We start from the raw sequence: 53,647 nt of genomic DNA, 5'->3' as shown, positions 1-53,647 counted from the left end.
AGCGCCGTCACCGGGTCCATGTCGATGGTGGAGCCGTACAGGATCGCGGCGGCCGCGTCGTCGGGCTTGCCCTGGAAGTGCTTCGGCACGAACGCGGTCTTGCACAGCGCCGTGCCGATCTGGTGCGCGGAGACGAGCGCGCGGGCCGTCTCTTCGATGCTGGCGACACCGACGGTGGTCGGCTGGATGGTGGCGAGTTCGGTCATGATGCGTCCTTCATTGGGGTGAGGTTTTCGGGCTTGCCGACGACTACGAATGTGACGCCGTGCTTCCCGGCCTGTCTGCGGGCGATGCGGATGCCGTTGTGCTCGGCGTACTGGGCGCGGGCCATGGCGTCGATGACAGTGGACTTGGCGAGGCGCAGAGACGTCTCGGTCTCCTTGGCGAGGTGGGCGAAGGTCACGAGGTCGTCGGCCTGTTCGCGGGTCAGCTCGACCGTCTCGCCCTTGTCAATCTCGGGGTGGACGCGTCGGACGGCGTCGTATGTCGCCACGCTGTCGTCGAGGTCGGGCGGGGTGTCGGCGCTCAGGGAGTCGTAGAACTCGCGTGCCTTGCGCTCGATCAGCTCGGCGTCCTCGGCATAGTCGGCGTAGTCGACGACGTACTCCTCGAACGTCAGCCGGGGCCCGATGACGGGGACGTAGCAGCGATGGATGCCGCTGACGTGCATCTGCCAGATGACCTGCGTCAGGTAGTAGGCGGGCAGTTCGCCGCCCCAGTCCTGCGCGGTGGACTTGGCCTCGACGAGCACGCGCTCCAAGCCGGGGATGCCGAGGGTCATCGCGTCCGGCGTGGCCGCTGCCCAGTCGCCGAGTTCGTACGACGGCTGGTCTGCCCATTGGCGCATGTCGGTGATGCCGTGCTGGTCGCGCCACCAGGCGAGGATTGCGGGCTCAAGGTAGTGGCCGCGGCGGTGCGTGTCGGTCTCGGTAGCGGGGTCGATGTCGCCTCGCATCAGGTGCCACAGGGAGCGCGGGGACTCCCATGGCGACAGGCCCAGGATCGCGGCCACCTTGCTGGCCGTCACCTTCTTGCGCCACTCGGGGCTGCCGGGTGTCAAGTCGGTCATGCTCTCTCTTCCTTCCAGATGTCCACGGCCAGATCGGGGTCCGGCTCTGCGGGTTCGTGCTGCTGGTCGTGGTCGTCGGCGGCCGCCATGGCTTCGTCCTCGGTGAGGTAGCCGCCGTGTCCGTCGCGGCAGTGGTCGCAGTACCAGAGCCACGCGGTGCAGTAGTCGTCCTCGGGGTCGACACGGGTGCGACTGCCGCTCATGCCGGCGCTCCCATCTCCCGCACCAGCGCGTCGTGGATCGGCGCGGGCTCGTCCTCCCAGTTGCCGAACTCGTCCGGGCAGGTGGATCGGGTGAACACCGGGGACGCCGCTCGCTCGCCGAGCATCTGGTCCCAGCTCGGCCGCGGACGGGGGAGCTGGCGGCGATGCGGCGCCGAACCTCGGCCATCTGCGACCGAAAGTCAGCCGTGAAGGCATTGATCCGCACCGCCAACTCGCGCGCCGACTCCACCGCTCGGGGCGGCATCCCCACCTCCGCACGCCACTCGTCGCACAGACTGCGGACGTGCTCGCGGCCAGCGCGCATCTCGGCCACAGACTTGGCAGCGATCACCGGGTCGGGGCGCAGGAAGGTGGCGCCGAGGATGTCGCGGCGGCTCATGACGGCTCCTTGTGTCGGGCGCAGGTGGATTCACCGAAGTCGTCTACGGCGTCGGAGCAGTGGGTGCACTGGCGCAGGTCGCAGTGTGGGCAATAGCGAAATCCGGGCGACCCTTCAAAGGTCTGCATCTCCCTGCCGCAGTCGGTCATCGAGCACTTGGGAAACGTCACGCGGACCACCACCCAGCAGCCGCACCCACGCAGCCGACGATGAACGCCAGCGCGCAGGCGGACAGGATGAGGGCGGCGACGAGGGTGTCGGGGTTCATCAGAAGCACCCATCGCACGTGCAGTGGTCGCGGCCACCCGACCGGCAACCGGCCATCGCCTGATGGTCCGGGAAGAATCCAGTGGCCGGATCAACCCTCCGGCCCTCGCGGACTGTGAGGCGCACGCAGTAGTCGCAGTCCGACCGCCACTTGGCGTGGCCGGTGCGGTAGGTGATGACGCGGACGCCATCGGAGTAGATCTTGTCGATCACGGGGATGCTCATCGTGTTCCTTCCATCGCAGCCCGAATCAGGGCCGCTTGTCGGTCGAGGTCCGCCTGTATCTCGGCGGCAGTCATGTGGTCGCCGGACGCGTCGCGCACCAGGTCGGTGTCGTCGATCTCGTGGCGCTCCGGGGAGGCAAGTTGTTGCCGTGCCAGCGTTCGGCGTCGGCGAAGGTGCGGCTGCCGAGGTCCTCACGCATCGGGGAGGCCCACGGGTGCCAGCCATGCGATGTAGGCGACGCCTTGGACGGTCGCTCGTGCCCACCCGCCCTTGATGGGCGGCGGGAGAGTGATGGGCGCTCCGTACTTGAACGCGAGAGCTTCGAGGCGGTCGACGGGGATCTCGACGGGACGCTTGGTGGCGGCGCTCATAGGGGAGTGCTCCTGAGGTGAGATGAAAGAACCCGCCCGGCGCGGGATGCGGGGCGGGCTGGGGGTGGGGTGAAGCGGTCAGGCTGCGTGCAGCCGCCGCGTCTCGATGCGCTCGGCCCACTCGGGGCGGCGAGCGATCAGCAAGCGGGCGTAGTGCGAGACGAGCGAGTTGTTGATCCGGTACGCGTCGCCTTGGGTCTGGATGCCCGACTCCCAGCGCAGACGCTCCACCAACGCCTTGACTCCCACCTTGCGGTGATGCGCCAGCCACTCGGCCGCGAGAGCCTCGAGGGCCTCGGCCACGTGCGGGTTCGCGCTGTGGAACGCCTCGAAGCGCTCAGCGATGGTGAGGTCTGGGGAGTAGTCAGGCTCAGTCAGCGGCAGGAGGGCGAGTTGCTCGGTGGTCATGCGGACCTCCGGCGCGCCCAAGCCGTGGCGTCAGCGCCGCGGACCTTGATGACGCCGCTGCACATGTACGCCTCAAGCACCTCGTCGTCGATGGCCCGCTTGATCGCGGCCTCCGAGACATCGAGCTCATCGGCCAGCTGGGGGATCGAGAACTTCGCCTCGGGCGGCAAGGGTGCTGCGCCCGTCGTAGGCACGCCGCGCATCATCCGGTCAAGCGACGTCACCTGACGACGACGCGCCTCTGCCAGCCGGGCGATCTCCTGCGCGGCCCGCTGCGACTCCCTCGCGGCGGCCAGTGCTTCACGACGCAAACGAATGGCATCGGCCTCAGCCTTGGCTCGGGCGTCGATCCGAGGCTTGCGCTTCTCGCCGGACTCGCTCGTAGCCAGTCCGGCTGCCACCTTGGCGCGTCGTACGACATTGCGGCAAGCGGCGTCACCCGAGAAGTCGCTGATCTTGAACGTCTCACCCGGTGCATTCGGGTGCGTGAAAACCCAGCGATCCTTGTGCAGCTCGCGGTCGTCGTGGTCGAGATGGCAGCCGAGAGAGTGGAGCTGGTCGACTGCGTTCTTGGCGTGCTTCCTCATGAGCTCGTCTCCTTCCATCCGTGCTTGATGACGGACCGGTTCCGCTTCGGCCCCGGTGCTTGGCGGATGAGCCAGTCGAGGAAGTCGAAGTCGGACCGGGCGGTGTCGTTGCCGATGCGGACGGCGTCTGCGATGTCGGCCTCGTAGGCGGCGATCAGCCGGCGGGCCTCCCTCTGGTCGATGCGGAGTTCCGCGCAGAGGAAGCGGCGCTGGCCGTTCCGGGTTTCCAGGTCGTGTCCTGCGGTGATTCGCTCACCGGAAAGCGTGGGGCGGTCGAGGGTGCCGGGTGGGGCGGTCATGACGATGACTCCAACGCCCGGTAGAGGTAGGCGACTTTCGCCTCTCGCTGGCGGGCATTGTGGGTTCGGTTGAACACGGGCTCCTCGCCCTGGATCGCGGCCCGCTCTGCCGCCTCGGCCTCTCTTCGCGAAGAAAGCCACGCAACTTCAGAGCGGGAGACGAACCGCCACCACGGGGATCGAGTCCGGTGCTGCTCGGCGCGCAGTTCGGGCCGCCCGGAGATGCCGACATAGAGCAGTGCTCCCGATGAGTCGAAGTGTCGGTAAAGCGCGCACGGTTGGTCGAGAGTCGCCGACTCGGACCCACCTTCTTCGCGAAGACTTTCTATCCAGCGCTCCGCCTCCTCCTGGCGAATCCCCATGCGCTGGGCGACGACTGATGCATGCTCATGCCGGGAGAGTGACGCGATCGTCCTGCGTGCCGCGACGAGGCGCGCAGACTCTTCGGCATCGAGCTGCTTGGGGCCGAGTAGATAGTCCGCCGCGATAGCCAGTGCCGAGTCGGCGTTACTGGTCCACGGGAGGCTCTCGATCCACTCACTGATCTTTGCCCAGTGCTCATCGCCAAAGCATTCGGCGATAGCTTGGCGCTCGCCTTCCATGAATTGGGCGATGCGCGGCTCGCGGTTGGGTGTGCGCTCCACGATCATGCCGACCGCCTCGGGTTCTCGGTTGGAAGCGACCGGATCCACTCATCGAGGTCGGCAGCCCGGATGACGAGCTTCGTGCCGTTGTAGTGGGCGATCAGGTCACTGTTGGCGATCGCTTCCTTGATCTTGGTCTCACCAATTCCGGTGGCTTCGATTGCTCCGGCCATTGAGCAGGAGACGAAGGCGAAGACGGGGAGGCCATCAGGCCGCGTCCTCGGCGATGAGTTCAAACAGGGACTCGAAGGGGGCGCCAGTGAGAACCATGAGGGCCGCGATGAACCTAGGAGAGGGGTCTACTCGCCCGGACTCGACCCGGTAGGCCGTCTGCGGAGTGACTCCCATCTGTCGCGCGAGTTCGTCGCGGCTGATGTCCCGCTGGGAGCGGACGGCGTAGAGGACGCCGGGCTTAGGAGTGATCTTCATGACGCCACCATACATACACGTACGTATGTCCCCGCAAGGCGACACGCACATTTATAGACACGCATGTATGTATGCCCGTATTCTCTGCACCATGAACACGAGCAGGGAAGCCGTAGCGCTGTATATCGACGCCCTCGCCGGGCCCGAAACTCAGCACCAAGCGATCGCCAAGGCCATCAATGAGCGCAACCCTGGATCGCGCGTGGCAGGCACGCTCGTGGGCCGCTGGCGTGGATGCAAGCTTGACCTAACGCCCGGCAGCCTTGCCGCCCTCGCTCGTGCGTATGGACGCAACCCTCTCGAGGCGTTCGTGGTGGCGGGGCTTCTGACCCTAGACGAGGCGCTCGACGCCCTGGACGCCGACGCGGTTCGACTCATCAAGAGGATCGAGCAGGGGGCGTCAGGGCCTGTTGCCGACGGACCGATCTCCCTGGAGGAGAAGCGAAGGCTCTTTCAAGAGCGGGCATCCCAGGTCCGTGAAGATGCTGCCCGAGATGAGGGCGGGAAGCCGACATTGGGCGAGGACTGACCTAAATGTCGGGGGTGTGGCTACGGTCCCGGCCATGGGGGACATGAATCCGTGGCGCAGGCTGCGGGCACTGGGGGACTGGACGCTTCACTGGCACGACCCGCTGGCCGACGCACGGATGGGCGTGACGCGGTATGCAGCCCGCCAGATCAGCCTCCGCGCCGATCTGACGTGGGAGCAGCGGCGTTGCACGATCCTGCACGAGTGCCTGCACGCCGAGCACGGACCCGTTCTCGCAGGGCACTATGACCGCCACGAGAACGCCGTACGACGCGAGACGGCACGCCTGATGTTGCCTGACGTGCGCGCGATCGGCGAGGCGATGGCATGGGCGCGCGACAACGACGAGGCGGCGTACGAACTCAACGTCGACGCCGGCGTACTGCGGGACCGGCTCCGCTGGCTGCACCCGGCCGAGCGGCACTACCTGACCCGACGACTCGAGGAGATCTAGCCCTCAGGCAGCAGCGCCGCCCCGAGCGCCTTCATGGCATCGGCCACCCGGACGTCGGAGGTGTGGGTGTAGACCGCCTCGTTGACGGCGCGTGACGCGTGGCCGAGCATCGACTGGCGCACGTCGACGGACACGCCGAGCTCGGTCAGGATGGTGTTGCAGGAGTGCCGGGCCGAGTGCAGGGTGACATCCGGCAGCCCGGCTGCCTTGAGTGCTCGGTCCCAGTCGGCCGAGTCCACCGATGGGTCCGCCGGTCGCCCGTCCGGTCGCGTGAAGATGAGGCCGTGCTGCCCGGGCGGGTTGGCCTCGATCTGCTCCTCGAGCAGGCGCCGCAGCGGACCAAGCATCGGCAGGACGTGCCACGACGACGTGGACTTGGGGCGCAGCAGGTAGAACGCACCCTCGAGGTGAATGTGGTCCTGGTCGTCGGGGATCTCGATGTACCGCTTCGGACAGGATCCGCCGCGCTTGCGGCCACAGGTCGCCTCGCCGGACTCATCGAGGCAGCCGTGGTTATAGCGGAGCCGCTGCAGCTGCCAGGCGATGGTGATCGCGTCGTTGTCGAAGTCGATCATGTCGCGGGTGATGCCTAGACACTCACCTTGACGCTTCCCGGTGAGCAGCGCCATGCCCCAGCGTGCGGCCTGGTAGGGGTCGTCGCGAACGGAGACGAGCAGCTGCGCCGCCTCTGCGTTCTCGAGGTACTGCTTCTTCTTCTTGGCCACCCGCGGCTTGTCAGCGACCAGGGCCGGGTTCTGGGTGATGCGGCCCTCCTTGAGGGCGTCGGCCAGCATGGAGGACAGCACGCGGTGAGCACCGAGCGCCGACGCGCCAGACAGGCCCTTGGTGTCGGTGACGTACTCGTGCATCTGTTTGATGTGCCCGCCGTTGAGGCGGTCGAGTCGGACGCGGCCGATGGACGGCTTGATGTAGTGCTCGATCTTGGTGGTGTAGTCGGGGCGGGTGGAGACCTTGAGCCGCTTCAGCCCGTAGCGCTTCCACCACAGATCGCACCACTGGGAGACGGTGGGGGAAGCGGTGGCCAGGTCGCCTGACTTGGCCAGGTCTCGATGGGCCTTGCGCAGCTCGTCGACGACGTCGGCCTTGCGCGCCCGGACGATGACCTTGCGGCGGCGCTTGTTGGGGGTATCGGATGGCAGCTCGATCGACGCGCACCACATGCCGTCGGACTGGCGCTGGTAGACGCCACCGGTGCCCTTTGTTCTGCGGGTGCGCTTCTTGGGCGGCATAGGGGCCTCCGTTGGTGTCGGTTCGGTGGCCTCAGTCTACTTGGAAACGTTAGCCTATACGTTAGCCAATCGCGCGCCCCCGGACGAGGTCGGCTGACCCTGATTCACGCTCAGGACCGCAGATTCTGACGGCTCAGCAGGAGACTCATAACCTCCCACGCGCGGGTTCGAGCCCCGCCCGGCCTACCAGTTCATCTCGTGCCGGCGATTCGGTACTCGCCGTCGTCGAACGCCAGGTCGAGGGTGATGTTCTCGACCCTGTCGGGCCCCTGCTTCATGTCGTAGCGGACCCGGTAGCTGACGCTGAGCTCCTCTGCCTGGGCATCGACCTGGAGAAGATCGGCCGAGCGGACCTGCCGCCACCAGCTGCGATATCCCTTCAAGCCGTTGCTCTCCTGCTGGTATTCGGGCGTCAGCAGGTCGAACCCGGCCTTGGTGTCGCTGGTGACCGTGCTCAGGTAGTCAGCGACGAACTGTTCCATGTCGGCCGCATCAGGCGTTGCGATCGCCGGAGGGGTGGTGCTCTGGCCCGGAGGAGTGGTCGCAGACGTTTCCTCTCCGACTCCTTCACTCGAGTTGTCGTCGTCGCCACCGCGGAGGACGAGCCACGCGCCGATGCCCAGCGCAGCGACCAGGACGACCGCGACCAGGGCGATGAGCGTCGTGCCCCTGCTGTTCCTGCCGTTGGTGCGGATCACCTGCGTCTGTTGCGTGGGTACGTCGCCACTGGGCTGCGGCGAGTGTGCCGCAGTTTCAGGGCCCTCGGCTGATGGCACTGGTGGCAGCATCGCGCTGCGGCCCTGCGGAGGGTGCGCGTCCGGGCCGTCCTTGAGGAAGGCATGCACCTGCTGGGCTGACCACCGCTGCTGCGGGTCGCGCTCCATGGTGCCGCGCAGCGCCGGTTCGAGCCAGCCGGCGCGGTCGGTACGCGGGGGCTCCTCGTGGACGAGGCGATAGAGCGCGCCCATGAGGTTGTCGCTGGTGTCGAAGGGCGGCTTGCCAGTGAGGGTGTGGAAGATCGAGGCGCCGAGCGACCAGACGTCGCTCGCAGCTGTCGCGGAGGAGCCCGCGGCAACCTCGGGTGCGAGGTAGCCGGGGGAGCCGGTGACCAAGCCGGTTGCGGTCAGTGAGGCGTCGCTGCCGGTGCGGGCGATGCCGAAGTCACCGAGTTTGAGGTGACCATCGCGGGTGACGAGCATGTTGCCCGGTTTGACGTCGCGGTGCACGATGCCCGCCTCGTGGGCCACGGCCAACGCGTCGGCAGCCTGCGCGATCAGGGCGGCGGAGTGGTCCGGGCTGAGTGGCCCCACGTCGCGCACCAGCCCCGAGAGGGTGACCGAGTCGACGTACTCCATCACGAGCCAGATCTCGTCGCCGGCATCAGCCAGGTCGTAGACGGTGACCACGCCGGAGTGGTTGAGCATCGCGGAGACCCGGGCCTCGCGCCGGACGCGCTCCTCGGTCTCGCCGAGGCCGTCGCGCGCAGCCAGCCGCTTGAGCGCGACCTCGCGGTTGAGCAACTCGTCATGGGCGAGCCAGACCGCGCCCATGCCGCCGCGGCCCACCTCGCGAAGCAGGGCGTATCGCCCCGCGACCAACTGCTCCATCCCCACCTCGTCCTGTGTCCTCCAGCCGCAACCCGCAAGGGCAGCGGTGCTCCGAGGAAGAGGCTACGTCAGGGGTCAGCCAAGGAACTCAACCTCGTAGGTCGGCCCGAAGTCGCTGGTGCCACGCTGGAGTCCGTCGCTGAAGTCGATCTCGACCCGGCCGACGGCCACGATGCCGGGGAGTCCGAGGTCACCGCCACCACCAACTGATCGCCGTCGGCCAGCTTCAGCTCGGCGTCCTTGGCGCCCGTCCAGTCCGCGCAGAAGGGCTCCGGCCGGGTGGTGCTGGAGATCGAACCGCCGTGGCACACCCAGAAGGTGACCTCGCCACCGTCGGAGGAGGCTTCGACGGAGTGGAGTGAGAGGGTGCGCGCCTTGGTCTCCCCGCTCGGTACGCCGAGATAGACGGTCTGGCCCGACTTCACGGTCGCCGTGACCACCGCGTCGGAGGTGGGTAGGCCCGTGGGATGGAAGGCCCACCACCAAGCGGCGCCGACCACGACGGCCAGGACCGGGATCCACAACCATCGCCACCAGCGCCGGCGACTGACCTCGAGCTCGTCGCTGGCGACGGGAGCGGCTTCCATGGCCACACCTTATGTAGTCCGAGGCCGTGGCGAAGGAAAAATCGCCCGGGTTCACGCTGTGGGACGCCTGCCCAGGTGGTGGTCGCTGTTGCATGATGCCCGCATGATCAGTCTCGAGCGTCCCGTGGTGGAAGGAACCGTCGCTGTGCGCGACGGTCGTCGCCTGAGCTTCGCGGAGCACGGCACCACCCACGGCCCTGCGGTCATCTGGATGCACGGCACGCCCGGCGCCCGCCGACAGATCCCCGTCGAGGCCAGGGTGTACGCCGCGCGCCAAGGGATCCGACTGATCGGCATCGACCGCCCGGGGATCGGATCCTCGACCCCACACCTCTATCGCGACATCCATGACTGGACCGCAGACCTGGAGATCTTCGCCAACACGCTCGGGATCGAGCGGATGCACCTGATCGGGCTCTCAGGCGGCGGGCCCTACGTGTTGGCTGGCGCACACGCGCTGGCAGACCGGGTCGACGGGGTTGCGGTGCTGGGCGGCGTGGGACCGACCGTCGGTCCGGAGGCGACCGAGGGCGGTCTGATCGAGCTGGCGGTCACCCTGGCACCCGCGATCCGGGCGCTTCGGGTGCCCCTCGGGATCGCCCTGACCCAGATGATCCGGTTGGTGAAACCATGGGCCGGTCCGGGGCTCGACCTGTATGCAGCACTGCAGCCCGACGGTGATCGGAACCTGCTCTCGCGCCCAGAGTTCAAGGCGATGTTCCTCGACGACCTGCTCAATGGATCGCGGTTCCAGACCTCGGCGCCGCTCAACGACCTGGTGCTCTTCACCCGAGACTGGGGCTTTCGAGTCGCCGACGTCGAGGTGCCAGTGCGGTGGTGGCACGGCGCCGCCGACCACATCGTGCCGTTCTCGCACGGCGAGCACGTGGTGGAGTTGCTGACCGACGCGGAGCTGCTCACCATAGACGGGGAGTCGCACCTCGGCGGCCTCGGAGTCGCCGAGGAGGTGCTCGGAACCCTGCTGGGCCTGCGCGCGCATACCGAGTGACGACGTACGAGCTGTGAATCACGCGTGTTTCACTGGTGTGATCGCGTCTCATGGGTCACAATGGACCCACTCAACTTCATACGTGTGCGTGGCGGATCCAACCGCTCCAAGTTTCGAGGCTGCTGGGGAAGGCGTGTCTCGACGCCGGAGATGGAGGAGCCCACCATGAGCACGAACCACAACCGCACCACCGCTTCCTCGGCGACCCGTGGCATGTTCTACGTGCACTCGGCGCCGTCGGCGCTGTGCCCCCACGTCGAATGGGCACTCGGTGGTGTCCTTGGCGTTGCCGTGAACCTCGAATGGACGCCGCAACCGGCACAGGCTGGTGCCTACCGTGCCGAGTTCTCCTGGGCCGGCGGTGTCGGTACGGCGGCCGCCGTCGCCTCAGCGCTGCGCGGGTGGAACCACCTCCGCTTCGAGATCACTGAGGAGCCGTCGTCGGGGGCCGAGGGCGCCCGCTATTCCTACACCCCGGAACTCGGGATCTTCCACGCCGTCACCGGGCTCCACGGAGACATCATGATCCCCGAGGACCGACTCAAGGCGGCGGTGGTGAAGGCCGCGCTCGGAGACACGACCCTGCCCAACGAGGTCGACAAGTTGCTCGGCAAGGCCTGGGACGACGAGCTCGAGACCTTCCGGTACGCCGGCGACGGCGCCCCGGTGCGTTGGCTGCACCAGGTCGTCTGACCCGACCTCGCCGACAGATGGTGGACCGGGCGTCTCACTGCGTCGGCTGGTACCAAGGAAAGAACGGCGGCATCTGCGACGTGCGCCCGGTGAACTCCGGGGCCCGCTTCTCGAGGAAGGCGCGGACGCCCTCCTTGCCGTCGGCCAACGAGGCGTAGTAGATCGCGAGCGAGTCGACCTGGTGGGCAACGAGCGGGTGGTCGGCAGCGCTGTTGCGATACATCATCTGGCGAGTCAGGGCGATCGCCACGGGTGAGCGGTCATCGATGAATGAGTGGGCCAGCGTGTGGGCGGCATCGAGCAACTCCTCCGGTTCGTGCACCGAGCGCAGCAGCCCACCCTCCAGTGCGGTCCGTGCGTCGAGGATGTCGGACGAATAGACCCACTCCAACGCGGTCGGCATGCCGACGATGCGGGGAGGAACCACGTCGAGGTGGCTTCGGGCGTGATGCCGAGCCTTCCGAAGACGAAGCCGATGCGCGCCTTCGTCGAGGCGAGACGCACATCCATCGGGAGGGTCATCGTGGCGCCGATGCCCACGGCAGCGCCGTTGATTGCGCCGATCACGGGCTTGAGGCAGTCGTAGATGGCCAGGGCGACGCGGCCTCCCGTGTCGCGGACACCCACCTGGATGCCCGGCTCGGTCATCCGATGTTGCATGTCGTCGAGCGTCGGTGCAGCGTCCTCGTCGAGTCCGAAGACGTTGCCCTCCTTCGTGAGGTCCATGCCCGCGCAGAACGCTCGCCCCTCGCCGGTCACCACGATCGCGCCGACCTCGTCGTCGGTGCTCGCGCGTCGGAAGGCGTGCTCCAGTTCGTCGGCCATCTGAACGGTGAAGGAGTTGAGCTCCTCCGGCCGGTCGAGGGTCAGCGTGAGCACGCGGTCGGCGATCTCGTAGCGGATGGTGTCGTAGGCGGGGATCTGGCTCATGCGCGCAGGCTATCGAGGCGCCGTACGGGCCGGGGCGGCGCGGGCAGGAACACCACAAGCACCCAGCTCCGGCAACTGTGTGACGGAACTGAGTGCTTGGTGTGTGTGGCTACGGCCCACAGGAACCCAATTCCCCGCCCGGGCGGGGAATCTTGTGGCCGATGTGGCCCGTGGGATCCGTGGGTCTCAGAGCGGGATGTTGCCGTGAGCGCCGCGGGCTGGGCTGCTGCTGGTGGCGGCGTCGGCGAGGGCCTTGGCGATCGTGGAGCGGGTGACCTCGGGGGAGAGCACCTCGTCGACGACGCCGATCTCGACGGCCTTGTCGACGCCACCGGCGATCCGTTCGTGCTCAGCGGCCAGTTCGGCCTCCACCGCGGGACGGATGTCGGGGGCGACCTCGGCCAGCTTGCGACGGTGCAGGATGCGGACCGCTGCGACGGGGCCCATCACGGCCACCTCGGCGCCGGGCCAGGCATAGACCTTCGTCGCGCCCAGGGAGCGCGAGTTCATTGCGATGTAGGCACCGCCGTAGGTCTTGCGGGTGACCAGCGTGACCCGGGGGACGACGGCCTCGCCGAAGGCGTGCAACAACTTGGCTCCGCGGCGGACGACGCCGTCCCACTCCTGCCCGACACCGGGAAGGTAGCCCGGCACGTCGACGACGACGACCAACGGCACCCCGAACGCATCGCACATGCGCACGAAACGCGAGGCCTTCTCGGCGGAGAGGGAGTCGAGGCAACCGCCGAGACGCAGGGGGTTGTTGGCGATCACTCCGACGGTGCGCCCACCCAGGCGACCGAGTGCAGTGACGATGTTGGGCGCCCAACGGCCGTGCAGCTCCAGGGCCGTGCCCTCGTCGAGCAGGGTCTCGACCAGGGGGTGCACGTCGTAGGCACGCTTCTTCGACTCCGGCAGCAATGCCTCGAGGTCGGTGTCGGTGACGGCCTCGACGTCGAGCTGGCCCTGGACGCCGAGCAGGCTGGCGACCTCGCGGGCCCGGCCCAGTGCCTCCTCCTCGGAGTCGGTGAGCAGGTGCACCACGCCGCTGCGTCGACCGTGGGGCTCGGGCCCACCGAGGCGCAGCATGTCGACGTCTTCGCCGGTGACCGAGCGCACCACGTCGGGTCCGGTCACGAAGATGCGGCCCTCAGGGCCGAGGATCACGACGTCGGTCAGTGCGGGTCCGTAGGCGGCGCCACCGGCAGCGGGGCCGAGCACCACGGAGATCTGCGGGATCTTGCCCGAGGCCTGGGTCATCGCGTGGAAGATCTCGCCGACGGCGTGCAGTGAGAGCACCCCTCTGCGAGGCGAGCACCACCGGAGTGCCACAGCCCGATGATCGGCACCTGCTGACGCATCGCTTCGGCGTACGCCGCCACGACGGCCTTGCAACCGACCTCGCCCATGGCGCCACCCATGATGGTGGGGTCACTGCAGAAGGCGACGACCGGCGCACCGGACACGGTGCCGGTGACGGCGAGCACGCCGGAGTCGTCGAGCGCGGTGATCGGCTGGACGGACCCGTCGTCGAGGAGTGCGCCGAGACGGTGCAGCGGGTGACGCGGGTCCTCTTCGCGCGGAGGCTTGGTGGCGGCAGCGGTGGCGGTCATCAGATGCTCCCGAAGGCGACGGCCACGTTGGCGCCACCGAATCCGAACGAGTTGTTGAGCGCGACGATGTCGCCGGCCGGCAGGTCGCGAGCCTTGGTCGGGATGTCGAGCTCGACGGCAGGGTCCTGGTCGTCCAGGTTGATCGTCGGCGGGCTGACCCGGTCGCGGATCGCGAGCACGGTGGCCACGGCCTCGAGCGCGCCGGCGCCACCCAGCAGGTGGCCGGTCATCGACTTGGTGCTGGTCACCACGGCGTTGGTGGCCTGGGCGCCGAGTGTGGCGTGCAGCATCAGGCCCTCGGCCACGTCACCCTGCGGGGTGGAGGTGGCGTGGGCGTTGACGTGGACCACGTCGGCCGGGTCGAACTCGCCGTTCTGGATCGCCAGCTGGATGGCACGGGTGCCACCGCGGCCCTCGGGGTCGGGCTGGGCGATGTCGTGGGCGTCATTGCTGATGCCGGCGCCGAGCACGACCGCGTGGATACGCGCACCGCGGGCCAGGGCGTGCTCCTCGGACTCCAGCACCAGGATGCCGGACCCTTCGCCGAGCACGAAGCCGTCGCGGCCGATGTCCCACGGGCGCGAGACGGTGGTGGGGTCGCCGGGGTTCTTCGACAGCGCCATCATCTGCGCGAAGGCAGCCATCGGGAGGGGTGGATCGCTGCTTCGGTGCCACCGGCGATCACGATGTCGGCACGGCCGAGCCGGATCTGGTCGATGGCCATCGAGATCGCCTCGTTGCCGGAGGCGCAGGCAGAGGTGGGGGCGTTGACCGCACCCTTGGCGCCGTATGCAAGGGCAATGTTGGCAGCCGGGGCGTTGGGCATGAGCATCGGCACCGACAGCGGGGAGACCCGGCGCGGGCCCTTCTGCAGAAGGGTGTCGTAGTTGGCCAGCAAGGTGGTGACACCACCGATGCCGGACGCCACGGCCACACCGAGCCGGGTGCCGTCGATGTCGGCACCCTCGAGACCTGCGTCCGCCCACGCCTCCTGGGCTGCGACCAGGGCGAACTGTGCCGACCGGTCGAGCCGGCGGGCCTTCACCCGGTCGAGCACCTCGGTGGGTTCGACGGCGACACGGCCGCCGATCTTCACCGGAAGCTCAGCCACCACGTCGTCCTCGAGCGTGCGGATGCCGGACTTGCCGGCCAGCATCGCGGTCCAGGTGGATGCGACGTCCCCGCCGAGGGGGTTCGTGGTGCCGAGACCGGTCACGACTACGCGCTTGAGAGACATGAGGCTCCTTGAATGATGATGGGGCGGACGCAGGTCAGGGAGGACTCAGCCCTGGGCGTTCTCGATGAAGGAGACGGCGTCGCCGACGGTCTTCAGGTTCTTGACCTGGTCGTCGGGGATGGTGACGCCGAACTTCTCCTCGGCAGCAACGACGACCTCGACCATGCTCAGCGAGTCGACGTCCAGGTCGTCGGTGAAGGACTTGTCGAGCTGCACGTCGTCAGCGGGGATGCCGGCAACCTCGTTGACGATCTCGGCGAGGTCGGCGCGGATCTCTTCAGTGGTGGCCATGAGGCCCTCCTTGTTTCTCGGTGTTGGGTGCTGCGATCTGGGGAAATCAGGGGACGGTGACGACCTGGGCCGCGAACGCCAGGCCGGCGCCGAAGGCGATGAGCAGGGCCTTGTCGCCGCTGCGGGCCTCGCCCTCGTCGACCATGCGGCTGAGTGCCAAGGGCACGGACGCCGCGGAGGTGTTGCCGGCATCGACGATGTCGCGGGCCACTCGCACGCGCTCGGGGAGCTTCATCGTGCGGATCATGACGTCGGTGATGCGGTTGTTGGCCTGGTGGGGCACGAAGACGTCGATGTCGTCGACGGTCAGCCCGGCCTTGTCGATCGCCTCCAGGGCAACCTTGGCCATGGCGAAGGACGCCCAGCGGAACACCGCCGAACCCTGCATCACCAGGTGGGGCATCTCATCGACGTTGTCGCGGACCGCGGTGCCCCAGTCGATGTTCTGACGGATCAGGTCGGACTGCTCGCCGTCGGACCCCCAGACCACCGGGGAGATGGCGGGTACGTCGCTGGGTCCGATGACGACGGCGCCGGCGCCGTCGGCGAAGATGAAGGCAGTGCCGCGGTCGGTGGCACTGGTGATGTCGCTGAGTTTCTCGACGCCCACCACGAGCACGTGCTCGGCGGAGCCGCCGCGGACCAGGTCGTTGGCCAGCGCAACGCCGTGGCAGAAGCCGGCGCAAGCAGCAGAGATGTCGAAAGCCGCGCCCTTGGTGCCCAGCTCGGCTGCGATCAACGAGGCCGCGGCCGGCGTCTGCAGCAGGTGGCTGACGGTGGCCACGATGACGGTGTCGACCTGCGTTCCCTCCAGCCCGGCGTGGGCCAGGGCGCCTCGTGCGGCCGCCACCGACATGGAGACCACGGTCTCATCGGCCCCGGCGAAGCGACGACTGCGAATGCCAGAACGCTGCTGGATCCACTCGTCGCTCGAGTCGATCGCGTCGACGACCTCGGCGTTGGGGACCTCGCGCACCGGCCGATAGCTGCCGATGCCGAGGATCCGTGCGTGCTGCACGGCACTCATCAGGCCACGCTCGGGTGGAGCCGGACCAGCGGCTGGCCGGGCGAGACCAGGTCGCCGTCCTCGACGAGCCACTCGACGACGGTCCCGCCGTGCGGGGCGAGCACCGGCGTACGGTCGCGCAGGCTGGCGACTGCCCCGAGGCTGGCATTCATGCCCAAGGACTCGGCGGTGGCTGCTTGGGCATCCACATGCCAAGTGCCCTTGATCGGGGAGACGATCAGGCGCCAGGTCGGGGTGGAGTCGACCGGGCTCGGGTCACCGTGCTTCTCCACGAAGGCACGGGCGTCGTCGAGCTGGTCGGGCGTCGTGAGGGCGAACGTCTCGACGCCCTTGAGGGCCCGCTTCGCGATGCCGGTCAGGGTGCCCGCCGGAGGCATCTCAAGGATGCCGGTCACGCCGAGGTCGCGCATGGTGTCCATGCAGAGGTCCCAACGCACCGGCTGGGCGATCTGGCCGACGATGCGCTTGAGCACCTCCGGGCCGTCGTGCACGATCTCGCCGTCGCGGTTGGAGATCACCAGCGTGCGCGGGTCGTGCGTGGAGACAGCGCGGGCCAAGTGCTTCACGTGGTCCACGGCTGGAGACATGTGCTCGGTGTGGAACGCCCCGGCGACTGCCAGCGGCCGCAGTCGCGCCTTGGCAGGCGGCTCCTCGGCGAATGCGGCGAGCTGCTCCATGGTGCCGGCGGCGACGATCTGGCCAGGACCGTTGTCGTTGGCGGCGGTGAGCCCGTGCTTGGCGATGGCAGCGAGCACCTCGTCGCGATCGCCGCCGAGCACGGCGGTCATGCCGGTGGGGGTGGCGGCTGCCGCCTTGGCCATCGCTTGGCCGCGCTCGCGCACCAGCACCATTGCCTGTTCGGCGGTGATGGCACGGGCACCGGCCGCTGCAGTCAGCTCGCCGACGCTGTGACCGGCGACAGCGCCCACGCGTCCGAATGCGTCAGCAGGGTGCGGGAAGAGCTCGAGGGCAGCGACGAGTCCGGTGGCCACCAGCAGCGGCTGTGCGATCTCGGTGGCCCGGATCGTCTCGGCGTCGGAGTTGGTGCCGTGCTCGACCAGGTCGATCCCGGCGACCGTGGAGAGCCACTCGAACCGCTGGCGGAAGACCGGATCGGCCAACCAGGGAGTGAGAAAACCGGGCGTCTGGGCGCCTTGACCGGGAGCAACGATTACGAGCACAGGACAACTGTGCCTTGTGGGTTCCCCATCACGGGTTGGCGGCACGCACGAAAAAGAGGGCCGAATCTTTGTTGGGTTCCAACAGTTTCTGGTTACCCGTCAGTTGCTTGTCCCCGGCTGTTGGCCGAGTCTTGTCGCAACCTGCCCAGTGTCAGTGCGATGGCCATGGTGTGAGCATCGCGCGGGTCGGTGGGGAGAGCCCGGTGAGATCGGTGACCTGGCGCAGTCGATAACGCACGGTGTTGGGATGCACGAAGAGCGCCCGCCCGGTGGCCTCGACCGAGCGGTTCGAGGCGAACCAGGTGTCGAGGGTCTCCAGCAGGGTCCCGCGAGCATGGCGCAGCACGTCGTAGACCCCGGCCACCAGCTGTTCACGGGCGAGCTGCTCACCGGCCAGCACCCGCTCGGGGAGCAGGTCGTCCGCGAAGACCGGCCGGGGGCTCCGGGCCAGACCGTGGCGACCTGTTCGGCTGCCACGGCTGCCAGCGCCGAGCGGTGAGCGGTGTCGAGTCCCTCGGCTCGGGGGCCGACCACGATGGGGCCGTCAGCGAAGTGCGGCACGATGCACTGGGCGTCTGCCAACGGCTCCTTGACGCCTCCGAGCACGATGACCATCCGCTCGCCGTGCATCGCGCACAGCGCGTCGAGTCCTCGGGAACGGGAGGTGCGCCGTACCCGTTGGAACGTCTCCACGGGCTCGCCGGCTGGCGCGGGACCGAGGACGACGACCACGTCTCCCTTGCCCTCCCAGCCGAGCGCGCTGGCGCGACCGAGCATGGTCGGGTCGCGGTCGGAACGGAGGACCGAGTCGACGACGAGCGCTTCGAGACGGGCATCCCACGCGCCTCGGAGCTCGGCGGCGCGGGCATAGACCTCCGCGGTGGCGAAGGCGAGTTCGCGTCCGTAGCGGAGCACGCCCAGGTGCACGAGTTGCGCGGCCTGCGGCTCGAGGAGTTGGTCGAGATGGGTCTCGACCACGTCGATCGTGAGCCGGACGAGTTCGACGGTCTGCTCGAGGGTCACGACCCCGGCGAGGGCACGGGGAGCGACTCCGAACACGGCGTCTGCGATACCGGGGTCGGCTGCCGCGCCGACCACGTCCTCGGGCTGTTCCTGGAACCACTCGATGAAGGCCTTGATGCCGGCCTGCGCGACCATGCCGACCCACGAGCGATCCTCGGCCGACATCGCCGAGAACCACGGCTTGTCGGACTCCATCTGGGCCATGGCCGCGTTGCTGAGGGTGCCCATCGAACGGAGCAGGGCCTGAGCGGCGTCATCGCGCGGCGAACTGGGTGACACGGGTTGACCCTACGCCCGTGCAGACGGGGTGGCGGCGCGAGGGAGGGTCCCGGTGGGTGAGGATGTGTTCACCACGAACGTAGGAGACGCGTTCTACTCGGCCATCCACCCGGAGACGGGGAAGGGGAGAGCGATGAGCAGCGACTTCGAAGTGCAGTACGTCGACCTGCACGGTTACCGCCGCGCCTACGTGAAGGCGGGCTCCGGGCCGGCACTGCTGCTCGTGCACGGTCTCGGGTGCGATCACACGACGTGGGCGCCGGTGGTCGAGGGACTGGCCCGCAACCACACCGTCATCGCACCTGACCTACTCGGTCACGGGCTGTCGGACAAGCCGCGTGCCGACTACTCGATCGCCGCCTACGCCAACGGGATGCGTGACCTCCTCAGCGTGCTCGACATCGAGAGCGCGACCGTCGTCGGGCACAGCCTGGGCGGTGGCGTGGCGATGCAGTTCGCCTATCAGTTCCCGGAGCGGACCGAGCGGCTGGTGCTCGTGGGTGCCGGCGGCCTCGGGCCCGAGGTGACGCCCCTGCTCCGGGCCATCACGCTTCCCGGGGTGCAGCACCTGCTCGCAGTAGGGGGCCTGCCTGGCATCCGGCACCTCGGTGCCGCGGCGCTGCGGGGACTGGGCAGCACATCACTGCCAGGCACCCGCGACCTCGGGGAGATCGCCACCATCGTCGACTCCTTCGCCGACCGTGGCACGCGTACGGCGGTCCGGCAGGTCACGCGGTCGGTCATCGACTGGCGCGGGCAGTACGTGACGATGGCCGACCGGGCCTATCTGGTGGGTGACCTGCCGGTGTGTGTCGTCTGGGGGCGCGACGACCTGGTGCTCCCGGTCGCCCATGCCGAGGTGGCCCACCGGTTGGTACCCTCCGCACGGGTCGAGGTGTTGCCACGGTCCGGCCACTTCCCGCACCGCGACCACCCCGAGCGCTTCGTGAGGCTGGTGCAGGACTTCGTCGCCTCCACCCGCGCCGCTGAGCACGACCCCGAGGCACGTCGCGACCTGCTCCGGGTGGGGAGCGCGACCGCTTCCGACGACCGGGACCGGGTGCTGCGGATGCGGGTCGGCACCAGCGCCTGACCCAACCGCGGGCACTTGCCGAGGAAAATGCCTGCTGGTGGGCCGTAGCCACACACGCCAAGAGCCCAATTCCCCGCCCGGGCGGGGAATTGGGCTCTTGCCGAGGGATTTCACGACCCCAGGGGGCGATCAGGCGTCGCCGCCCTCCTGGAGGATGCCGGAGACGGCGGTGGGGTCGTCGATCTGATACTTGTCGAACGCTTCCTTGACCTTGCTGGTCGCGATCTCACCGGCGTCGGCGAGTGCCTGGAGGGCCTGGACGACGACCGACTCCGCGTCGACGTTGAAGAAGCGCCGGGCGGCAGGACGGGTGTCGGCGAAGCCGAAGCCGTCGGTGCCGAGGACCCGGTAGTCGGCCGGCACCCACTTGGCGATCTGCAGCGGCACGGCGGCCATGAAGTCGGAGACCGCGACCACGGGGCCGGAGACATCGGCCAGGGTCGTGGTGACCCAGGCCTCTCGGGGCTGCTCGTCGGGGTGCAGGAGGTTCCAGTTCTCCGACTCCACGGCGTCGCGGGCCAACTCGTTCCACGAGGTGACAGACCAGGTGTCGGCGGTGACGCCCCAGTCGTCGGCGAGCAGCTGCTGGGCCTTGGCCACCCATGGGAAGCCGACTCCGGATCCCATCAGGGTCACCTGGGGGCCGGATCCGGCACCGGCGGAGACCTTGTGCATGCCGCGCAGGATTCCCTCGACGTCCACGCCCTCGGGCTCGGCGGGCTGGTCGACCGGCTCGTTGTAGACGGTGACGTAGAAGATCACGTCCTCGGCGTTCTCGCCATACATCCGCTCGAGGCCGGACTTCATGATGTGGCTGACCTCGTAGGCGAACGCCGGGTCGTAGTGCACGACCGCCGGGTTGGTCGCCGCCAGCAACGGGGAGTGCCCATCGGCATGCTGGAGGCCTTCACCGGTCAGTGTGGTGCGCCCCGCCGTGGCACCGATGAGGAAGCCGCGGGCGAGCTGGTCGGCCATGGCCCAGATCGAGTCGCCGGTGCGCTGGAACCCGAACATCGAGTAGAAGATGTAGAACGGGATCATCGGCTCGCCGTGGGTGGCGTAGGACGAGCCGGCCGCGGTCGCCGATGCCATGGCGCCTGCCTCGGAGATGCCCTCGTGGAGCATCTGCCCCTGCTCGGACTCCTTGTAGGCCAGCAACAGCTTGCGGTCGACCGACTCGTAGGTCTGCCCGCCCGGGTTGTAGACCTTGGCCGTCGGGAACATCGCGTCCATGCCGAAGGTCCGGTACTCGTCGGGTGCGATCGGCACGATCCGCTCGCCGATGCCCGGCGACTTCATCCAGTCCTTGAGCAGGCGGACGACGGCCATGGTGGTCGCGACCTTGTTCTTGCCCGTGCCCTGCTTGAGGGAGTCGTAGACCTTGTCCTCGGGCAGGGTGAGGTTCTTGGCCTTCACGACCCGGTTGGGGATCGAGCCGCCGAGCTGGCGACGACGCTCCATCATGTATTCCATCTCGGTCGACTCGGCGCCGGGGTGGAAGAACGGCGCGCGGCCGTCGGCCTCGTAGGCCTCGGTGATCTCCTTGTCGCTCATCGGCAGGTAGAGCCGGTCGCGGAACTTCAGGAGGTCGGGGAGCTTCAGCTTCTTCATCTGGTGCGTGGCGTTCTTGCCCTCCAGCGCCTCGATGGTCCAGCCCTTCACGGTGTGGGCGAGGATCACGGTGGGCTGGCCCACGTGCTTGGTGGCGGCATCGAACGCGGCGTAGACCTTGCGGTAGTCGTGGCCACCGCGAGGCAGCTTCTCGATCTGCCGGTCGGTCATGTGCTCGACCATCTTGCGCAGTCGCGGGTCGGGGCCGAAGAAGTTCTCCCGGTTGTAGGCGCCGTCCTCGACCGAGAACGTCTGGAAGGCGCCGTCGGGCGTGGAGTTCATCTTGTTGACGAGGACCCCGTCGACGTCACGGGCGAGCAGGTCGTCCCAGTCGCGGCCCCAGATCACCTTGATGACGTTCCAGCCGGCGCCCCGGAAGTTGGACTCCAGCTCCTGGATGATCTTGCCGTTGCCGGTGACCGGCCCGTCGAGCTGCTGCAGGTTGCAGTTGATCACCCAGGTGAGGTTGTCGAGCTCCTCGCGAGCGGCGACGCGGATGGCGCCGAGAGACTCGGGTTCGGCCATCTCGCCGTCGCCGAGGAAGGCCCACACCTGCTGGTCGCCGGTGTCCTTGATGCCGCGGTTGTGCAGATAACGGTTGAAGCGAGCCTGGTAGATCGAGTTGATACCGGTGAGGCCCATGGAGACGGTCGGGAACTCCCAGAACTCCGGCATGAGGCGGGGGTGGGGGTACGACGACAGGCCGGCGTGCGCGCCGTGCTGCACTTCCTGACGGAAGTTGAGCATCTGCTCCTCGGTGAGCCTGCCCTCGAGGAACGCTCGGGCATAGATGCCGGGAGAGGCGTGGCCCTGGATGTAGATCTGGTCGCCGCCGCCGGGGTGGTCCTTGCCGCGGAAGAAGTGGTTGAAGCCGACTTCGTAGAGCGAGGCACTGGACTGGTAGGTGGCGATGTGGCCGCCGACCTCCAGGCCGGGACGGTTGGCGTCCGAGACCATGACGGCCGCGTTCCAGCGGATGAAGGCCCGGATCCGGCGTTCGACGTCCTCGTCGCCGGGGAACCAGGGTTCCCGCTCTGGCGGGATCGTGTTGATGTAGTCGGTGCTGCGCAGCGCCGGAACGCCGACCTGGCGCTCCCGGGCGCGCTCGAGCAGCCGCAACATCACATAGCGCGCGCGGTCGCGACCGCGCTCGTCGATCATCGAGTCGAACGAGTCGATCCAGTCGGTGGTCTCGTCTGGGTCGATGTCCGGCAATTGACTGGGAAGGCCCTCGTGGATGACGGGTGCCTTCGGTGCAGTGGAAGGGGTAGTGGGGTCACTCACCCCCTCATCGTGGCACGCCGTCCATCGCTTCGGTATCTACCGTCCAGTAGCGAGCGCACGGGCGCCGGCGCGCGCGAGGGCTTGCGCCGGGGGTGGTATGTCCGGTGGACTACCCACATCCATGTCGTTTCCCACAGAGGAGAGGTAGCACCTTGAGTTCCACCCCGGGCGGCAACGCCGCCCAGAAGTCCAACCCCCAGAACAGCCCTGCCGAGCGCATGGGCTTCAAGGCGGGGATGATCGTCCAGGAACTCGGTTGGGACAACGACACCGACGATGGCCTGCGTCAAGCGATCGAGGATGCCATCGACGCCGACATGGTGGATGGCGACTACGGCAACGTCGTCGACGCTGTCGTGCTCTGGTGGCGCGCTGAGGACGGCGACCTGGTCGACGCCCTCGTGGACGCCCTCACCGACCTGACCGGCGGCGGCATCATCTGGCTGCTCACACCGAAGGTGGGCAGGCCCGGCGCGATCGACCCGGCCGACATCGCCGAGGGAGCCCCCGTCGCGGGCCTCAGCCAGACCACCACTGCGGTGGCAGGCAGTGACTGGGCGGCCACCCGCCTCGTTGCACCCAAGACGACGCACTGAGGCGACGTACCGCTGTCGAGACGTACCGCTGTCGAGAGGAACCACCATGGGCAAGATCGGCTCGTTGCTGGGCGGAGGCGCCACCTCTGCGAAGGTGCTGACCACGGCGGGGGTGCTGCGTCCCTACTCGCCCCTCACCTTGGCCAGGTTGGGACGCACCGTGCTGGCCTGGGGCACCGGTCCCGCCGGTGGCTTCGCCAGCATGGCGGTGCGCCACCCCGACGCACCGGCGCTCGTCGACGAACTCGGCCAGCTCACGTTCCATGACCTGCACGCACGCAGCAATGCGCTGGCCCACGAGCTGCGCAAGCGCGGCGTCGTCGAGGGCGACGGCATCGCGATCATGTGCCGCAACCACCGAGGTTTCCTCGACGCCAGCTTGGCGGTGGCCAAGCTGGGTGCGGACGCGCTCTACCTCAACACGGCATTCGCCGGGCCCCAGCTCAACGAGGTGCTCGCACGGGAGAAGCCCCGCATCGTCGTCCATGACGAGGAGTTCGGCGACCTGCTCTCGGGCGCGTCCGTTGAGCAGCGCCTGCTGGGATGGGTGGACGGACCCACGGTCGCCGACTCGCTCGAGGCGCTGGTGACTGTCGGAGACCGCTCCGACCTGCCCCCGCCGAAGCGGCACGGGCGCGTGGTCATCTTGACCTCGGGCACCACCGGCACCCCCAAGGGCGCGCCGCGCAACGAGGCCGGTATCGATGCGGCCGTCGCGCTGCTGTCGCGGCTGCCGCTCAAGTTCGGGTGGCGCACCCACGTGGCGGCACCGATGTTCCACACGTGGGGCTACGCCCACATGGCGTTGGCGATGTTGCTGGGCTCCACCCTCGTGCTCACCCGCAAGTTCGATCCGGAACAGGCGCTCCAGGTGATCGAGGAGCAACGCTGCGACTCCTTCGTGGTGATCCCGGTGATGTTGCAGCGCATCCTGCGGCTGCCCGAGGAGACCCTCGACACCTACGAGTTGCGCAGCCTCAAGGTGACCGCTGCCTCCGGCTCGGCGCTGGCGGGAGACCTGGCCCTGGAGTGGATGGACCGCTTCGGCGACAACCTGCACAACATCTACGGTTCCACCGAGGTCGCCTACGCCTCGATCGCCACCCCTGAAGACCTCCGGGCCGCGCCCGGAAGTGCAGGAAAGCCGCCCCATGCCACTGTCGTGAAGATCTATGACGAGCACGACCGGGAGGTGGCGGACGGAGAGGCAGGGCGCATCTTCGTCGCCAACGGTTGGCTCTTCGAGGGTTACACCGGCGGCGGCAACAAGGATGTCATCGACGGCCTCATGGCCACTGGCGACGTCGGCCGCTTCGATGCCGACGGTCGGCTCCACGTCGAGGGGCGCGACGACGAGATGATCGTCTCCGGTGGCGAGAACGTCTTCCCCCGCGAGGTCGAGGACTGCCTGGCCCGGCACGAGGCCGTGGTGGAGGTCGCCGCCATAGGTGTCGACGACTCCGACTACGGCAAGCGGCTACGGGCCTTCGTCGTGCTCGCCGATGACGTCTCCGAGGACGAGCTCAAGAACTGGGTGAAGACCAACCTGGCTCGTTTCAAGGTGCCTCGCGACATCACGGTGCTCGACGAGCTGCCCCGCAACGCCACCGGCAAGGTGCTCAAGCGCGAACTCCATCAGCTCTGAGCCGTAGCGGCTGCTGGCCACGTCTGCAGATCAGGCGGACGACTTGCGATAGCAGCTGAGCCGGCGGTCGCCGTCTTGCCACTGCACCTGGTTGGGATAGGTGAACCAGAAGGCGTCGTTGCCCACGAGTGCGCGGCACTTGGCTGCCGCCAACTCCTCCCACTGCTCAGCCGAGGGATGGGCGCCATCGGCGTCAGTGGGCACGCTGCCCGTCCAACGGAACTGGTGGGGCTGGTCGCAGCCGACGTACGACGCCTCGGCACCGGTCGTGTCGACGCAGCGCAGCCAGGGGTCGGGCATCTCACCGGAGAACACGGGAAGGCCGTCACCGGGCAGGTCGTGGTTGCCCTCCGGGCTGGTGCTGCGCAGGTCGCAGCGATACCACCGAGCACCCCGCTCGCGATGCTCGGCGTCGGGCTGCAACCACACCCATTCCACGAACGCGCCGGGAAGGGAGGCCTCCGTGAGTCCTGCCGCATCGGCCAGGCCGGACGTGCATCGGTGGGCCACCCAGGCGCGCGGGTCCGCCGCCACCTTGGTGGGCAGGACCCCGGTCAGGTAGGTGACACCGGTGTGCGGTTCGGAGCAGGGGATCTCCTCCACCGCGAGGTCACTGCCGCGGGCGACGTCGCGGGGGAGCAGGTGGCAACTGCCCTCCTGGGGCATGCCGCTGCGCACGTCGGCCTCGGGTTGGGCCCACACGACGGCCGGGCCCACCTGCACCCGCTCCGAGCCGGTCCCCGCCTGCTGTTGGCCGCACCCGGCAACGAGCAGGGTCACCACAGGCAGCACCGTGCACAGCGGGATGCGAGGATGTGGCTTCCGAGCCAAGGGACCCCCAGGGTTCGTGGACACCGAAAGCCTAGCGGCGACGTACCGGACAGGACTGAAGTTTGCACACATTGCAGGTGGGTGACCTCGCCCCCGACTTCACCCTCAGGGACCAGTTCGGGCAGGACGTCACCCTGTCGTCCTACCGCGGTTCCAAGGCGGTGCTGATCTTCTTCTATCCCTTTGCGTTCTCCGGGGTCTGTCGCGGCGAGCTCAGTCAGGTGCAGGAACGGCTGGCCGAGTTCTTGACCTTCGACTCCGAGGTCCTGGCGATCTCCTGCGACCCGACCTACAGCCTGCGCGGATTCGCCGATCACGAGAACCTGACGGTGTCGTTGCTGTCCGACTTCTGGCCGCACGGCGAGGTGGCTCGCGCCTACGACGTGTTCGACGAGGAGCGGGGCTGTGCGCAGCGGTCGACCTATCTGGTGGACCGTGACGGGCGCGTCGTCTGGGCACTGCACAACGCGATGGCCGACGGTCGTGACCTCGACGAGCACCTCAGGCAACTGCAATCGGTGACCTGACGCGCCTCTGGATCCCGGACTGCAATTTCATGCAAGGTTTGATCATTCCCGTGACAGGGCGGCCCTGCAGGACGCACGATTCATGCATCAGGACCGCTGGTGACCCGAGACACCTGCGGTCCTGATTCTCATTTCCCGGCAGTCCGGGCCGTGTAGCCCGAATTCGGGCGGTCCACATCCCGGGCGCAGCGGGAACTGATTTCCCATGGTCGTCGGTGGCTGCGTAGGGTGATCCGTCGTGCCGATGATCGGCACCTGGCGTCGGTAGCTCAGCGGTAGAGCACCCGGTTTACACCCGGGCGGTCGGCGGTTCGAAACCGTCCCGACGCACCCCAGTCCTCCCTGCCGACCATTCGTCGCGCGATGACGTCCGTTCACGGATTCGCCCCGCGTCACCCTGACGCGGTGACCCCGCACTGACTACGGTGTGCTTCACAGCCGATCCGTGAGGAATGTCACCCATGCTTGTGCCTTTTTCCGTCTCCGACTTCATCAACCGCGCCGACGCCGTCTACGGCGACCGCATCGGAGTCGTCGACGAACCCGACCAGCCTGCAGAGTCGCTGGGGAGTTCACCTATCACCAGATGCATGCGCTCGCCGCCCGGATGGCAGCCAGGCTCGACGAGCTCGGCATCGGCGAGGGTGAGCGCGTCGCAGTCGTCTCCCACAACAGTGCTCGGCTGTTGACGGCCTTCTACGGCGTCGCGGGCTATGGGCGCGTGCTGGTTCCGGTCAACTTCCGGCTGCGCCCGGACGAGGTGGCCTACATCGTGGAGCACTCCGGCGCCCGCGTGCTGTACGTCGACCCCGAGATCGACGAGGCACTGGCGTCCGTGACCGCGGAACACCGTTTCGTGCTGGGCAACGACGAGGACCTCTTCGCCGACGAGGGTGTCGCGCCCCGGCCCTGGGAGCCTGACGAGAACGCGACTGCCTGCATCAACTACACCTCGGGCACGACCGCGCGCCCCAAGGGCGTGCAGATCACGCACCGCAACATCTGGGTCAACGCGGTCACCTTCGGCCTGCACATCGCCCTGACCGACCGCGACGTACTCCTGCACACGCTGCCGATGTTCCACGCCAACGGCTGGGGACACCCCTTCGCAGCCACCGGGATGGGAGCGAAGCAGATCGTGATCCGCAAGATCGACGGGGCCGAGATCCTGCGTCGGGTGCGTGACCACGGTGTCACCTACATGTGTGCTGCTCCTGCGGTCGTCGCCAGCGTGCTCGAGGCCGCGCAGTCGTGGGAGGGAGATCCCCGGCCGCGACAAGGTGCGCATCATCGTTGCCGGCGCCCCGCCACCCACCAGGACGGTTGCCCGGGTGGAGGAGGAGCTGGGCTGGGAGTTCATCCAGATCTACGGTCTCACCGAGACCTCGCCGCTGCTCACCGTCAACCGCAGCCGGCAGGAGTGGGACGACCTCCCCGTCGAGGAGCGCGCCAGCAAGCTCATCCGCGCGGGCGCGCCCGCCCTGGGCGTCACCTTGACGACAGACGCGGAGGGCGAGGTGTTGGCTCGCTCCAACGTGGTCCTCGAGGGCTACTGGCAGCAGCCGGAGGAGAGCGCCAAGGCCTTGGCCGGAGGTTGGTTCCACACCGGTGACGGCGGTGTCATCGGCGACGACGGCTACCTGACGATCATGGACCGCAAGAAGGACGTGATCATCACGGGCGGTGAGAACGTCTCGTCCATCGAGGTCGAGGATGCCCTCTTCTCGCACCCCGCCATCGCGGAGGTGGCCGTGATCGGGGTTCCGAGTGAGAAGTGGGGCGAGACCATCAAGGCGCTCGTCGTGCTGGCCCCCGGCGAGGAGGCAACCGAGGCCGACCTGATCGGTTGGTGCAAGGAGCGCTTGGCCGGCTACAAGGCGCCCACGTCGGTGGAGTTCCGCGACGAACTGGCGCGTACGGCGACCGGCAAGCTGCAAAAGTTCAAGTTGCGGCAGCCCTACTGGGCGGACCAGGGAAAGCAGATCAACTGACGCCGTCAGGGGCGGCCAAGGTGATGAGCCGTGGGTGAGAGCGCTCTCACCCACGGCTCATCGTCACTTCACTGCACGTTGGTTGCATGTCTCTCGTCAATGAAGCGGGCCGGAAACCGGTCCCGACGAAGGGAAGCATGATGAAGCGTTTGATCCCCCTGGCCGGTCTTGGCCTGGTCGGTCTGGTTGCCGTGGGGGCCCTTGGGCTCCAGACTGCGGCCGCCGACGACGGTGACGAGGTCAACAAGCGCGACGACGACCAGCCTTCGCTGGTGCTCGTCGACGATGACGACGACGATGACGACCCGCGCGACAACACGCGTGGTGATCTGACGAACGACAACACGCGGGACAACACCCGTGGTGACCTGACGAACGACAACACGCGGGACAACACCCGTGGTGACCTGACGAACGACAACACGCGGGACAACACGCGTGGTGACCTGACGAACGACAACACGCGGGACAACACCCGTGGTGACCTGACGAACGACAACACGAACGACAACACCCGTGGTGACCTGACGAACGACAACACCCGCGACTGAGTCGGTCACGGGCGAGCGGAGGTCAGGTCATGGGCGTACGGAGCAAGCAGGCACAGTGGGGGTTCGGGGAAGGTGACGCCATCTCCGAGGGGCTCACGGCGCTACGGCTGCTCGGTGGTGGATCGAACTACGAGGCCTATCTGGCCTTCGACGACGTGACCTGGTTGCCCGTCGTGGTCAAGGTGCTCCGACCCGACCAGGTGGACGACGAAGGCGCGCTGGACGGCCTGCGCCGCGAGGCGCAGGCCCTGCGCCGGATCAACCATCCCGTGGTCGTGCGGGGGCTGCGGCACGAGGAGGCGGGGAGCGCCCGCACCTCGTGCTCGAGCAGGTCGACGGGCCGCGACTGTCGTCGTTGGTGCGTCGCCACGGTCCGCTGCAGGCCGCGCAATACCTGCCGCTGGCCATCGACCTGGCTGCTGCGCTCCACTACTTCGGCCGCATCGGTTGGGTGCACCTCGACGTGAAGCCCAGCAACGTGATCATGGGTGCGCCTGCGCGCCTGATCGACCTGTCCGTGGCTCGTCCGCTCGAGGACGCCGCCCGGGCGCGCCAGCCGATCGGCACCGATGACTGGATGGCACCTGAGCAGTGCCAGCCGGGCGAGCCGCACGAGCTCAATCGGCTCACCGACATATGGGGCCTCGGCGCCACCCTCTTCCATGCGGTCTCCGGGGAACGGCCCTTCGCCCCCGGCGACGTGGGTGCGCACGACATCGGTGGCCGGTTCCCGCAACTCGTGACCTCGTCGCGCGAGCTCCCTGCCGGCGTACCCGCACCGGTCGTGAAGGTGCTGCACGGCTGTCTGGAGCGGCGTCCAGAGGACCGACCGCTGCCGAGCGAGGTCACCGATGCGTTGGAGCCCGTCCTGGCCAGCCTGCCGCGCGGCCACCTCGCCGGCTTCCGCATCGGCCTCTGACCGTGTCGTCGTTTCCCGCCTACGCCTCGCCGTACGTCCCACAGCTCACACTCCGTCACCAGAACAGTCGCTTGGTGGGTGTGGCTATGGCCCGCAAGCGACAAGTTCCCCGCTCGGGCGGGGAATCTTGAGGCGCACGGGGCGGGTGGGGCCGGGGGTCAGGGCTCGAGCCGGTAGCCCATGCCGCGGACGGTGGTGATCCGACGGGAGCCGATCTTGCGGCGGAGGTAGCCGATGTAGACGTCGACGACGTTGGAGCCGGGGTCGAAGTCGACCTCCCAGACGTGGTCGAGGAGTTGCTCGCGCGACAGCACCTGGCCGGGGTTGAGCAGGAAGATCTCCAGCAGGGCGAACTCGCGGGCGGAGAGGTCGATGCTCTTCCCGTCGGCCGAGGCGCGGCGGGTGCGCAGGTCGAGCTCGACACCGCCCGCGCTGAGCCTTTCGCGACCAGCAGCCGGGACCTCGGCGGCCTGTCGGAGCCGCACCCGCACCCTGGCCAGCAGTTCGGCGAAGCGGAAGGGCTTGGGCATGTAGTCGTCGGCGCCGCCCTCCAGCGCGGACACGGTGTCGGTGACCGAGTCGCGGGCCGTGAGCACGATGACCGGGATCTTGGCACCTTGGGCACGCATCTGGTCGAGCACCTCGAAGCCGTCGAGTCCGGGCAGACCGATGTCGAGCACGACCAGGTCGTGGTTGCCGGACAGCGCCTCGTCGAGGCCGCTCGGGCCGTCGCCCATCACGGTCGTCTGGTGCCCCTCGGCTCGGAGCCCCTTGGCAACGAACGCGGCGATGCGTTCCTCGTCCTCGATGATCAGGATGCGGGCCATGGGTCCTCCAGGGGCAGGGTGAGCAGGAAACGTGAGCCGCCGTCGGGCTCGGGTTCGTGGCTGACGGTGCCGTCGTGGGCCTCAGCGATGGCGCGTACCAGCGACAGACCGAGGCCGAAGCCCTCGTCGCCGGAGCGCACGTTGCTGCGCGCGAAGCGGTCGAAGATCCGCGCCCGATCAGCCTCTGGTACGCCGTCACCTGAGTCGCGCACCCACAGCTCCACGTGGGAGCCGAGCGAGCGGGCACCCACGCCGATCTCGTCACCGGTGTCGGTGTGCTTCACCGCGTTGTCGGCGAGCTGCAGGAGGGCTTGGGTGAGACGCTGCTCGTCGGCCTGCAGCACCAGCTCCGGGCCGCCGTCGTCGACCCAGACGCGGTCGGCGAGTCCGGATGCCTTCGCCAGCACAGTGGAGATGAGGGAGTGCAGATCGACGGGCTCGCGCCTGACGTAGTCGGGTCGTGCACTCTTGGCCAGCTGGATCAGGTCGTTGACCAGACGGGCCATCCGGTCGGTCTCGTCGAGCAGGAGGCGCTGCGTCTCGGCGACCTCCACGGGGTCGCTGGGGTCCATCAGCTCGAGGTGGCCCTGGAGCACGGTCAACGGCGTCTTCAGCTCGTGGCCCGCCGCGTCGAGGAACAGCCGCTGGTCGGCGAAGGCACTCTCGAGGCGGTCGAGCATCTGGTTGACGGTGCGGGTCAGCCGGGTGATGTCGTCGTTGCCGGTCTCGGGGATGCGGAGCGAGAGGTCGCTACCGCTGATCTCCCGGGCGGTGTCGTCGAGGCGGCGCAACGGGGAGAGCAGGCGCCCTGCCTGCAGGGCGGCCAAGGCAGTGATGACGGCGAGGGCGAGCAGGGAGACCAAGACGTAGGTGCGCATCAGCGAACGCAACTCGTCATGGGTCTCGCCGAAGACGGTGATCACGACCAACGCCCCCGTCTCGTCGCTGCGGGTGTGCGTGACGGGCTGTACCGAAACCAGGACCTCGCCGTCGCTGGTGTCCACTGTGGTGTCGCCACCGTTGACCACGCGGGCGTTGACCGCGTCGACCACGGCCGGTTCCTTCGCCAGGTTCCCGTGGGCGGAGAGGGACACGAGTTCGGCTTGGTCAAGGAGCCAGCCGGCCAGCACCTCGGCGTCGCTGGGAACGTTGCGTTGGATGAACACGCGGAAGAGCGACTTCAGGTCGGCGAAGGGCTGACGAGTGTCTGGATCGATGCCCGTGCTCTGCAGCTTGGCGAACTCCGCGAACTCCTGGTCGGCGTGTTCGACGGCCTGGTCGTGCAGCCGTGAGGACTCCACGGCATAGACGAGGGCGCCCACCAGCGCCATCGCCAGCGCAGCGAGCAGGGCCAGGGCGAGGGTGAGGCGGATCCGGACGCTCAGGCCGGGGCGCCGCGACCGAGGTGGGTTCGCCGGCGCGTCAACCACCCTCAACCCTCACCGCCGATCAGTCGTCATCGTCGTCGTCATCATCGTCATCGTCGTCCCAGTCGTCATCGTCCCAGTCGTCGTCATCGTCGTCGTCGCGATCATGTGGCTGGGGATGCACGACTTCCGGCTCCGTGCGCTTCTGGGACGGTTTCGTCTTCGGATCGGAGTTCTTCGTGGGCTCGCCGCTGGGAACGTCGGTGGGCCCACCCGAGTTGCCTTCGTCGTCGGAGAGGGTGCCGGTCACCACGATCGGTGATCGTTGCTCGGGAGCCTCGGTGCCGCCGGTCAGGGTGCCGGCGACATAGGCAGACAGGGGAAGCAGCACAGCTGCCACCCCGACCAAGGTCCACGGAATCCTCATGATGCCCACCATCCTGCACCACGATGGGGCGGTGATGAGACCTCGATGAGAACTCCCTCACGAAGCAGGTCGCCAGGCGCCGAGGTGCTCCTGGCCGGTCGCTAGGCTCGGCGCCATGACGACCCTTGCTGACGTGGTTGACCTGGTGCACGGCTGGTATCCGCCCCACACCGCCGACTCATGGGACGCAGTCGGCCTCGTGCTCGGTGATCCCGCGCAGCAGGTGCGCAAGGTGATGCTTGCCGTCGACCCCTCGCCTGCTGTCGCGAAGGAGGCTGCGGAGTGGAAGGCCGATCTGCTCGTGGTGCACCATCCGTTGCTGCTCAAACCGGTGCACGGATTCGCGGCCACCACGCCGAAGGGGCGCACTCTCGCCACGCTTGCCGGCGCCAACTGCGCCCTGCTCACCGCCCACACCAACGCCGACCAGGCGCTTGGCGGGGTCTCGGAGGCACTTGCCCACGCCGTCGGACTGGAGGACCTCACGCCGATCGTCGCAGCGCCGGGTGAGCCCCGCGACAAGATCATCGTCTTCGTTCCTTCCGACGCAGCAGCTCCGGTGCGTGCTGCCGTGGCCGAGGCGGGGGCGGGTGCGCTCGGCAACTACGACCACTGCACCTTCACCGCCACCGGGCAGGGCCGCTTCCGCCCGCTGGACGGTGCCGACCCGGCGATCGGCACCATCGGTGACATCGCCGTCGTCGAGGAGGATCGGGTGGAGGTGCTCGCGCCTCGCAAGCTCCGTCGTACGGTCCTGGAAGCCATGCTCGCTGCCCATCCCTACGAGGAGCCGGCCTACGACGTCATCGAGCTCGGTGACCCCGGGTTCACCGAGACCGGGACCGGCCGTATCGGCAGGTTGCCCGAGCCCCAGACACTGCGCGAGTTCGCGCAGCGCGTCGCTGAGGCGCTTCCGGAGACCGCCCACGGCACACGGGTCGGCGGCGACCCCGAGCGGGAGGTACGACGCGTCGCGGTGTGCGGAGGGGCCGGTGACTTCCTGCTCCCGCAACTCAGCTCCGCCGACATCGACGTCTATCTGACCTCCGACCTGCGCCACCACCCGGCATCGGAGTTCCTGGAGCACGGCGGGCCTGCCCTGGTCGACGTCGCCCACTGGGCGGCGGAGTCGATGTGGCTCCCGGTGGTGCAGAAGCGACTCGACGACGCGCTGGGGGATACGGTTGTCTCCCGGGTGAGCACCACGCCCACCGATCCGTGGACCTTCCGCATCTAGGAGCCGACGCTGAAAGCCGATCCCGCCGCCCAGGAGAGCCTGCTCGCGGTCGCCGCGCTCGATGAGCGCATCAATCAGTTGCGCCACCAGTTGCGCAGCCTGCCCGAGTTTGCCGCCCTGCAGTCCTTGGGGAGAGCCGCACGGTCGTCATCGACCGTGCGCGTGACCTGCGGGTCGTCGTCGACGACCTGACGCGCGACCAGAAGAAGTCCGATCGCGAGGTCGAGCAGGTACGTGCCCGCCGCGACCGGGACCGCAAGCGGATCGACGAGGGGCAGATCACCAATCCCAAGGACCTCGAGCGGATGACGCACGAGATGGTGTCACTGGAGCGTCGCATCTCCGACCTCGAAGACGTCGAGCTCGAGATCATGGCCCGCCTCGAGGATGCGCAGAGTGACCTCACGGCCGCTGAGTCCGACCTGACCGACCTCGACGAGCAGATTGCGGCGACCACCGCGGAACGTGACCGCCGTGGCGGCGCGTTGCAGGGCGAGCTCACCGAGACGGAGGCCAAGCGGGTTGCGGCGATCGCCAGCATTCCCGCCGAGCTGCTCAGGCTCTACGACAAGGTCCGCGAGCGGCAGGGCACCGGGGCTGCGATGCTGCGGGCCCGCCGGTGCGAGGGCTGTCAGATCACGCTTGACGCCGGCACCCTCGGCCAGATCACCAAGGCGGCTGCCGACGAAGTGGTGCGGTGCGAGGAGTGCAGTCGCATCCTCGTGCGCACGGACGAGTCCGGCCTCATCGGCCGTTCCTGAGGACGTCGCGGTGGTGCGGGTCGTGGTCGAGGCCGACGGGGCTTCTCGGGGCAACCCGGGGCCGGCGGCGTACGGCGCGCTGGTGCGTGACGCCGACACCGGTGCGGTCATCGCGGAGATGGCCTCGACGATCGGCGTGGCCACCAACAACGTGGCTGAGTACTCCGGTCTGGTTGCCGGCCTGAGGTTGGCGGCCGAGCACGCTCCGGGAGCGGCGGTCGAGGTGCGGATGGACTCCAAGCTCGTCATCGAGCAGATGTCGGGCAGCTGGAAGATCAAGAACGCCGACCTGGCGGTGCTTGCCGAGGAGGCGCGCCGCGCCCACGGCGGACCGATCCGCTACGTGTGGGTGCCACGGGAGCAGAACCGTGCCGCGGACAGACTCGGCAACGAGGCGCTCGACGGCAAGCGTTCCGGGATCACGGTGCACCCGTCGCGGCCTGCATCAGCGGGGACCGGGAACCAGGTCGGCGACAACGTCGAGTCGCCGACCCGCAGCAGGGGCTGGTCGGCAGACACCGAGCCGCCGACGACCCTGATCCTGGTGCGCCACGGTGTCACCGCGATGACGGTCGACAAGCGCTTCAGCGGTGGTCTTGGCGGCGCCAACCCGCCGCTGAGCGATGTCGGCCATGCCCAGGCCCGCGAGACAGGTGCCTGGCTGCGCTCGCTCTCCGAGCACGTCGACGACGTGCTCACCTCGCCGGTGTTGCGCACCGTGCAGACCGCCGAGGAGATCGCGGCCGTGCTCGGCAAGCGACCCGAGGTGGTGCCCGCCTTCGCGGAGATGGAGTTCGGCCGATGGGACGGCCTCAGCTTCGCGGAGGTCGCCGAGCGCCATGGCGACGACATGACGGCATGGTTCGCCTCCCTCGACGCCGCCCCGCACGGGGGCGAGTCCTTCCGGCAGGTGCAGCAGCGGGTCACCGCGGGCCTCGACCGCCTGGTCACCGAACGTGCCGGCCGCACGCTGGTGCTGGTCTCCCACGTCACCCCGATCAAGGTGCTTGTTGCCCAGGCTCTCGGGGCGCCGCTCGATGCGGTCTATCGCATGGAGCTGACACCGGCCTCGGTCACGGCGATCTCCTACTTCCCAGACACCAGACCCGAGCGATCCCGGGCCCAGAGCCCCGCCGTTGGCGGGGTGTGGGCGGCGTGCCGCCCTACCTCGCCTCACTGAAGCTCTTCAACGCCCGCCCGGGCGAGGGTCCGCTCACGCTCTGAGCAGCACACCCCACGGCAGGTTCAGAGTTCGCGGACGACCACGTCGAGGCGGGTGCCCTTGGCGTTGGGCGCGTCGGCCTCGACGTGCCAGCCGAGGTCGGTGAGGACATCGGCCAGCGCCTGCGGGGTGCGCGGATTGCGGCCGTCCTCGAGCAGCTGCCGCACCAGCCGACCCTTGGTGGCCTTGTTGAAGTGGCTGACGACCTTGCGGACACCGTCGGCCTCGTGGAGCACCCTGACGGTGGCCAGGCGGGAGGCCAACTCGACCGGGGGTCGCCAGAAGGCGGCGTACGTGCTGGAGCGCAGGTCGACGAGCAGGCCGCTACCGAGCGCGTCCTCGACGGCCGGCCCGAGGTGTTGGCGCCAGAAACCGCTGACCGAGCCGAGGCCGGGCAAGGTGACGTCGCCGCTGAGGCGGTAGGACGGGATCGGGTCCGTGGGCCGCACGATGCCGAAGAGCGATGACGTGATCGCCACCCGGGAGGTGGCGCGGCGCTTGGCGGCGGGCGAGAGGGTCGCGAAGTCGAGGTTGTCGAAGAGCACGCCGGTGTAGACGTGGTCGGCGCGTGCGGTCGCGGCGCTGTGCAGGGCAGCGTTGCGGGCCACCAGGTCGTGTTGGGTGCCGCCGAGGCCGAGCACCTCCGCGGCTCGCTCGAGCGTGACCTGGTGTTGCTCGGGTGTGTCGTGCGGGGCACCGCCGGTGCACAGGTCGACGAGGGTCCCGAGCATCTGGCTGCGGGCCTCGGCGAGGACCGGCGAGCTCAGGCGGTCGAGGTCGAGCGACTTGCCGCGAGCGGGGGAGGCCTTGCCCTCGCTGGGCGGAAGCAGGATCAGCACGGCGAAAGCCTAGGGGTGGGTGCCCGGGTTCGTCGGGTGGCCACGCATCCGCGCCGTCGCTGTGATGCTCTGCATAGAGTGATGCCCATGGTGAGCCGGGTTGTGCACGTCCGTGGGGCCGACATGCGGGACGAGATCGCCGCGCTGCAGCAGCAGTTGGAGGTGACTCCCGAGTTTCCTCCGGAGGTGGAGCAAGCCGCGGCCCGGGCGGTTGCCGCCCCGCGCCTGCCGGAGCTGGACCGCACCGACATCCCCTTGGTGACCATCGATCCCGAGGGGGCGATGGACCTCGACCAGGCGCTCCACATCCGGCGCACCGACAGCGGTTTCAGCGTGCACTACGCGATCGCCGACGTCGCTGCCTTCGTCACGCCCGACGACCCCGTCGACGTGGAGGCACGCAAGCGCGGCCAGACGTTGTACGGCGCCGACGCGAAGGTGCCGCTGCATCCGAAGGCGATCTCCGAGGGCGCAGGGTCGCTGCTTCCGGGTGAGGTGCGTCCGTCGTTGTTGTGGACCATCAACGTCGATGCCTCAGGTGAGGGGACCGAGGCGGTCGTCGAGCGAGCCCTGGTGCGCTCGCGCAGTCGTCACACCTACGAGGAGGTGCAGCAGGCGCTCGATGCCGGCACGGCAGACGAGCTCTTCGGCCTGCTCAGGGAGGTCGGCGAGCTGCGGATGGCGCGGGAGGCAGACCGCGGTGGCGTCTCGCTTCCACTGCCGGAACAGGAGATCGTGCTCGAGGGAGAGCACTGGCGACTGGGTTTCCGGGCCATGCTGCCCGTGGAGGAGTGGAACGCCCAGATCTCGTTGCTCACGGGAAGTGCTGCGGCTTCCCTGATGGTCTACGCCCGAGTGGGGTTGCTGCGCACGCTGCCGCCGGCCGACCCGCGCGACGTGAAGCGGCTGCACCGTACGGCGCACGCACTCGGCATCCCCTGGCCCGCGGAGATGCTCTATCCGGAGTTCATCCGGTCGCTCGACCCCGAGCAACCCAAGCATGCGGCGATGCTCGTCGCCTGCACCCGGCTGCTGCGCGGCAGCGGCTACGTCGGTTTCGACGGGGAGCTGCCGGCCCAGCCGCAACATGCGGCGATCGCGGGGAGTACGCCCACGTCACGGCGCCCCTGCGGCGCCTCGTCGACCGCTACGCCAGCGAGATCTGCGTGGCCCTGTGCGCCGAGCAGCCGGTGCCGCAGTGGGTGCTCGACCGACTCACCGACGTACCGGAGATCATGGCCAGGACCGGGCGTACGGCGGGTGCCTACGAGCGCGGCATGCTCGACATGCTCGAGGCCGCTGTGCTCGGCCCGCGGGTCGGTGAGACGTTCGACGCGGTCGTCATCGACGTGGACGAGAAGGACCCGACGCGCGGTGAAATCACCATCGCCGAACCTGCCATCGAGGCCCGGGTCACCTCGTCCTCTCCGCTTCCGCTGGGGAGCTGGTGCAAGTCACGTTGAGTGAGATCGACGCTGTGAAGGGGAAGGTCGTCTTCATTCTGTAGGGAGGCGATTGGCGTTCGTCAACCGCACGCCACGATCGACGGCCATCGCTGGGTGCGGTCGGTGGCGGTGGCCAACGGGAACCACTGATTTCTCGGCGTCTGAGCGACATGTGAGCGACTTGTGATCGGTGAGTGATCCGGTGGCTGGGCAACGGTCTCGCTTTGACGAAAGGTGCCACATGCTCACTGTCACGCCCGCTCCCTGGCGACATCGAATCGCTGCGACGACGGCCACCGCTGTCGTCGGCGCCACTTTGGTGACCGCACCATTCGGGGCAGCCCAAGCAGCGAACCCGCCGATCACCGTGCAAGTGAGCGTGACCACCGGCGGTTTCGGTCCCGATCACGGCTCCAACGGGGACACTGGTACGACGCGGGTGCTCAGCAAGGACGGCCGCTATGTCGTCTTCGCCTCGAGCGGTCCTGTCGTCCCGGGGCAGAAACAGCTCAGCTGGCAGATCGTCCGCCGTGATCGCCAGCTGGGCACGACGGAACTGATCTCGAAGAGCAGCAACGGGGCGATGGGCAACGGCCACAGCCATGAGCCGTCTGTCAGTGCTGACGGCCAAGTGATCGCCTTCCGCTCCAGCTCCTCCAATCTGGTGCCGGGGGACACCAACGGCACCACGGACATCTTCGTCCACGATGTTCGAACGGGCACCACGACCCGGGCGAGCGTGACCAGCAGTGGCGCGCAGGTCCCGACCGGTCAGGTCGCCGGTGACAACGTCGTGGGCCCGCCCAGCATCAGTGCTGATGGCAGGTGGGTCGGTTTCACCTCTCGGGTGCAGGGCTACACGCCGGACGACGGCACCGCCAGCAATGCCTACCTGCACGACCGCCAGACCGGCGCGATCGAGGTGGTGAGCCGGCACGCGAACGGGGTCGTCGGCAGCGCACACGTCTCCACCCCGGTCGTGCCGAGCGCGAACGGAGACTTCGTGACCTTCCAGTCGCTCGACAACCTGTCCGGCGGCTCCAACAACGCGGCGATCGACATCTTCGTGCGGGACCGCCGAGCAGGTCAGGCGACAACCACCGCTGTCGGCGGCAAGGAGTGGCGGGACCTCCGTCAGTCGATGACGCCCGATGGTCGATTCGTCGTCTACGACACCGGTGACGCCGACCAGGTCGCCGGTGACACCAACGGCAGGATCGACGTCTTCGTCCATGACCGGGTCACCCAGACCTACGAGCGGGTCAGCGTTGCCAGCAACGGCACCCAGGGCAACGGCAACAGCAGCCACGGTTCCATCAGCGACGACGGTCGTTACGTCAGCTTCCTCTCGGTCGCCACCAACCTTGCGCCCGGCGACACCAACAACGTGGGCGATGTGTTCCGCCACGATCGGCAGACCGGGCAGACCATTCGGGTCAATGTGGACACCGACGGCGCCCAGGCGACTGCCTCGACGTACGCTCCGGCGATCAGTGGGAACGGCCAACACGTCTCGTTCAACAGCTACAGCCGGCTGACCCCCGTGGCGACGAAGACTTGGCAGCAGGTCTTCGTGCGTGATCTCGCGAGCAAATACCCGGCGCTCTTCGCGCGCCTGGGGCGGACCCCGAACCGGGTGGTCGCCAAGGAGACCTATCGCATCCCCTCGGTCGACATCCGGACTGGCCCGGCGTTGCGGATCACGTGGTCACCCGTGAGCGGCAAGGGCAAGGCCGTCCAGCAGACGGCTGCCGTGCAGAACAACGGCTTCACGCTGCGTGCGCCGGAGCGGAACGGCAAGTTCACGGTCACCTTCAGCTATGCAGACCAGCTCCTGGGCACCCGCACCATTGCGATTCCCAAGCCTGGGGCGAAGAAGCTCGCCAAGGCCGTGAAGAAGAACAAGCGGCTCAAGGTCGCCACCGTGGGGGTCAAGGCCGGCCAGAAGGTGCAGGTCCGCTGGACGCCGCGCGGAATGACCGGAGGAAAGGTCGTCAAGCGGGCGGGCAAGGTCAACAAGTCAGGCATTCTCAAGGTGCGACCGGCAACGCGAAGGGGCCCGTACCAGGTGGTCGTGCGCAGCAACGGAAAGACACTGCGCAAGGGGATCGTTCGGGTTCGTTGACCGGTCATCTGGACGACTGGTTCGTCCTCTGCGGTCCATCGGTGTGGACCGGTGGACCGCGGGGCCGTGTCAGGTCGGAGGCTTGAGTGCGGAAGGGCTGGCTCATAGGCCGGGTTCTGTTCGCCGGCCGGCCTCACGACCGACCAGTTGGCAACCATCCATCTGGGACCACCGTTGCCGATGGCCTCACGCGATCTACCCGCACACTCGGGCGAGCAGCCCTCGAGCGTGTGCGCGTTGGATCCCGAGGGATTCAACTTCTTGATCTTGCTCCGGGTGGGGTTTACCTAGCCGCACCGGTCGCCCGGCACGCTGGTGGTCTCTTGCACCACCGTTTCACCCTTACCGCCCACTCCCGAAGGAGAGGGAGGCGGTCTGTTTTCTGTGGCACTGTCCCGCGGGTCACCCCGGGTGGGTGTTACCCACCACCCTGCCCTGTGGAGCCCGGACCTTCCTCGACGTTCCCCGAGGGGAGCGCCGCGGTTGCCCGGCCAGCCCTTCCGCCCGCTCAGGATAGGGCATCGTAGGGAAGAAAGCCGCGCCCACGGGCGTTGGGCAGACATGGAGAACATGGACGGCTACCAGCCCCCGAAGATCATCTTCCCCGGGCAGCGCGACATCGCGGATGCCTACCGCGTTGCGTGGGACCTGCTCCACGCCGATGCGCCTGAGCAGGCGCTCGAGATCCTTGCCCCCGCCCTGGAGGCGGAACCCGGCAACGTCGGACTGCGGTCGCTTCGTGCCTGGGCCTACTTCCAGCGAGCCCAACTCGACAAGGCCCGGGTCGAGCTCGAGTTCCTCGTCGAGGCCGATCCCACCGACGTGTGGGCGCGGCACACCCTCGGCAGGCTCCACGAACGCAAGTCGGAGTACGCCGCGGCCTTGCCGCACCTGAGGTTGGCTGCGGCCATGAGCGGTGACCCCGACCACGAGCGGGCCGTCGTCCGTGTCGAGCGGATGTTGGAGCAGTTGGCCGCGCGCGTGAACTGAGTTCGGCAGGGCTCGTGACCGGCGTCGAGGTGTGGCTACGGGTTGGTCAGCACCTCGGCGCCGTCCTCGGTGACGAGCAGGGTGTGCTCGAACTGGGCGCTTCGCGAGCGGTCGCGGGTGACGACGGTCCAGCCGTCGTCCCACATCTCCCACTCGTGCGTGCCCAAGTTGAGCATCGGCTCGATGGTGAAGGTCATGCCCGGGCGAATCTCGTCGTCATAGCCCGACTCGTCGTAGTGGGGAATGATCAAGCCGGAGTGGAAGTGCGTGCCGATGCCGTGGCCCGTGAACTCACGCACGACGCCGTACCCGAAACGCTTCGCGTAGGACTCGATGACGCGGCCGATGACGTCGACACGCCGTCCGGGCTTGACCGCCTTGATGCCGCGCTCGAGCGCAGTCTTGGTGCGGTCGACGAGGAGGCGGGTCTCCTCGTCGACCTCCCCGGCGAGGAACGTCGCGTTCGTGTCACCGTGGACGCCGTTCAGGTAGGCGGTGATGTCGATGTTGACGATGTCGCCGTCCTGCACGACCCGGTCGTCGGGGATGCCGTGGCAGACCACCTCGTTGACGCTCGAGCACAGTGACTTCTGGAAGCCGCGGTAGCCCAACGTCGACGGGTAGGCGCCGTGGTCGCACAGGAACTCGTGGCCGATGCGGTCGAGCTCGTCGGTCGTGATGCCCGGTGCGACGTGTTCGCCGACGAGCTCACGGGCCTGCGCCGCCAAGCGTCCGGCGATGCGCATCCGCTCGATCGTCTCGGCGTCCTTGACCTCGTCTCCGGTGAACGGCTGTGGGGCCGGCTTGTCGACGTACTCCGGTCGCACGATGTGTGAGGGGACGGGGCGGCGCGGGGAGATGAGACCCGGGGAGATCGGGGCGGTGGTGCTCGACATGGTGCGAGTGTAGTTTCGCCATCATGGACAACGAGTTCTGGTTCTGCCTGAAGCACCACACCGTGGAGCCGCGAGAGGGTTGCCGCAACGCTGACCGGCTGGGCCCCTATCCGACGGAGGCCGAGGCCGCCCGGGCGCTCGACAAGGTGGCCGAGCGCAACGATTCGTGGGAGAACGACCCCGACTGGAACGACGACGCATCCTCCGACGGAGACGACTGAGCCGGAATCCGGACAGAACCTCCGGTAGGTTCGCCGCGTGGTCCACCGAGAACCAGCGTCTCCCTGGCCCTTCGTGGGCATGGCGGGGTTGGCGTGCGCGCTCTTCCTGTACGGCGCCAGCGTGCTCATCGCTCCCTGGTGGGCGGTGCTGGTGTTGGTGGTGCTCTGGTTCGTCTTCTTTGCGATCGCCTGCAGGTGGTGGACCCCGCATCCCAGGCGACTGCCCTTCCTCGCGGCGTTCGCGATGCTGTTCTGGTTCGGGTTCGTCCTCGCCGGCGGCGCTTGGCTCGACTGGGGTCCGTGAGTCTCGAGCAACCTCCCTGAGGCCGGGTGCACCAGTGCCCCACGTACGTCGTTGGTCGAGACCACCCCGCCGCCCCACCCCGCCGCCCCACCCCGCCGGTCGAGCCCGCACCCGTTGGTCGAGCTTGTCGAGACCCTGCCCCGGGCCGTGCCGGCCGGGGCAGCCTCCTCGACTGGGCGCGGCGCGACGGGCGCGCGGCTCGACCGGCGGGGTGGGGGCGGCGGGGTGGGGCGCCGGGGCGGCCGCGGCCAGCGACGTACGTGGGGCACTGGTGCACCCGGCCTCAGGGAGGTTGCTCGAGACTCACGGACCCCAGTCGAGCCAAGCGCCGCCGGCGAGGACGAACCCGAACCAGAACAGCATCGCGAACGCCGCGAGGAAGGGCAGTCGCCTGGGATGCGGGGTCCACCACCTGCAGGCGATCGCAAAGAAGACGAACCAGAGCACCACCAACACCAGCACCGCCCACCAGGGAGCGATGAGCACGCTGGCGCCGTACAGGAAGAGCGCGCACGCCAACCCCGCCATGCCCACGAAGGGCCAGGGAGACGCTGGTTCTCGGTGGACCACGCGGCGAACCTACCGGAGGTTCTGTCCGGATTCCGGCTCAGTCGTCTCCGTCGGAGGATGCGTCGTCGTTCCAGTCGGGGTCGTTCTCCCACGAATCGTTGCGCTCGGCCACCTTGTCGAGCGCCCGGGCGGCCTCGGCCTCCGTCGGATAGGGGCCCAGCCGGTCAGCGTTGCGGCAACCCTCTCGCGGCTCCACGGTGTGGTGCTTCAGGCAGAACCAGAACTCGTTGTCCATGATGGCGAAACTACACTCGCACCATGTCGAGCACCACCGCCCCGATCTCCCCGGGTCTCATCTCCCCGCGCCGCCCCGTCCCCTCACACATCGTGCGACCGGAGTACGTCGACAAGCCGGCCCCACAGCCGTTCACCGGAGACGAGGTCAAGGACGCCGAGACGATCGAGCGGATGCGCATCGCCGGACGCTTGGCGGCGCAGGCCCGTGAGCTCGTCGGCGAACACGTCGCACCGGGCATCACGACCGACGAGCTCGACCGCATCGGCCACGAGTTCCTGTGCGACCACGGCGCCTACCCGTCGACGTTGGGCTACCGCGGCTTCCAGAAGTCACTGTGCTCGAGCGTCAACGAGGTGGTCTGCCACGGCATCCCCGACGACCGGGTCGTGCAGGACGGCGACATCGTCAACATCGACATCACCGCCTACCTGAACGGCGTCCACGGTGACACGAACGCGACGTTCCTCGCCGGGGAGGTCGACGAGGAGACCCGCCTCCTCGTCGACCGCACCAAGACTGCGCTCGAGCGCGGCATCAAGGCGGTCAAGCCCGGACGGCGTGTCGACGTCATCGGCCGCGTCATCGAGTCCTACGCGAAGCGTTTCGGGTACGGCGTCGTGCGTGAGTTCACGGGCCACGGCATCGGCACGCACTTCCACTCCGGCTTGATCATTCCCCACTACGACGAGTCGGGCTATGACGACGAGATTCGCCCGGGCATGACCTTCACCATCGAGCCGATGCTCAACTTGGGCACGCACGAGTGGGAGATGTGGGACGACGGCTGGACCGTCGTCACCCGCGACCGCTCGCGAAGCGCCCAGTTCGAGCACACCCTGCTCGTCACCGAGGACGGCGCCGAGGTGCTGACCAACCCGTAGCCACACCTCGACGCCGGTCACGAGCCCTGCCGAACTCAGTTCACGCGCGCGGCCAACTGCTCCAACATCCGCTCGACACGGACGACGGCCCGCTCGTGGTCGGGGTCACCGCTCATGGCCGCAGCCAACCTCAGGTGCGGCAAGGCCGCGGCGTACTCCGACTTGCGTTCGTGGAGCCTGCCGAGGGTGTGCCGCGCCCACACGTCGGTGGGATCGGCCTCGACGAGGAACTCGAGCTCGACCCGGGCCTTGTCGAGTTGGGCTCGCTGGAAGTAGGCCCAGGCACGAAGCGACCGCAGTCCGACGTTGCCGGGTTCCGCCTCCAGGGCGGGGGCAAGGATCTCGAGCGCCTGCTCAGGCGCATCGGCGTGGAGCAGGTCCCACGCAACGCGGTAGGCATCCGCGATGTCGCGCTGCCCGGGGAAGATGATCTTCGGGGGCTGGTAGCCGTCCATGTTCTCCATGTCTGCCCAACGCCCGTGGGCGCGGCTTTCTTCCCTACGATGCCCTATCCTGAGCGGGCGGAAGGGCTGGCCGGGCAACCGCGGCGCTCCCCTCGGGGAACGTCGAGGAAGGTCCGGGCTCCACAGGGCAGGGTGGTGGGTAACACCCACCCGGGGTGACCCGCGGGACAGTGCCACAGAAAACAGACCGCCTCCCTCTCCTTCGGGAGTGGGCGGTAAGGGTGAAACGGTGGTGCAAGAGACCACCAGCGTGCCGGGCGACCGGTGCGGCTAGGTAAACCCCACCCGGAGCAAGATCAAGAAGTTGAATCCCTCGGGATCCAACGCGCACACGCTCGAGGGCTGCTCGCCCGAGTGTGCGGGTAGATCGCGTGAGGCCATCGGCAACGGTGGTCCCAGATGGATGGTTGCCAACTGGTCGGTCGTGAGGCCGGCCGGCGAACAGAACCCGGCCTATGAGCCAGCCCTTCCGCACTCAAGCCTCCGACCTGACACGGCCCCGCGGTCCACCGGTCCACACCGATGGACCGCAGAGGACGAACCAGTCGTCCAGATGACCGGTCAACGAACCCGAACGATCCCCTTGCGCAGTGTCTTTCCGTTGCTGCGCACGACCACCTGGTACGGGCCCCTTCGCGTTGCCGGTCGCACCTTGAGAATGCCTGACTTGTTGACCTTGCCCGCCCGCTTGACGACCTTTCCTCCGGTCATTCCGCGCGGCGTCCAGCGGACCTGCACCTTCTGGCCGGCCTTGACCCCCACGGTGGCGACCTTGAGCCGCTTGTTCTTCTTCACGGCCTTGGCGAGCTTCTTCGCCCCAGGCTTGGGAATCGCAATGGTGCGGGTGCCCAGGAGCTGGTCTGCATAGCTGAAGGTGACCGTGAACTTGCCGTTCCGCTCCGGCGCACGCAGCGTGAAGCCGTTGTTCTGCACGGCAGCCGTCTGCTGGACGGCCTTGCCCTTGCCGCTCACGGGTGACCACGTGATCCGCAACGCCGGGCCAGTCCGGATGTCGACCGAGGGGATGCGATAGGTCTCCTTGGCGACCACCCGGTTCGGGGTCCGCCCCAGGCGCGCGAAGAGCGCCGGGTATTTGCTCGCGAGATCACGCACGAAGACCTGCTGCCAAGTCTTCGTCGCCACGGGGGTCAGCCGGCTGTAGCTGTTGAACGAGACGTGTTGGCCGTTCCCACTGATCGCCGGAGCGTACGTCGAGGCAGTCGCCTGGGCGCCGTCGGTGTCCACATTGACCCGAATGGTCTGCCCGGTCTGCCGATCGTGGCGGAACACATCGCCCACGTTGTTGGTGTCGCCGGGCGCAAGGTTGGTGGCGACCGAGAGGAAGCTGACGTAACGACCGTCGTCGCTGATGGAACCGTGGCTGCTGTTGCCGTTGCCCTGGGTGCCGTTGCTGGCAACGCTGACCCGCTCGTAGGTCTGGGTGACCCGGTCATGGACGAAGACGTCGATCCTGCCGTTGGTGTCACCGGCGACCTGGTCGGCGTCACCGGTGTCGTAGACGACGAATCGACCATCGGGCGTCATCGACTGACGGAGGTCCCGCCACTCCTTGCCGCCGACAGCGGTGGTTGTCGCCTGACCTGCTCGGCGGTCCCGCACGAAGATGTCGATCGCCGCGTTGTTGGAGCCGCCGGACAGGTTGTCGAGCGACTGGAAGGTCACGAAGTCTCCGTTCGCGCTCGGCACGACCGGGGTGGAGACGTGTGCGCTGCCGACGACCCCGTTCGCGTGCCGGCTCACCACCTCGATCGCGCCGGTCTGGCGGTCGTGCAGGTAGGCATTGCTGGCGGTGCCGTCGTCCGGCGTGTAGCCCTGCACCCGAGAGGTGAAACCGACCCACCTGCCATCAGCACTGATGCTGGGCGGGCCCACGACGTTGTCACCGGCGACCTGACCGGTCGGGACCTGCGCGCCACTGCTGGTCACGCTCGCCCGGGTCGTGGTGCCCGTTCGAACATCGTGGACGAAGATGTCCGTGGTGCCGTTGGTGTCCCCCGGCACCAGATTGGAGGAGCTGGAGCGGAAGGCGATCACTTGGCCGTCAGCACTGACAGACGGCTCATGGCTGTGGCCGTTGCCCATCGCCCCGTTGCTGCTCTTCGAGATCAGTTCCGTCGTGCCCAGCTGGCGATCACGGCGGACGATCTGCCAGCTGAGCTGTTTCTGCCCCGGGACGACAGGACCGCTCGAGGCGAAGACGACATAGCGGCCGTCCTTGCTGAGCACCCGCGTCGTACCAGTGTCCCCGTTGGAGCCGTGATCGGGACCGAAACCGCCGGTGGTCACGCTCACTTGCACGGTGATCGGCGGGTTCGCTGCTTGGGCTGCCCCGAATGGTGCGGTCACCAAAGTGGCGCCGACGACAGCGGTGGCCGTCGTCGCAGCGATTCGATGTCGCCAGGGAGCGGGCGTGACAGTGAGCATGTGGCACCTTTCGTCAAAGCGAGACCGTTGCCCAGCCACCGGATCACTCACCGATCACAAGTCGCTCACATGTCGCTCAGACGCCGAGAAATCAGTGGTTCCCGTTGGCCACCGCCACCGACCGCACCCAGCGATGGCCGTCGATCGTGGCGTGCGGTTGACGAACGCCAATCGCCTCCCTACAGAATGAAGACGACCTTCCCCTTCACAGCGTCGATCTCACTCAACGTGACTTGCACCAGCTCCCCAGCGGAAGCGGAGAGGACGAGGTGACCCGGGCCTCGATGGCAGGTTCGGCGATGGTGATTTCACCGCGCGTCGGGTCCTTCTCGTCCACGTCGATGACGACCGCGTCGAACGTCTCACCGACCCGCGGGCCGAGCACAGCGGCCTCGAGCATGTCGAGCATGCCGCGCTCGTAGGCACCCGCCGTACGCCCGGTCCTGGCCATGATCTCCGGTACGTCGGTGAGTCGGTCGAGCACCCACTGCGGCACCGGCTGCTCGGCGCACAGGGCCACGCAGATCTCGCTGGCGTAGCGGTCGACGAGGCGCCGCAGGGGCGCCGTGACGTGGGCGTACTCCCCGCGATCGCCGCATGTTGCGGCTGGGCCGGCAGCTCCCCGTCGAAACCGACGTAGCCGCTGCCGCGCAGCAGCCGGGTGCAGGCGACGAGCATCGCCGCATGCTTGGGTTGCTCGGGGTCGAGCGACCGGATGAACTCCGGATAGAGCATCTCCGCGGGCCAGGGGATGCCGAGTGCGTGCGCCGTACGGTGCAGCCGCTTCACGTCGCGCGGGTCGGCCGGCGGCAGCGTGCGCAGCAACCCCACTCGGGCGTAGACCATCAGGGAAGCCGCAGCACTTCCCGTGAGCAACGAGATCTGGGCGTTCCACTCCTCCACGGGCAGCATGGCCCGGAAACCCAGTCGCCAGTGCTCTCCCTCGAGCACGATCTCCTGTTCCGGCAGTGGAAGCGAGACGCCACCGCGGTCTGCCTCCCGCGCCATCCGCAGCTCGCCGACCTCCCTGAGCAGGCCGAAGAGCTCGTCTGCCGTGCCGGCATCGAGCGCCTGCTGCACCTCCTCGTAGGTGTGACGACTGCGCGAGCGCACCAGGGCTCGCTCGACGACCGCCTCGGTCCCCTCACCTGAGGCATCGACGTTGATGGTCCACAACAACGACGGACGCACCTCACCCGGAAGCAGCGACCCTGCGCCCTCGGAGATCGCCTTCGGATGCAGCGGCACCTTCGCGTCGGCGCCGTACAACGTCTGGCCGCGCTTGCGTGCCTCCACGTCGACGGGGTCGTCGGGCGTGACGAAGGCAGCGACGTCGGCGATCGCGTAGTGCACGCTGAAACCGCTGTCGGTGCGCCGGATGTGGAGCGCCTGGTCGAGGTCCATCGCCCCCTCGGGATCGATGGTCACCAAGGGGATGTCGGTGCGGTCCAGCTCCGGCAGGCGCGGGGCGGCAACCGCCCGGGCCGCGGCTTGCTCCACCTCCGGAGGAAACTCGGGAGTCACCTCCAACTGCTGCTGCAGCGCGGCGATCTCGTCCCGCATGTCGGCCCCACGGACGTGCACAACCCGGCTCACCATGGGCATCACTCTATGCAGAGCATCACAGCGACGGCGCGGATGCGTGGCCACCCGACGAACCCGGGCACCCACCCCTAGGCTTTCGCCGTGCTGATCCTGCTTCCGCCCAGCGAGGGCAAGGCCTCCCCCGCTCGCGGCAAGTCGCTCGACCTCGACCGCCTGAGCTCGCCGGTCCTCGCCGAGGCCCGCAGCCAGATGCTCGGGACCCTCGTCGACCTGTGCACCGGCGGTGCCCCGCACGACACACCCGAGCAACACCAGGTCACGCTCGAGCGAGCCGCGGAGGTGCTCGGCCTCGGCGGCACCCAACACGACCTGGTGGCCCGCAACGCTGCCCTGCACAGCGCCGCGACCGCACGCGCCGACCACGTCTACACCGGCGTGCTCTTCGACAACCTCGACTTCGCGACCCTCTCGCCCGCCGCCAAGCGCCGCGCCACCTCCCGGGTGGCGATCACGTCATCGCTCTTCGGCATCGTGCGGCCCACGGACCCGATCCCGTCCTACCGCCTCAGCGGCGACGTCACCTTGCCCGGCCTCGGCTCGGTCAGCGGTTTCTGGCGCCAACACCTCGGGCCGGCCGTCGAGGACGCGCTCGGTAGCGGCCTGCTCGTCGACCTGCGCTCCAGCACGTACGCCGCCTTCTGGCGACCCCCGGTCGAGTTGGCCTCCCGCCTGGCCACCGTCAGGGTGCTCCACGAGGCCGACGGTGTCCGCAAGGTCGTCAGCCACTTCAACAAGGCCACCAAGGGTCGGCTGGTGCGGCAGCTGCTCGAGGACGGCCGCAATCCGCGCACCCCGCAGGCGCTGGCCGATGTCCTCACCGACCTCGGCTGGCACGTCGAGGCCGACGCGCCCAACGCCAAGGGCACCCGCCTCGACGTGGTCGTCCGCGAACTCTGAACCTGCCGTGGGGTGTGCTGCTCAGAGCGTGAGCGGACCCTCGCCCGGGCGGGCGTTGAAGAGCTTCAGTGAGGCGAGGTAGGGCGGCACGCCGCCCACACCCCGCCAACGGCGGGGCTCTGGGCCCGGGATCGCTCGGGTCTGGTGTCTGGGAAGTAGGAGATCGCCGTGACCGAGGCCGGTGTCAGCTCCATGCGATAGACCGCATCGAGCGGCGCCCCGAGAGCCTGGGCAACAAGCACCTTGATCGGGGTGACGTGGGAGACCAGCACCAGCGTGCGGCCGGCACGTTCGGTGACCAGGCGGTCGAGGCCCGCGGTGACCCGCTGCTGCACCTGCCGGAAGGACTCGCCCCCGTGCGGGGCGGCGTCGAGGGAGGCGAACCATGCCGTCATGTCGTCGCCATGGCGCTCGGCGACCTCCGCGAAGCTGAGGCCGTCCCATCGGCCGAACTCCATCTCCGCGAAGGCGGGCACCACCTCGGGTCGCTTGCCGAGCACGGCCGCGATCTCCTCGGCGGTCTGCACGGTGCGCAACACCGGCGAGGTGAGCACGTCGTCGACGTGCTCGGAGAGCGAGCGCAGCCAGGCACCTGTCTCGCGGGCCTGGGCATGGCCGACATCGCTCAGCGGCGGGTTGGCGCCGCCAAGACCACCGCTGAAGCGCTTGTCGACCGTCATCGCGGTGACACCGTGGCGCACCAGGATCAGGGTCGTCGGCGGCTCGGTGTCTGCCGACCAGCCCCTGCTGCGGGTCGGCGACTCGACGTTGTCGCCGACCTGGTTCCCGGTCCCCGCTGATGCAGGCCGCGACGGGTGCACCGTGATCCCGGAACGCTTGCCGTCGAGCGCCTCGTTGCCGAGTCTGTCCGCGGCACGGTTCTGCTCCCGTGGCACCCACACGTAGCGGATCGGTCCGCCGTGGGCGCGGCGCGCCTCCTCGGCAAGCACCGCCAGGTCGGCGTTCTTGATCTTCCAGCTGCCCGACATCTGCTCGATGACGAGCTTGGAGTCCATCCGCACCTCGACCGCCGCTCCCGGAGCGTGCTCGGCCGCCAACCTCAGGCCGGCAACCAGACCGGAGTACTCAGCCACGTTGTTGGTGGCCACGCCGATCGTCGAGGCCATCTCCGCGATGACCGCACCGGTGTCGGCGTCACGCACCAGCGCGCCGTACGCCGCCGGCCCCGGGTTGCCCCGAGAAGCCCCGTCGGCCTCGACCACGACCCGCACCACCGCGACGTCCTCAGGAACGGCCGATGAGGCCGGACTCGTCCGTGCGCACGAGGATGCGACTGCACTCCTCGCACCGCACCACTTCGTCGGCAGCCGCCTTGGTGATCTGGCCGAGGGTGCCGGCGTCAAGCGTGATCTGACAGCCCTCGCACCGGCGGGCCCGCAGCATCGCAGCCCCGGTGCCCTGCCGCTCGCGGACCTTGTCGTAGAGCCTGAGCAGCTCGGCGGGAATGCTGGCGATCGCCGCAACCCGCTTGGCCTCCGTCTCGGTGAGCTCGCCCTGCAACGCGCCGCCACGGCGGTCACGTTCCGCGGTGGTCGCCGCAATCTGCTCGTCGAGGTCGGTCAGGTCGGACTCAGCGGCCGTGAGGTCACTCTGCGCATCCTCGAGGCGGGCCATGATCTCGAGCTCGACGTCTTCGAGGTCGGAGATGCGACGCTCCAGTGACACCATCTCGTGCGTCATCCGCTCGAGGTCCTTGGGATTGGTGATCTGCCCCTCGTCGATCCGCTTGCGGTCCCGGTCGCGGCGGGCACGTACCTGCTCGACCTCGCGATCGGACTTCTTCTGGTCGCGCGTCAGGTCGTCGACGACGACCCGCAGGTCACGCGCACGGTCGATGACGACCGTGCGGCTCTCCCCAAGGACTGCAGGGCGGCAAACTCGGGCAGGCTGCGCAACTGGTGGCGCAACTGATTGATGCGCTCATCGAGCGCGGCGACCGCGAGCAGGCTCTCCTGGGCGGCGGGATCGGCTTTCAGCGTCGGCTCCTAGATGCGGAAGGTCCACGGATCGGTGGGCGTGGTGCTCACCCGGGAGACAACCGTATCCCCCAGCGCGTCGTCGAGTCGCTTCTGCACCACCGGGAGCCACATCGACTCCGCCGCCCAGTGGGCGACGTCGACCAGGGCAGGCCCGCCGTGCTCCAGGAACTCCGATGCCGGGTGGTGGCGCAGGTCGGAGGTCAGATAGACGTCGATGTCGGCGGAGCTGAGTTGCGGGAGCAGGAAGTCACCGGCCCCTCCGCACACCGCGACGCGTCGTACCTCCCGCTCGGGGTCGCCGCCGACCCGTGTGCCGTGGGCGGTCTCCGGAAGCGCCTCAGCGACGCGCTGCGCGAACTCGCGCAGTGTCTGGGGCTCGGGCAACCTGCCGATACGGCCGGTCCCGGTCTCGGTGAACCCGGGGTCACCGAGCTCGATGACGTCGTAGGCCGGCTCCTCGTAGGGATGGGCAGCGAGCATGGCTTCCAGGACCGTACGACGGAGCTTGCGAGGCGCGAGCACCTCCACCCGATCCTCCTCGACGACGGCGATGTCACCGATGGTGCCGATCGCCGGGTCGGCACCGTCCAGCGGGCGGAAGCGGCCCTGCCCGGTGGCGGTGAAGGTGCAGTGGTCGTAGTTGCCGAGCGCACCCGCCCCCGCCTCGGCCACGGCAGCACGCACCGGAGCTGCTGCGTCGGAAGGAACGAAGACGATGATCTTGTCGCGGGGCTCACCCGGCGCTGCGACGATCGGCGTGAGGTCCTCCAGTCCGACGGCGTGGGCAAGTGCCTCCGAGACCCCGCCAAGCGCCTGGTCGGCGTTGGTGTGGGCGGTGAGCAGGGCGCAGTTGGCGCCGGCAAGCGTGGCGAGAGTGCGCCCCTTCGGCGTGGTGGCCGCGAATCCGTGCACCGGTTTGAGCAGCAACGGATGGTGCACCACGAGCAGATCGGCCTTCCACTCCGCAGCCTCCTTCGCGACAGCAGGCGAGGGGTCGACGGCAAGCATCACCTTGCGCACCTGCTGCGCGGGATCACCGAGCACGAGGCCGACTGCGTCCCATGAGTCGGCGGTGTGGGGCGGATACCAGCCGTGCACCAGGTCAACCACGTCAGCAAGGGTCGTCATGGCGCCGAGCCTAGCGACCGGCCAGGAGCACCTCGGCGCCTGGCGACCTGCTTCGTGAGGGAGTTCTCATCGAGGTCTCATCACCGCCCCATCGTGGTGCAGGATGGTGGGCATCATGAGGATTCCGTGGACCTTGGTCGGGGTGGCAGCTGTGCTGCTTCCCCTGTCTGCCTATGTCGCCGGCACCCTGACCGGCGGCACCGAGGCTCCCGAGCAACGATCACCGATCGTGGTGACCGGCACCCTCTCCGACGACGAAGGCAACTCGGGTGGGCCCACCGACGTTCCCAGCGGCGAGCCCACGAAGAACTCCGATCCGAAGACGAAACCGTCCCAGAAGCGCACGGAGCCGGAAGTCGTGCATCCCCAGCCACATGATCGCGACGACGACGATGACGACGACTGGGACGATGACGACTGGGACGACGATGACGATGATGACGACGACGATGACGACTGATCGGCGGTGAGGGTTGAGGGTGGTTGACGCGCCGGCGAACCCACCTCGGTCGCGGCGCCCCGGCCTGAGCGTCCGGATCCGCCTCACCCTCGCCCTGGCCCTGCTCGCTGCGCTGGCGATGGCGCTGGTGGGCGCCCTCGTCTATGCCGTGGAGTCCTCACGGCTGCACGACCAGGCCGTCGAACACGCCGACCAGGAGTTCGCGGAGTTCGCCAAGCTGCAGAGCACGGGCATCGATCCAGACACTCGTCAGCCCTTCGCCGACCTGAAGTCGCTCTTCCGCGTGTTCATCCAACGCAACGTTCCCAGCGACGCCGAGGTGCTGGCCGGCTGGCTCCTTGACCAAGCCGAACTCGTGTCCCTCTCCGCCCACGGGAACCTGGCGAAGGAACCGGCCGTGGTCGACGCGGTCAACGCCCGCGTGGTCAACGGTGGCGACACCACAGTGGACACCAGCGACGGCGAGGTCCTGGTTTCGGTACAGCCCGTCACGCACACCCGCAGCGACGAGACGGGGGCGTTGGTCGTGATCACCGTCTTCGGCGAGACCCATGACGAGTTGCGTTCGCTGATGCGCACCTACGTCTTGGTCTCCCTGCTCGCCCTCGCCGTCATCACTGCCTTGGCCGCCCTGCAGG

Annotated in this window: 57 protein-coding genes, 2 tRNA genes, 2 other RNA genes and 8 pseudogenes (1 of these 69 cut by a window edge); 30 read left to right on the top strand and 39 right to left on the bottom strand. The window is 68.4% G+C overall.

All coding sequences use genetic code 11. The annotated features are described in order from the left end of the window. The 12 genes from L1066_RS24595 to L1066_RS24545 all read right to left on the bottom strand — a co-directional run. Window positions 1-206: the 5' portion of a hypothetical protein gene (locus tag L1066_RS24595; RefSeq protein WP_235738960.1), read on the bottom strand. It extends 646 nt beyond the left edge of the window; the window shows 206 of its 852 coding nt (coding positions 1-206); the start codon lies at window positions 204-206; the stop codon falls past the left edge of the window. Next, window positions 203-1,069, bottom strand: a complete 867-nt coding sequence (locus L1066_RS24590; protein WP_235738959.1) for a lambda-exonuclease family protein — start codon at window positions 1,067-1,069, stop codon at window positions 203-205. The genes L1066_RS24595 and L1066_RS24590 overlap by 4 nt, the downstream gene beginning before the upstream one ends. After that, the gene (locus L1066_RS24585; protein ID WP_235738958.1) at window positions 1,066-1,272 is read right to left on the bottom strand and encodes a hypothetical protein; all 207 of its coding nucleotides are present in this window, start codon (window positions 1,270-1,272) and stop codon (window positions 1,066-1,068) included. Before L1066_RS24585 ends, L1066_RS24590 begins: the two co-directional genes overlap by 4 nt. Beyond that, a complete protein-coding gene (locus L1066_RS27295) occupies window positions 1,269-1,397 on the bottom strand; it encodes a hypothetical protein (protein ID WP_283095610.1) in 129 nt (42 codons plus the stop codon). Before L1066_RS27295 ends, L1066_RS24585 begins: the two co-directional genes overlap by 4 nt. A gap of 542 nt (window positions 1,398-1,939) precedes the next feature. Continuing rightward, window positions 1,940-2,164: a hypothetical protein gene (locus L1066_RS24580; protein WP_235738957.1), complete on the bottom strand. Its 225-nt coding sequence runs from the start codon at window positions 2,162-2,164 to the stop codon at window positions 1,940-1,942. Window positions 2,165-2,355: 191 nt separating this feature from the next. Beyond that, entirely contained in the window at window positions 2,356-2,535 is a 180-nt protein-coding gene (locus L1066_RS24575; RefSeq protein ID WP_235738956.1) for a hypothetical protein, read from the bottom strand. Window positions 2,536-2,613: 78 nt separating this feature from the next. Next, on the bottom strand, window positions 2,614-2,943 hold the full coding sequence (locus L1066_RS24570) for a hypothetical protein (protein WP_235738955.1): 330 nt from the start codon (window positions 2,941-2,943) through the stop codon (window positions 2,614-2,616). Beyond that, a complete protein-coding gene (locus tag L1066_RS24565; RefSeq protein WP_235738954.1) occupies window positions 2,940-3,530 on the bottom strand; it encodes a hypothetical protein in 591 nt (196 codons plus the stop codon). The genes L1066_RS24570 and L1066_RS24565 overlap by 4 nt, the downstream gene beginning before the upstream one ends. After that, complete coding sequence (locus L1066_RS24560; protein ID WP_235738953.1) at window positions 3,527-3,829, bottom strand: hypothetical protein; 303 nt, start codon at window positions 3,827-3,829, stop codon at window positions 3,527-3,529. The genes L1066_RS24565 and L1066_RS24560 overlap by 4 nt, the downstream gene beginning before the upstream one ends. After that, the gene (locus L1066_RS24555; RefSeq protein ID WP_235738952.1) at window positions 3,826-4,479 is read right to left on the bottom strand and encodes a hypothetical protein; all 654 of its coding nucleotides are present in this window, start codon (window positions 4,477-4,479) and stop codon (window positions 3,826-3,828) included. Before L1066_RS24555 ends, L1066_RS24560 begins: the two co-directional genes overlap by 4 nt. Then, window positions 4,476-4,646: a hypothetical protein gene (locus L1066_RS24550; RefSeq protein WP_235738951.1), complete on the bottom strand. Its 171-nt coding sequence runs from the start codon at window positions 4,644-4,646 to the stop codon at window positions 4,476-4,478. The genes L1066_RS24555 and L1066_RS24550 overlap by 4 nt, the downstream gene beginning before the upstream one ends. Window positions 4,647-4,680: 34 nt before the next feature. Beyond that, on the bottom strand, window positions 4,681-4,902 hold the full coding sequence (locus tag L1066_RS24545) for a helix-turn-helix transcriptional regulator (RefSeq protein ID WP_235738950.1): 222 nt from the start codon (window positions 4,900-4,902) through the stop codon (window positions 4,681-4,683). 91 nt (window positions 4,903-4,993) lie between these two features. Here L1066_RS24545 and L1066_RS24540 point away from each other — a divergent pair, with 91 nt between their 5' ends. Together L1066_RS24540 and L1066_RS24535 are read left to right on the top strand one after the other, a co-directional pair. Next, window positions 4,994-5,431, top strand: a complete 438-nt coding sequence (locus tag L1066_RS24540) for a hypothetical protein (RefSeq protein ID WP_235738949.1) — start codon at window positions 4,994-4,996, stop codon at window positions 5,429-5,431. A gap of 34 nt (window positions 5,432-5,465) precedes the next feature. Further along, complete coding sequence (locus tag L1066_RS24535; RefSeq protein WP_235738948.1) at window positions 5,466-5,885, top strand: hypothetical protein; 420 nt, start codon at window positions 5,466-5,468, stop codon at window positions 5,883-5,885. Here L1066_RS24535 and L1066_RS24530 read toward each other — a convergent pair. Further along, window positions 5,882-7,135, bottom strand: a complete 1,254-nt coding sequence (locus L1066_RS24530) for a tyrosine-type recombinase/integrase (RefSeq protein ID WP_235738947.1) — start codon at window positions 7,133-7,135, stop codon at window positions 5,882-5,884. The two genes, L1066_RS24535 and L1066_RS24530, sit on opposite strands and share 4 nt — an antisense overlap. Before the next feature lie 86 nt (window positions 7,136-7,221). Here L1066_RS24530 and L1066_RS24525 point away from each other — a divergent pair. Further along, window positions 7,222-7,324: transfer RNA gene (locus L1066_RS24525), tRNA-Ile, on the top strand. Window positions 7,325-7,326: 2 nt separating this feature from the next. On the opposite strand, the gene L1066_RS24520 is transcribed toward L1066_RS24525, so the two are convergent. Continuing rightward, window positions 7,327-8,742 (bottom strand): serine/threonine-protein kinase, encoded by a 1,416-nt coding sequence (locus tag L1066_RS24520; protein ID WP_235738946.1) that lies wholly within the window; start codon window positions 8,740-8,742, stop codon window positions 7,327-7,329. A 68-nt stretch (window positions 8,743-8,810) separates the two neighbouring features. Continuing rightward, entirely contained in the window at window positions 8,811-9,329 is a 519-nt protein-coding gene (locus L1066_RS24515; protein ID WP_235738945.1) for a hypothetical protein, read from the bottom strand. 103 nt (window positions 9,330-9,432) lie between these two features. On the opposite strand from L1066_RS24515, the gene L1066_RS24510 reads away from it, so the two are divergent. Both L1066_RS24510 and L1066_RS24505 read left to right on the top strand, forming a co-directional pair. After that, complete coding sequence (locus L1066_RS24510) at window positions 9,433-10,338, top strand: alpha/beta fold hydrolase (RefSeq protein ID WP_235738944.1); 906 nt, start codon at window positions 9,433-9,435, stop codon at window positions 10,336-10,338. 165 nt (window positions 10,339-10,503) lie between these two features. Continuing rightward, a complete protein-coding gene (locus L1066_RS24505) occupies window positions 10,504-11,031 on the top strand; it encodes a DUF3145 domain-containing protein (RefSeq protein WP_235738943.1) in 528 nt (175 codons plus the stop codon). 34 nt (window positions 11,032-11,065) lie between these two features. Here L1066_RS24505 and L1066_RS24500 read toward each other — a convergent pair. The 7 genes and pseudogenes from L1066_RS24500 to L1066_RS29245 form a co-directional block, all read right to left on the bottom strand. After that, window positions 11,066-11,961 (bottom strand): annotated as a pseudogene (locus tag L1066_RS24500) (crotonase/enoyl-CoA hydratase family protein). A gap of 186 nt (window positions 11,962-12,147) precedes the next feature. Further along, a pseudogene (locus L1066_RS24495) lies at window positions 12,148-13,574 on the bottom strand (acyl-CoA carboxylase subunit beta). Next, window positions 13,574-14,811 (bottom strand): annotated as a pseudogene (locus tag L1066_RS24490) (beta-ketoacyl-[acyl-carrier-protein] synthase family protein). Before L1066_RS24490 ends, L1066_RS24495 begins: the two co-directional pseudogenes overlap by 1 nt. A gap of 45 nt (window positions 14,812-14,856) precedes the next feature. After that, window positions 14,857-15,102 (bottom strand): acyl carrier protein, encoded by a 246-nt coding sequence (locus L1066_RS24485; protein ID WP_235738942.1) that lies wholly within the window; start codon window positions 15,100-15,102, stop codon window positions 14,857-14,859. Between the two features lie 46 nt (window positions 15,103-15,148). Further along, window positions 15,149-16,129 carry a beta-ketoacyl-ACP synthase 3 gene (locus tag L1066_RS24480; protein ID WP_235738941.1) on the bottom strand — a complete coding sequence of 327 codons (981 nt, stop codon included), beginning with the start codon at window positions 16,127-16,129 and terminating at the stop codon, window positions 15,149-15,151. Next, window positions 16,129-17,310, bottom strand: a complete 1,182-nt coding sequence (locus L1066_RS24475; protein ID WP_235738940.1) for an acyltransferase domain-containing protein — start codon at window positions 17,308-17,310, stop codon at window positions 16,129-16,131. Before L1066_RS24475 ends, L1066_RS24480 begins: the two co-directional genes overlap by 1 nt. A gap of 99 nt (window positions 17,311-17,409) precedes the next feature. Further along, window positions 17,410-18,612: a PucR family transcriptional regulator gene (locus L1066_RS29245; protein ID WP_446499933.1), complete on the bottom strand. Its 1,203-nt coding sequence runs from the start codon at window positions 18,610-18,612 to the stop codon at window positions 17,410-17,412. A 133-nt stretch (window positions 18,613-18,745) separates the two neighbouring features. Here L1066_RS29245 and L1066_RS24460 point away from each other — a divergent pair, with 133 nt between their 5' ends. Continuing rightward, window positions 18,746-19,705, top strand: coding sequence for an alpha/beta fold hydrolase (locus L1066_RS24460; protein WP_235738939.1), 960 nt, complete (start codon window positions 18,746-18,748; stop codon window positions 19,703-19,705). A 129-nt stretch (window positions 19,706-19,834) separates the two neighbouring features. On the opposite strand, the gene aceE is transcribed toward L1066_RS24460, so the two are convergent. Continuing rightward, window positions 19,835-22,600 carry a pyruvate dehydrogenase (acetyl-transferring), homodimeric type gene (gene aceE / locus L1066_RS24455; RefSeq protein ID WP_235738938.1) on the bottom strand — a complete coding sequence of 922 codons (2,766 nt, stop codon included), beginning with the start codon at window positions 22,598-22,600 and terminating at the stop codon, window positions 19,835-19,837. 218 nt (window positions 22,601-22,818) lie between these two features. Between aceE and L1066_RS24450 the strand changes: the two genes are divergently transcribed. Both L1066_RS24450 and L1066_RS24445 read left to right on the top strand, forming a co-directional pair. Continuing rightward, window positions 22,819-23,196 carry a DUF3052 domain-containing protein gene (locus L1066_RS24450; protein WP_283095617.1) on the top strand — a complete coding sequence of 126 codons (378 nt, stop codon included), beginning with the start codon at window positions 22,819-22,821 and terminating at the stop codon, window positions 23,194-23,196. 46 nt (window positions 23,197-23,242) lie between these two features. Next, entirely contained in the window at window positions 23,243-24,841 is a 1,599-nt protein-coding gene (locus L1066_RS24445; RefSeq protein WP_235738937.1) for an AMP-binding protein, read from the top strand. 30 nt (window positions 24,842-24,871) lie between these two features. Here the strand turns inward: L1066_RS24445 and L1066_RS24440 are convergent, their stop codons facing one another. After that, window positions 24,872-25,624, bottom strand: coding sequence for a septum formation family protein (locus tag L1066_RS24440; protein ID WP_235738936.1), 753 nt, complete (start codon window positions 25,622-25,624; stop codon window positions 24,872-24,874). Window positions 25,625-25,749: 125 nt separating this feature from the next. Here L1066_RS24440 and L1066_RS24435 point away from each other — a divergent pair, with 125 nt between their 5' ends. The 8 genes and pseudogenes from L1066_RS24435 to L1066_RS24405 all read left to right on the top strand — a co-directional run bounded on the left by L1066_RS24435 (window position 25,750) and on the right by L1066_RS24405 (window position 29,660). Beyond that, window positions 25,750-26,199 carry a peroxiredoxin gene (locus L1066_RS24435; protein WP_235738935.1) on the top strand — a complete coding sequence of 150 codons (450 nt, stop codon included), beginning with the start codon at window positions 25,750-25,752 and terminating at the stop codon, window positions 26,197-26,199. A gap of 258 nt (window positions 26,200-26,457) precedes the next feature. Beyond that, window positions 26,458-26,529: transfer RNA gene (locus L1066_RS24430), tRNA-Val, on the top strand. Between the two features lie 256 nt (window positions 26,530-26,785). Further along, window positions 26,786-27,388, top strand: a pseudogene (locus L1066_RS24425) (AMP-binding protein); the annotation flags it as partial. Continuing rightward, window positions 27,381-27,695: pseudogene (locus L1066_RS29030) on the top strand (AMP-binding protein); the annotation flags it as partial. The pseudogenes L1066_RS24425 and L1066_RS29030, both read left to right, overlap by 8 nt. Window positions 27,696-27,719: 24 nt before the next feature. Next, complete coding sequence (locus L1066_RS29025) at window positions 27,720-28,190, top strand: class I adenylate-forming enzyme family protein (protein ID WP_376707737.1); 471 nt, start codon at window positions 27,720-27,722, stop codon at window positions 28,188-28,190. 140 nt (window positions 28,191-28,330) lie between these two features. Then, window positions 28,331-28,741 (top strand): hypothetical protein, encoded by a 411-nt coding sequence (locus tag L1066_RS24415; protein WP_235738933.1) that lies wholly within the window; start codon window positions 28,331-28,333, stop codon window positions 28,739-28,741. Window positions 28,742-28,770: 29 nt separating this feature from the next. Continuing rightward, window positions 28,771-29,208: a hypothetical protein gene (locus L1066_RS24410; protein ID WP_235738932.1), complete on the top strand. Its 438-nt coding sequence runs from the start codon at window positions 28,771-28,773 to the stop codon at window positions 29,206-29,208. Continuing rightward, window positions 29,100-29,660 (top strand): protein kinase domain-containing protein, encoded by a 561-nt coding sequence (locus tag L1066_RS24405; RefSeq protein WP_235739187.1) that lies wholly within the window; start codon window positions 29,100-29,102, stop codon window positions 29,658-29,660. Before L1066_RS24410 ends, L1066_RS24405 begins: the two co-directional genes overlap by 109 nt. Before the next feature lie 158 nt (window positions 29,661-29,818). Here L1066_RS24405 and L1066_RS24400 read toward each other — a convergent pair whose 3' ends face one another. From L1066_RS24400 to L1066_RS24390, 3 genes are read right to left on the bottom strand one after another with little or no spacing between them, the layout of a single operon-like run. Then, window positions 29,819-30,487: a response regulator transcription factor gene (locus L1066_RS24400; RefSeq protein WP_235738931.1), complete on the bottom strand. Its 669-nt coding sequence runs from the start codon at window positions 30,485-30,487 to the stop codon at window positions 29,819-29,821. Continuing rightward, window positions 30,472-31,917: a sensor histidine kinase gene (locus L1066_RS28215; protein ID WP_235738930.1), complete on the bottom strand. Its 1,446-nt coding sequence runs from the start codon at window positions 31,915-31,917 to the stop codon at window positions 30,472-30,474. The genes L1066_RS24400 and L1066_RS28215 overlap by 16 nt, the downstream gene beginning before the upstream one ends. A 19-nt stretch (window positions 31,918-31,936) precedes the next feature. Beyond that, window positions 31,937-32,281, bottom strand: coding sequence for a hypothetical protein (locus tag L1066_RS24390; protein ID WP_235738919.1), 345 nt, complete (start codon window positions 32,279-32,281; stop codon window positions 31,937-31,939). A gap of 115 nt (window positions 32,282-32,396) precedes the next feature. On the opposite strand from L1066_RS24390, the gene L1066_RS24385 reads away from it, so the two are divergent. The 3 genes from L1066_RS24385 (at window position 32,397) to L1066_RS24370 (ending at window position 35,459) form a co-directional block, all read left to right on the top strand. Beyond that, window positions 32,397-33,518: a Nif3-like dinuclear metal center hexameric protein gene (locus L1066_RS24385; RefSeq protein WP_235738920.1), complete on the top strand. Its 1,122-nt coding sequence runs from the start codon at window positions 32,397-32,399 to the stop codon at window positions 33,516-33,518. A 149-nt stretch (window positions 33,519-33,667) separates the two neighbouring features. After that, entirely contained in the window at window positions 33,668-34,279 is a 612-nt protein-coding gene (locus L1066_RS24375) for a zinc ribbon domain-containing protein (protein ID WP_446499935.1), read from the top strand. 10 nt (window positions 34,280-34,289) lie between these two features. Further along, window positions 34,290-35,459: a bifunctional RNase H/acid phosphatase gene (locus tag L1066_RS24370; RefSeq protein WP_235738923.1), complete on the top strand. Its 1,170-nt coding sequence runs from the start codon at window positions 34,290-34,292 to the stop codon at window positions 35,457-35,459. A gap of 65 nt (window positions 35,460-35,524) precedes the next feature. Here the strand turns inward: L1066_RS24370 and yaaA (L1066_RS24365) are convergent, their stop codons facing one another. Then, window positions 35,525-36,340, bottom strand: a complete 816-nt coding sequence (gene yaaA, locus L1066_RS24365) for a peroxide stress protein YaaA (RefSeq protein WP_235738924.1) — start codon at window positions 36,338-36,340, stop codon at window positions 35,525-35,527. An 81-nt stretch (window positions 36,341-36,421) separates the two neighbouring features. On the opposite strand from yaaA (L1066_RS24365), the pseudogene L1066_RS24360 reads away from it, so the two are divergent. The 3 genes and pseudogenes from L1066_RS24360 to L1066_RS24350 all read left to right on the top strand — a co-directional run. Further along, a pseudogene (locus tag L1066_RS24360) lies at window positions 36,422-37,201 on the top strand (RNB domain-containing ribonuclease); the annotation flags it as partial. A gap of 374 nt (window positions 37,202-37,575) precedes the next feature. Further along, complete coding sequence (locus L1066_RS24355) at window positions 37,576-37,803, top strand: hypothetical protein (protein ID WP_312008820.1); 228 nt, start codon at window positions 37,576-37,578, stop codon at window positions 37,801-37,803. Window positions 37,804-38,026: 223 nt separating this feature from the next. Continuing rightward, window positions 38,027-39,910 carry a TolB family protein gene (locus tag L1066_RS24350; RefSeq protein WP_235738925.1) on the top strand — a complete coding sequence of 628 codons (1,884 nt, stop codon included), beginning with the start codon at window positions 38,027-38,029 and terminating at the stop codon, window positions 39,908-39,910. An 89-nt stretch (window positions 39,911-39,999) separates the two neighbouring features. Here the strand turns inward: L1066_RS24350 and rnpB (L1066_RS24345) are convergent. Beyond that, window positions 40,000-40,409: RNase P RNA component class A (gene rnpB, locus L1066_RS24345), an RNA gene on the bottom strand. A 62-nt stretch (window positions 40,410-40,471) separates the two neighbouring features. Here rnpB (L1066_RS24345) and L1066_RS24340 point away from each other — a divergent pair. Then, window positions 40,472-40,900 (top strand): tetratricopeptide repeat protein, encoded by a 429-nt coding sequence (locus L1066_RS24340; RefSeq protein WP_235738926.1) that lies wholly within the window; start codon window positions 40,472-40,474, stop codon window positions 40,898-40,900. Window positions 40,901-40,935: 35 nt separating this feature from the next. Here the strand turns inward: L1066_RS24340 and map (L1066_RS24335) are convergent, their stop codons facing one another. Then, window positions 40,936-41,796, bottom strand: a complete 861-nt coding sequence (map, locus tag L1066_RS24335; RefSeq protein WP_235738927.1) for a type I methionyl aminopeptidase — start codon at window positions 41,794-41,796, stop codon at window positions 40,936-40,938. Between the two features lie 23 nt (window positions 41,797-41,819). Here map (L1066_RS24335) and L1066_RS24330 point away from each other — a divergent pair, with 23 nt between their 5' ends. Both L1066_RS24330 and L1066_RS24325 read left to right on the top strand, forming a co-directional pair. Then, window positions 41,820-42,017, top strand: a complete 198-nt coding sequence (locus L1066_RS24330) for a hypothetical protein (protein WP_235738928.1) — start codon at window positions 41,820-41,822, stop codon at window positions 42,015-42,017. 37 nt (window positions 42,018-42,054) lie between these two features. Further along, the gene (locus tag L1066_RS24325; RefSeq protein WP_235738929.1) at window positions 42,055-42,321 is read left to right on the top strand and encodes a hypothetical protein; all 267 of its coding nucleotides are present in this window, start codon (window positions 42,055-42,057) and stop codon (window positions 42,319-42,321) included. 303 nt (window positions 42,322-42,624) lie between these two features. Here L1066_RS24325 and L1066_RS24320 read toward each other — a convergent pair whose 3' ends face one another. Both L1066_RS24320 and L1066_RS24315 read right to left on the bottom strand, forming a co-directional pair. Next, on the bottom strand, window positions 42,625-42,891 hold the full coding sequence (locus L1066_RS24320; RefSeq protein WP_235738929.1) for a hypothetical protein: 267 nt from the start codon (window positions 42,889-42,891) through the stop codon (window positions 42,625-42,627). Window positions 42,892-42,928: 37 nt separating this feature from the next. After that, window positions 42,929-43,126: a hypothetical protein gene (locus tag L1066_RS24315; protein ID WP_235738928.1), complete on the bottom strand. Its 198-nt coding sequence runs from the start codon at window positions 43,124-43,126 to the stop codon at window positions 42,929-42,931. Between the two features lie 23 nt (window positions 43,127-43,149). Here L1066_RS24315 and map (L1066_RS24310) point away from each other — a divergent pair, with 23 nt between their 5' ends. Beyond that, a complete protein-coding gene (gene map, locus L1066_RS24310) occupies window positions 43,150-44,010 on the top strand; it encodes a type I methionyl aminopeptidase (RefSeq protein WP_235738927.1) in 861 nt (286 codons plus the stop codon). A gap of 35 nt (window positions 44,011-44,045) precedes the next feature. On the opposite strand, the gene L1066_RS24305 is transcribed toward map (L1066_RS24310), so the two are convergent. After that, on the bottom strand, window positions 44,046-44,474 hold the full coding sequence (locus tag L1066_RS24305) for a tetratricopeptide repeat protein (RefSeq protein WP_235738926.1): 429 nt from the start codon (window positions 44,472-44,474) through the stop codon (window positions 44,046-44,048). Between the two features lie 62 nt (window positions 44,475-44,536). Between L1066_RS24305 and rnpB (L1066_RS24300) the strand changes: the two genes are divergently transcribed. Next, window positions 44,537-44,946: RNase P RNA component class A (gene rnpB / locus L1066_RS24300), an RNA gene on the top strand. Window positions 44,947-45,035: 89 nt separating this feature from the next. Here the strand turns inward: rnpB (L1066_RS24300) and L1066_RS24295 are convergent. The 3 genes and pseudogenes from L1066_RS24295 to L1066_RS24285 form a co-directional block, all read right to left on the bottom strand. Next, the gene (locus tag L1066_RS24295; protein WP_235738925.1) at window positions 45,036-46,919 is read right to left on the bottom strand and encodes a TolB family protein; all 1,884 of its coding nucleotides are present in this window, start codon (window positions 46,917-46,919) and stop codon (window positions 45,036-45,038) included. A gap of 223 nt (window positions 46,920-47,142) precedes the next feature. After that, entirely contained in the window at window positions 47,143-47,319 is a 177-nt protein-coding gene (locus L1066_RS24290; RefSeq protein WP_235739186.1) for a hypothetical protein, read from the bottom strand. A 425-nt stretch (window positions 47,320-47,744) separates the two neighbouring features. Beyond that, window positions 47,745-48,323 (bottom strand): annotated as a pseudogene (locus L1066_RS24285) (RNB domain-containing ribonuclease); the annotation flags it as partial. A 282-nt stretch (window positions 48,324-48,605) separates the two neighbouring features. On the opposite strand from L1066_RS24285, the gene yaaA (L1066_RS24280) reads away from it, so the two are divergent. After that, the gene (gene yaaA, locus L1066_RS24280) at window positions 48,606-49,421 is read left to right on the top strand and encodes a peroxide stress protein YaaA (protein ID WP_235738924.1); all 816 of its coding nucleotides are present in this window, start codon (window positions 48,606-48,608) and stop codon (window positions 49,419-49,421) included. A gap of 65 nt (window positions 49,422-49,486) precedes the next feature. Here the strand turns inward: yaaA (L1066_RS24280) and L1066_RS24275 are convergent, their stop codons facing one another. The 3 genes from L1066_RS24275 to L1066_RS24260 form a co-directional block, all read right to left on the bottom strand. Continuing rightward, complete coding sequence (locus L1066_RS24275) at window positions 49,487-50,656, bottom strand: bifunctional RNase H/acid phosphatase (protein WP_235738923.1); 1,170 nt, start codon at window positions 50,654-50,656, stop codon at window positions 49,487-49,489. A 10-nt stretch (window positions 50,657-50,666) separates the two neighbouring features. Beyond that, a complete protein-coding gene (locus tag L1066_RS24270; RefSeq protein ID WP_446499934.1) occupies window positions 50,667-51,239 on the bottom strand; it encodes a zinc ribbon domain-containing protein in 573 nt (190 codons plus the stop codon). Between the two features lie 188 nt (window positions 51,240-51,427). Continuing rightward, window positions 51,428-52,549, bottom strand: a complete 1,122-nt coding sequence (locus L1066_RS24260) for a Nif3-like dinuclear metal center hexameric protein (RefSeq protein ID WP_235738920.1) — start codon at window positions 52,547-52,549, stop codon at window positions 51,428-51,430. 115 nt (window positions 52,550-52,664) lie between these two features. Between L1066_RS24260 and L1066_RS24255 the strand changes: the two genes are divergently transcribed. Both L1066_RS24255 and L1066_RS24250 read left to right on the top strand, forming a co-directional pair. Continuing rightward, entirely contained in the window at window positions 52,665-53,009 is a 345-nt protein-coding gene (locus L1066_RS24255; RefSeq protein ID WP_235738919.1) for a hypothetical protein, read from the top strand. A 19-nt stretch (window positions 53,010-53,028) separates the two neighbouring features. Beyond that, window positions 53,029-53,647, top strand: a pseudogene (locus L1066_RS24250) (sensor histidine kinase); the annotation flags it as partial.

The sequence above is a fragment of the Nocardioides alcanivorans genome (genome assembly GCF_021555175.1).
In the GTDB taxonomy this organism is placed as follows: domain Bacteria; phylum Actinomycetota; class Actinomycetes; order Propionibacteriales; family Nocardioidaceae; genus Nocardioides; species Nocardioides alcanivorans.
This window is presented reverse-complemented; position numbering and strand designations above follow the sequence as displayed.

What these genes read in the sequence shown, in the direction of transcription:
- L1066_RS24385 (WP_235738920.1), top strand. Translation starts at nt 32,397, where the DNA reads ATGACGACCCTTGCTGACGTGGTTGACCTGGTGCACGGCTGGTATCCG.
- L1066_RS24590 (WP_235738959.1), bottom strand. Translation starts at nt 1,069, where the DNA reads ATGACCGACTTGACACCCGGCAGCCCCGAGTGGCGCAAGAAGGTGACG.
- L1066_RS24450 (WP_283095617.1), top strand. Translation starts at nt 22,819, where the DNA reads ATGGGCTTCAAGGCGGGGATGATCGTCCAGGAACTCGGTTGGGACAAC.
- L1066_RS24530 (WP_235738947.1), bottom strand. Translation starts at nt 7,135, where the DNA reads ATGCCGCCCAAGAAGCGCACCCGCAGAACAAAGGGCACCGGTGGCGTC.
- L1066_RS24330 (WP_235738928.1), top strand. Translation starts at nt 41,820, where the DNA reads ATGGACAACGAGTTCTGGTTCTGCCTGAAGCACCACACCGTGGAGCCG.
- L1066_RS24540 (WP_235738949.1), top strand. Translation starts at nt 4,994, where the DNA reads ATGAACACGAGCAGGGAAGCCGTAGCGCTGTATATCGACGCCCTCGCC.
- L1066_RS24255 (WP_235738919.1), top strand. Translation starts at nt 52,665, where the DNA reads ATGAGGATTCCGTGGACCTTGGTCGGGGTGGCAGCTGTGCTGCTTCCC.
- L1066_RS24445 (WP_235738937.1), top strand. Translation starts at nt 23,243, where the DNA reads ATGGGCAAGATCGGCTCGTTGCTGGGCGGAGGCGCCACCTCTGCGAAG.
- L1066_RS24340 (WP_235738926.1), top strand. Translation starts at nt 40,472, where the DNA reads ATGGAGAACATGGACGGCTACCAGCCCCCGAAGATCATCTTCCCCGGG.
- L1066_RS24260 (WP_235738920.1), bottom strand. Translation starts at nt 52,549, where the DNA reads ATGACGACCCTTGCTGACGTGGTTGACCTGGTGCACGGCTGGTATCCG.
- L1066_RS24410 (WP_235738932.1), top strand. Translation starts at nt 28,771, where the DNA reads ATGGGCGTACGGAGCAAGCAGGCACAGTGGGGGTTCGGGGAAGGTGAC.
- L1066_RS24295 (WP_235738925.1), bottom strand. Translation starts at nt 46,919, where the DNA reads ATGCTCACTGTCACGCCCGCTCCCTGGCGACATCGAATCGCTGCGACG.
- L1066_RS24550 (WP_235738951.1), bottom strand. Translation starts at nt 4,646, where the DNA reads ATGGCCGGAGCAATCGAAGCCACCGGAATTGGTGAGACCAAGATCAAG.
- L1066_RS24585 (WP_235738958.1), bottom strand. Translation starts at nt 1,272, where the DNA reads ATGAGCGGCAGTCGCACCCGTGTCGACCCCGAGGACGACTACTGCACC.
- L1066_RS24315 (WP_235738928.1), bottom strand. Translation starts at nt 43,126, where the DNA reads ATGGACAACGAGTTCTGGTTCTGCCTGAAGCACCACACCGTGGAGCCG.
- L1066_RS24535 (WP_235738948.1), top strand. Translation starts at nt 5,466, where the DNA reads ATGGGGGACATGAATCCGTGGCGCAGGCTGCGGGCACTGGGGGACTGG.
- L1066_RS24545 (WP_235738950.1), bottom strand. Translation starts at nt 4,902, where the DNA reads ATGAAGATCACTCCTAAGCCCGGCGTCCTCTACGCCGTCCGCTCCCAG.
- L1066_RS24390 (WP_235738919.1), bottom strand. Translation starts at nt 32,281, where the DNA reads ATGAGGATTCCGTGGACCTTGGTCGGGGTGGCAGCTGTGCTGCTTCCC.
- L1066_RS24510 (WP_235738944.1), top strand. Translation starts at nt 9,433, where the DNA reads ATGATCAGTCTCGAGCGTCCCGTGGTGGAAGGAACCGTCGCTGTGCGC.
- L1066_RS24485 (WP_235738942.1), bottom strand. Translation starts at nt 15,102, where the DNA reads ATGGCCACCACTGAAGAGATCCGCGCCGACCTCGCCGAGATCGTCAAC.
- L1066_RS24505 (WP_235738943.1), top strand. Translation starts at nt 10,504, where the DNA reads ATGAGCACGAACCACAACCGCACCACCGCTTCCTCGGCGACCCGTGGC.
- L1066_RS24460 (WP_235738939.1), top strand. Translation starts at nt 18,746, where the DNA reads ATGAGCAGCGACTTCGAAGTGCAGTACGTCGACCTGCACGGTTACCGC.
- L1066_RS24305 (WP_235738926.1), bottom strand. Translation starts at nt 44,474, where the DNA reads ATGGAGAACATGGACGGCTACCAGCCCCCGAAGATCATCTTCCCCGGG.
- L1066_RS24480 (WP_235738941.1), bottom strand. Translation starts at nt 16,129, where the DNA reads ATGAGTGCCGTGCAGCACGCACGGATCCTCGGCATCGGCAGCTATCGG.
- map (WP_235738927.1), bottom strand. Translation starts at nt 41,796, where the DNA reads ATGTCGAGCACCACCGCCCCGATCTCCCCGGGTCTCATCTCCCCGCGC.
- L1066_RS24565 (WP_235738954.1), bottom strand. Translation starts at nt 3,530, where the DNA reads ATGAGGAAGCACGCCAAGAACGCAGTCGACCAGCTCCACTCTCTCGGC.
- L1066_RS24355 (WP_312008820.1), top strand. Translation starts at nt 37,576, where the DNA reads ATGGCCAGGACCGGGCGTACGGCGGGTGCCTACGAGCGCGGCATGCTC.
- L1066_RS24350 (WP_235738925.1), top strand. Translation starts at nt 38,027, where the DNA reads ATGCTCACTGTCACGCCCGCTCCCTGGCGACATCGAATCGCTGCGACG.
- L1066_RS24515 (WP_235738945.1), bottom strand. Translation starts at nt 9,329, where the DNA reads ATGGAAGCCGCTCCCGTCGCCAGCGACGAGCTCGAGGTCAGTCGCCGG.
- L1066_RS24415 (WP_235738933.1), top strand. Translation starts at nt 28,331, where the DNA reads ATGAAGCGTTTGATCCCCCTGGCCGGTCTTGGCCTGGTCGGTCTGGTT.
- L1066_RS24560 (WP_235738953.1), bottom strand. Translation starts at nt 3,829, where the DNA reads ATGACCGCCCCACCCGGCACCCTCGACCGCCCCACGCTTTCCGGTGAG.
- L1066_RS24570 (WP_235738955.1), bottom strand. Translation starts at nt 2,943, where the DNA reads ATGACCACCGAGCAACTCGCCCTCCTGCCGCTGACTGAGCCTGACTAC.
- L1066_RS24520 (WP_235738946.1), bottom strand. Translation starts at nt 8,742, where the DNA reads ATGGAGCAGTTGGTCGCGGGGCGATACGCCCTGCTTCGCGAGGTGGGC.
- L1066_RS24290 (WP_235739186.1), bottom strand. Translation starts at nt 47,319, where the DNA reads ATGCTCGAGGCCGCTGTGCTCGGCCCGCGGGTCGGTGAGACGTTCGAC.
- L1066_RS24580 (WP_235738957.1), bottom strand. Translation starts at nt 2,164, where the DNA reads ATGAGCATCCCCGTGATCGACAAGATCTACTCCGATGGCGTCCGCGTC.
- L1066_RS24555 (WP_235738952.1), bottom strand. Translation starts at nt 4,479, where the DNA reads ATGATCGTGGAGCGCACACCCAACCGCGAGCCGCGCATCGCCCAATTC.
- L1066_RS24575 (WP_235738956.1), bottom strand. Translation starts at nt 2,535, where the DNA reads ATGAGCGCCGCCACCAAGCGTCCCGTCGAGATCCCCGTCGACCGCCTC.
- L1066_RS27295 (WP_283095610.1), bottom strand. Translation starts at nt 1,397, where the DNA reads ATGCTCGGCGAGCGAGCGGCGTCCCCGGTGTTCACCCGATCCACCTGC.
- map (WP_235738927.1), top strand. Translation starts at nt 43,150, where the DNA reads ATGTCGAGCACCACCGCCCCGATCTCCCCGGGTCTCATCTCCCCGCGC.
- L1066_RS24400 (WP_235738931.1), bottom strand. Translation starts at nt 30,487, where the DNA reads ATGGCCCGCATCCTGATCATCGAGGACGAGGAACGCATCGCCGCGTTC.